General features: G+C 71.4%; 31 protein-coding genes (1 of these 31 cut by a window edge). 17 read left to right on the top strand and 14 right to left on the bottom strand.

Going from position 1 to position 42,919, the window contains the following annotated elements; genetic code table 11:
• Nucleotides 1-371: 371 nt before the first annotated feature.
• The 5 genes from G401_RS48290 to G401_RS48285 form a co-directional block, all read right to left on the bottom strand.
• Complete coding sequence (locus G401_RS48290; RefSeq protein WP_051367132.1) at nt 372-1,793, bottom strand: mannitol dehydrogenase family protein; 1,422 nt, start codon at nt 1,791-1,793, stop codon at nt 372-374.
• Nucleotides 1,790-2,611, bottom strand: coding sequence for a carbohydrate ABC transporter permease (locus G401_RS0125190; RefSeq protein WP_027344664.1), 822 nt, complete (start codon nt 2,609-2,611; stop codon nt 1,790-1,792). Before G401_RS0125190 ends, G401_RS48290 begins: the two co-directional genes overlap by 4 nt.
• A gap of 19 nt (nt 2,612-2,630) precedes the next feature.
• The gene (locus tag G401_RS0125185) at nt 2,631-3,587 is read right to left on the bottom strand and encodes a carbohydrate ABC transporter permease (RefSeq protein WP_245601834.1); all 957 of its coding nucleotides are present in this window, start codon (nt 3,585-3,587) and stop codon (nt 2,631-2,633) included.
• Between the two features lie 72 nt (nt 3,588-3,659).
• Nucleotides 3,660-4,955: an ABC transporter substrate-binding protein gene (locus G401_RS0125180; RefSeq protein WP_245601833.1), complete on the bottom strand. Its 1,296-nt coding sequence runs from the start codon at nt 4,953-4,955 to the stop codon at nt 3,660-3,662.
• A 115-nt stretch (nt 4,956-5,070) separates the two neighbouring features.
• Nucleotides 5,071-6,153 carry a DUF4185 domain-containing protein gene (locus tag G401_RS48285; RefSeq protein ID WP_084557585.1) on the bottom strand — a complete coding sequence of 361 codons (1,083 nt, stop codon included), beginning with the start codon at nt 6,151-6,153 and terminating at the stop codon, nt 5,071-5,073.
• Between the two features lie 450 nt (nt 6,154-6,603).
• Between G401_RS48285 and G401_RS0125170 the strand changes: the two genes are divergently transcribed.
• A complete protein-coding gene (locus tag G401_RS0125170; protein ID WP_034592999.1) occupies nt 6,604-8,883 on the top strand; it encodes a helix-turn-helix domain-containing protein in 2,280 nt (759 codons plus the stop codon).
• A 4-nt stretch (nt 8,884-8,887) separates the two neighbouring features.
• On the opposite strand, the gene G401_RS48280 is transcribed toward G401_RS0125170, so the two are convergent.
• Nucleotides 8,888-9,718, bottom strand: a complete 831-nt coding sequence (locus tag G401_RS48280; protein WP_051367130.1) for a helix-turn-helix transcriptional regulator — start codon at nt 9,716-9,718, stop codon at nt 8,888-8,890.
• A 453-nt stretch (nt 9,719-10,171) separates the two neighbouring features.
• On the opposite strand from G401_RS48280, the gene G401_RS0125160 reads away from it, so the two are divergent.
• Entirely contained in the window at nt 10,172-10,876 is a 705-nt protein-coding gene (locus G401_RS0125160; RefSeq protein ID WP_027344660.1) for an AAA family ATPase, read from the top strand.
• Between the two features lie 44 nt (nt 10,877-10,920).
• Nucleotides 10,921-11,535 (top strand): AAA family ATPase, encoded by a 615-nt coding sequence (locus tag G401_RS0125155; protein ID WP_027344659.1) that lies wholly within the window; start codon nt 10,921-10,923, stop codon nt 11,533-11,535.
• A gap of 88 nt (nt 11,536-11,623) precedes the next feature.
• On the opposite strand, the gene G401_RS0125150 is transcribed toward G401_RS0125155, so the two are convergent.
• Nucleotides 11,624-13,699: a HelD family protein gene (locus G401_RS0125150; protein WP_027344658.1), complete on the bottom strand. Its 2,076-nt coding sequence runs from the start codon at nt 13,697-13,699 to the stop codon at nt 11,624-11,626.
• 195 nt (nt 13,700-13,894) lie between these two features.
• Here G401_RS0125150 and G401_RS0125145 point away from each other — a divergent pair, with 195 nt between their 5' ends.
• From G401_RS0125145 to G401_RS0125125, 5 genes are all read left to right on the top strand, one after another.
• Nucleotides 13,895-14,407 (top strand): GNAT family N-acetyltransferase, encoded by a 513-nt coding sequence (locus tag G401_RS0125145; protein WP_245601832.1) that lies wholly within the window; start codon nt 13,895-13,897, stop codon nt 14,405-14,407.
• 70 nt (nt 14,408-14,477) lie between these two features.
• Nucleotides 14,478-14,954, top strand: a complete 477-nt coding sequence (locus G401_RS53305) for a PH domain-containing protein (RefSeq protein ID WP_051367129.1) — start codon at nt 14,478-14,480, stop codon at nt 14,952-14,954.
• Between the two features lie 86 nt (nt 14,955-15,040).
• Complete coding sequence (locus tag G401_RS0125135) at nt 15,041-15,613, top strand: TetR/AcrR family transcriptional regulator (protein WP_027344656.1); 573 nt, start codon at nt 15,041-15,043, stop codon at nt 15,611-15,613.
• 18 nt (nt 15,614-15,631) lie between these two features.
• On the top strand, nt 15,632-16,303 hold the full coding sequence (locus G401_RS0125130; RefSeq protein WP_027344655.1) for a class I SAM-dependent methyltransferase: 672 nt from the start codon (nt 15,632-15,634) through the stop codon (nt 16,301-16,303).
• 15 nt (nt 16,304-16,318) lie between these two features.
• Nucleotides 16,319-16,648, top strand: a complete 330-nt coding sequence (locus G401_RS0125125) for a hypothetical protein (RefSeq protein ID WP_027344654.1) — start codon at nt 16,319-16,321, stop codon at nt 16,646-16,648.
• Here the strand turns inward: G401_RS0125125 and G401_RS0125120 are convergent.
• Nucleotides 16,594-19,260, bottom strand: a complete 2,667-nt coding sequence (locus tag G401_RS0125120; RefSeq protein WP_084557579.1) for a beta propeller repeat protein — start codon at nt 19,258-19,260, stop codon at nt 16,594-16,596. The two genes, G401_RS0125125 and G401_RS0125120, sit on opposite strands and share 55 nt — an antisense overlap.
• A gap of 271 nt (nt 19,261-19,531) precedes the next feature.
• On the opposite strand from G401_RS0125120, the gene G401_RS53300 reads away from it, so the two are divergent.
• A complete protein-coding gene (locus G401_RS53300; RefSeq protein ID WP_169734248.1) occupies nt 19,532-22,426 on the top strand; it encodes an AfsR/SARP family transcriptional regulator in 2,895 nt (964 codons plus the stop codon).
• Nucleotides 22,427-22,621: 195 nt separating this feature from the next.
• Here G401_RS53300 and G401_RS0125110 read toward each other — a convergent pair whose 3' ends face one another.
• The gene (locus G401_RS0125110) at nt 22,622-23,533 is read right to left on the bottom strand and encodes an SDR family NAD(P)-dependent oxidoreductase (RefSeq protein ID WP_027344652.1); all 912 of its coding nucleotides are present in this window, start codon (nt 23,531-23,533) and stop codon (nt 22,622-22,624) included.
• 102 nt (nt 23,534-23,635) lie between these two features.
• Between G401_RS0125110 and G401_RS0125105 the strand changes: the two genes are divergently transcribed.
• Both G401_RS0125105 and G401_RS48265 read left to right on the top strand, forming a co-directional pair.
• Nucleotides 23,636-24,481, top strand: a complete 846-nt coding sequence (locus G401_RS0125105) for a helix-turn-helix transcriptional regulator (RefSeq protein WP_027344651.1) — start codon at nt 23,636-23,638, stop codon at nt 24,479-24,481.
• A 1,495-nt stretch (nt 24,482-25,976) separates the two neighbouring features.
• Nucleotides 25,977-27,263, top strand: a complete 1,287-nt coding sequence (locus G401_RS48265) for an LCP family protein (RefSeq protein WP_051367127.1) — start codon at nt 25,977-25,979, stop codon at nt 27,261-27,263.
• A 151-nt stretch (nt 27,264-27,414) separates the two neighbouring features.
• Here G401_RS48265 and G401_RS0125090 read toward each other — a convergent pair whose 3' ends face one another.
• Nucleotides 27,415-29,031, bottom strand: coding sequence for a M61 metallopeptidase family protein (locus G401_RS0125090; RefSeq protein ID WP_027344649.1), 1,617 nt, complete (start codon nt 29,029-29,031; stop codon nt 27,415-27,417).
• Nucleotides 29,032-29,113: 82 nt separating this feature from the next.
• On the bottom strand, nt 29,114-31,123 hold the full coding sequence (locus G401_RS0125085; RefSeq protein WP_034592994.1) for a hypothetical protein: 2,010 nt from the start codon (nt 31,121-31,123) through the stop codon (nt 29,114-29,116).
• 221 nt (nt 31,124-31,344) lie between these two features.
• Between G401_RS0125085 and G401_RS48260 the strand changes: the two genes are divergently transcribed.
• The 3 genes from G401_RS48260 to G401_RS0125070 are packed head-to-tail and all read left to right on the top strand — an operon-like array spanning nt 31,345 to nt 37,517.
• Nucleotides 31,345-34,113, top strand: a complete 2,769-nt coding sequence (locus tag G401_RS48260) for an MXAN_6230/SCO0854 family RING domain-containing protein (RefSeq protein WP_051367126.1) — start codon at nt 31,345-31,347, stop codon at nt 34,111-34,113.
• 25 nt (nt 34,114-34,138) lie between these two features.
• Nucleotides 34,139-34,810: a hypothetical protein gene (locus tag G401_RS0125075; RefSeq protein ID WP_027344647.1), complete on the top strand. Its 672-nt coding sequence runs from the start codon at nt 34,139-34,141 to the stop codon at nt 34,808-34,810.
• A gap of 58 nt (nt 34,811-34,868) precedes the next feature.
• Nucleotides 34,869-37,517: an MGH1-like glycoside hydrolase domain-containing protein gene (locus G401_RS0125070; protein ID WP_211240836.1), complete on the top strand. Its 2,649-nt coding sequence runs from the start codon at nt 34,869-34,871 to the stop codon at nt 37,515-37,517.
• Nucleotides 37,518-37,636: 119 nt separating this feature from the next.
• Here the strand turns inward: G401_RS0125070 and G401_RS0125065 are convergent, their stop codons facing one another.
• Complete coding sequence (locus G401_RS0125065; protein WP_027344645.1) at nt 37,637-38,467, bottom strand: DUF1684 domain-containing protein; 831 nt, start codon at nt 38,465-38,467, stop codon at nt 37,637-37,639.
• Nucleotides 38,468-38,668: 201 nt separating this feature from the next.
• On the opposite strand from G401_RS0125065, the gene G401_RS0125060 reads away from it, so the two are divergent.
• Nucleotides 38,669-39,844 carry a hypothetical protein gene (locus tag G401_RS0125060; RefSeq protein WP_027344644.1) on the top strand — a complete coding sequence of 392 codons (1,176 nt, stop codon included), beginning with the start codon at nt 38,669-38,671 and terminating at the stop codon, nt 39,842-39,844.
• 7 nt (nt 39,845-39,851) lie between these two features.
• On the opposite strand, the gene G401_RS0125055 is transcribed toward G401_RS0125060, so the two are convergent.
• Entirely contained in the window at nt 39,852-40,286 is a 435-nt protein-coding gene (locus G401_RS0125055; protein ID WP_027344643.1) for a MarR family winged helix-turn-helix transcriptional regulator, read from the bottom strand.
• A gap of 87 nt (nt 40,287-40,373) precedes the next feature.
• Here G401_RS0125055 and G401_RS0125050 point away from each other — a divergent pair, with 87 nt between their 5' ends.
• Both G401_RS0125050 and G401_RS0125045 read left to right on the top strand, forming a co-directional pair.
• Complete coding sequence (locus tag G401_RS0125050; RefSeq protein WP_027344642.1) at nt 40,374-41,156, top strand: alpha/beta fold hydrolase; 783 nt, start codon at nt 40,374-40,376, stop codon at nt 41,154-41,156.
• Between the two features lie 95 nt (nt 41,157-41,251).
• The gene (locus G401_RS0125045; protein ID WP_027344641.1) at nt 41,252-42,142 is read left to right on the top strand and encodes a TolB family protein; all 891 of its coding nucleotides are present in this window, start codon (nt 41,252-41,254) and stop codon (nt 42,140-42,142) included.
• Between the two features lie 44 nt (nt 42,143-42,186).
• On the opposite strand, the gene G401_RS48255 is transcribed toward G401_RS0125045, so the two are convergent.
• A protein-coding gene (locus G401_RS48255; RefSeq protein WP_051367124.1) for an MFS transporter crosses the window boundary here: on the bottom strand, nt 42,187-42,919 show its 3' portion. Its footprint extends 503 nt past the window's final position; only the last 733 of its 1,236 coding nucleotides appear in the window; its start codon lies beyond the right edge, outside the window — the gene reads right to left on this strand; its stop codon occupies nt 42,187-42,189.

Here is a 42,919-nt window from a genome sequence, read left to right as displayed (position 1 = left end):
GAGGCTGCCACGCCGACCCCGTCGATCGTCCATATCAGACAGTCGCGACAAAGTCCGGGCCGACCAGGGCCGGATGGTGGCCCCGATCTTCTGATCTTCCCGGCGACCAACGATCTTGCGCGAATGTCCGGGCACTTAGGGTATACAGGACGAAATTCGGGGCATTCGCGCAAGATCGTCGGCTACCCTCGCGCACGAGTCGGACGGTCGCGACAAAGTCCGGGGTGGAGGGTGAAACGGTGAGCGGGCGACGGCGGACGATGCGTCGCCCCAGAAACCTGGCAGTGGAGGCCCCCCAGGGCCGGAACGGTCTCCCGCGCGAGGAGCGGAGGCGAGATCGACGAACCCGGGACATGAATATGATCTTTTGTTCAGGAAAGAAGAGCTTCCAACGTGGCCCGCGCACCCGACGTGTGGAGGGAGTCGAGCGCCCACTGGTACGCGGCGACGAAACGTGGACTGTCGGCCAGGTCGCCGAAGAGGTCGCGTTGTTCCAGGAAATCGCCGCGGATCGCGGCAGCCATGACGCCGTCCCGCCGCCGGTCGACGACGTCGATCGGGGTGCCCTGCTCGTCCACGCCGTCGGCGTAGCGGGCCCAGCTCGCGACGATGGCCGCGGACCGGTGGATCGGGCCGCCGGCGGCCAGCTGCGCCCGGATGACCGGGACGAGCCAGGTGGGGATCCGGTCGGACGAGTCCGCGCAGAGGCGGGCGACCGTGTCGCGAACGTGCGGGTTGGCGAAGCGTTCGAGGAGGGTCGCCTTGTAGCGGGCCAGGTCCACGCCGGGTGCGGGATGCAGGGTGGGCGTGGCCTCTTCGTCCATGTACCGGGTCAGCAGGTTCACGATCAGCGGGTCCTGGGCGGCCTCGTGCGCGTACCGGTGGCCGAGGAGGTGGCCGAAGTAGCACATGCCCTGGTGGGAGGCGTTGAGCAGGCGCAGTTTCATCAGCTCGTACGGTTCGACGTCGGCGACCATCCGCACACCGTCGGCCTCTTCGAAGGGTGGCCGGCCGAGCGGGAAGTCGTCCTCGACGACCCATTGGCGGAACGGTTCGGCGACCACCGGCCAGGTGTCGGCGACGCCGAACTCCGCGGCGATCTCGGCTCGGTCGGCGTCGGTCGTCACGGGCGTGATCCGGTCGACCATGCAGTTCGGGAAGGCGACCTCTGCGGCGATCCAGGTTCCCAGCTCGGGGTCGAGGCGGGCGGCGAAGGCGGCCACCATGCGGCGGGCCCCCCCGCCGTTGCCCGCGATGTTGTCGCACGACAGCACCGTGAACGGCGGGATGCCCCGGGCACGGCGGCGGACCAGGCCGGCGACGAGGAAGCCGAAGGCCGTCACCGGCACCGCGCCCGGCCGCAGGTCGTGCTGGACGGCCGGGTCGCCGTCGTCGAACTCGCCGGTCGTCGGGTCGACGTGGTAGCCGCCCTCCGTCACGGTCAGCGACACGATGCGTACGCCGGGATCCGCGAGCTGTTCGACGACGGCGTCCGGGTCGTCGGGCGCGTACCGGAAATCGATGATGGAACCGATCTCGCGGGCCTCGCGGGTGCCGTCGGGGTGCTTGAGGACGAGCGTGTAGCGGTGGTCCCGGGCGGCCAGCGCGTCGCGCATGCGGGCGTCACCCGGCAGGACGCCCACCCCGCAGATCCCCCAGTCGTCCGCGAGCCCGGCGTTCATCAGGTCGTCCAGGATCACCGCCTGGTGGGCCCGGTGGAACCCGCCGACTCCGAAGTGGACGATGCCGGTACGCACCCCGCCACGGTCGTACGCCGGCCGCCGGACGGTCACTTGATCCCCGAGATGCGTACGCCGCTGACGATGTAGCGCTGGAAGACGAGCAGCAGCACGACGGTCGGCAGGGAGGCGAGCGTGGATCCGGCCATCAGCAGCCCCCAGTCGATGCCGCGCTCGGACCGGAAGGTGCCGAGGAACTGCATGATCTGGGTGAGGTCGGGGTCGGTGATGGTCAGGATCGGCCACACGTAGGCGTTCCAGTACGCAAGATACGACCCGATGCCGACGACCACGAACGGGGCGGCCGACTGCGGCAGGAACACCCGGGTGAAGATCTGCCAGCGGTTCGCGCCGTCGATCATCGCGGCCTCCTCGACCGCGACCGGGAAGTTGAGGTAGTACTGGCGGAGGAAGAACATCTGCGCCGCCGAGGCCACGCCCGGGACGATGAGGACGGCCATCGTGTTCAGCATGCCGAGCTTGGTCACGACGACGAACGACGTCAGCAGGATCGCCATCGCCGGGATGAACATCGGCATGATGCAGTAGACCCACCAGAACCGCTTGCCGGTGAACTCCAGCCGGGCGAAGGCGTACGCCGCCATCGAGTTCACGACGAGGCTCAGCACGGTGAAGACGACCGCGCCGACGAACGTCACGATCATCGCCCGGGAGAACTGCCCGTCCCGCAGGATGTCGGCGTAGTTCTGCCACCGCCACATGTCCGGGAAGAACTGGAAGGGCGAGCGCAGCACCTCCTCCCGGCCCTTGAAGCCGGCGATCGCCATCCAGGCCAGCGGGAACATGACGCTGATCGTGATGAGCGCGACCAGGACGGCCTTGGCGGACTTGCGTACGAGGGGTTCGGACATGGCTGGTTCCCCTTTCCGGTCAGCCGTCGACGGCTTTGTCGGACCGGATCAACCGGAAGATGACGACGGAGATGAGGCCGAGCACCGCGAACAGGAGCAGGGACGCGGTCAGCGAGAAGCTCGTCGCGTACGGGGTCATGTCACGGAAGCTGTTGAAGATGAAGAAGTTGGGCGTCGAGGTCGCGCCGGTCGGGCCGCCGTTCGTCATGATCAGGGGCAGGTCGAGCATCTGGATGGCCAGCGTGAAGCCGGTGACGAACAGGTAGAGCAGGACGTTGCGCAGCAGCGGGACGGTGACGTACCAGAGCCGCTGCAGGAACCCGGCGCCGTCCAGCATCGCGGACTCGTAGTAGCTCTCCGGGATGTCCAGCAGCGCGGCGAGCAGGATGAGCGTCGTAATGCCGAACCCGAGCCAGATGCCCGGTACGGCGATCGCCGGCAGGGCCCAGTCGGGGTCGTTGAGCCACGCGACGGGCGCCTTGTTGATCAGTCCGAGGATCCAGTTGACGACGCCCTCGTCCTGGTACATGAAGGTGAACAGGACCGAGGCGATCACCGTCGAGACCACCGCCGGCAGGTAGATGGTCACCTTCATGAAGGCCGCCATCCGCTTGCTCAGGGTCTTGATGAAGCTGGCCAGGAAGAGCGCGATCAGGATTCCGGCGGGCACGACGATCAGCGCGTAGTAGAGGCCGATCCAGATCGAGTGCCAGAAGTCGGTGCTCTCCAGGACGTACTGGTAGAACTGCAATCCGACGAACTGCGGATCCTTGTAAAAGCTGATCTTGAAGGTGCTCAGGTACAGCGAGTACGCGAGCGGCCACATGACGAAGATGCCGAGCAGGACGGCCATCGGCGCGATCATCAGGTACGCGGTGAGGTTGTCCCGCCGCCCTTTTCCGCGCCGGCGCGGCTTGCCGTGGGCCACGGTCTCCGCCGGCAGCCGTCCGGTTCGCGCCGATTCGAGCAACGCCACGACGATCCCTCGCAATCCGAGTCCAGGCCCGGGGACGCGGCGACCGCGTCCCCGGGCACCAGGGCGTACAGGTTAGTGCTGCGGCTGCGTTCCGGCCAGCGACTGCTTCTTGATCACGTCGTTGATCTGCGAATCGGCCTTCTTGAGGGCGTCGGGGACGCTCGCGGTGTTCTTCATGGCGCTCTCGATCGCGGTGCCGAACGCGAGCGCGATGTCCCACGGGTACGCCGGCTCCTGCTTGCCGTACGGCACGACCTGGTCGGAGATGACCTTCATGAACGGGTCGGACGTGGCGTCGGCGTTGCCCGCCAGTGCCTGGTCCACCGACGTGCGCACGGTGTACTTGGAGTACCCGCTCGCCTTGAAGAAGTCCGTCATGATCGACGGGTCGCCGGCCAGCAGCCAGTTGACGAAGTCCGCCGCGGACTGCTTGCTCTTCGACTTGGCGTCGACGGTCAGGGTCCAGCCGCCGAGGGTGGCGGTGGGCTTGGTCGCGTCGCCGTCCATCGACGGGAACGGTGCGACCGCCGTCTTCGCGATCATCGCCGGGAAGGTCTGCTTCAGCTGGCCGACCACCCAGGAGCCGCCCGCCATCATGGCCACCTCGCCGCTGCCGTAGGGCGAGCCGTCGGCGTACCCGACCTTGGGGGTCTTCGGCATGTAGCCGCCCTGGTACAAATCCTTGTAGAACTGCAGCAGCTGCTCGTAGCACGCGTCGGTGGCGTTCGCCTTCGACCAGTCGTCGGCGACGGGCAGGTGGCCGCAGGCGTTGTACTGCAGGCCCCAGCTCGACCAGCCGAGGTCCGCCGCGGCCGACGCGATCGTCATGCCCTTGACCTTGCTGGTCGTCAGCTTCTGCGCCCACGTGATCAGCTCGGCCCAGGTCTTGGGCGGGCTCTTGGGGTCGAGCCCGGCCGCCTGCGCCAGGTCCGTGCGGTAGTAGAGCACCGTCGAGGGCTCGACCAGCATCGGGTACGCGTAGTGCTTGCCGTTGGCGCTGACGAAGCTCTTGACGTTCGCCTTGATGTCGTCGAACGCCGAGGCCGGCAGGAGCCCGTCCAGCTCGGCGAGTTCGCCGTTGGCGGCGGCGGCGTTGATGTTGCCGTAGTTGGTGGTCTGCACGTCGGGCGCGCTGCCGGCGGCCTGCGCGGCCTTGAGCTTCTGCGCCCAGGTGTCGGCCGGCACGACCTGGAGGTTGACCTTCACCTTGGTCTGCGCCGCATTGAAGGCGTCGACCTGCTTCTTGAACCAGGCCTGCTGGTAGTCCTCGAACTTCTGCTGCCAGAAGGTGATCGTCGTCGTGCCGTTCTTCGAGCTGCCGTCACCGTCACCGCTGCTGCATCCGGTGAGCGCCAGTGAAGCCGTCATCACCGCCGATATGACCATTGCAATCGCATTGCGTCTGTTGGGCACTTTTCCTCCTCCTGCGGCTCGTCGCCGAACCGTGCCGACATCTTGCAGGACGAACTGCGGGCGTACAGCCCTAAGAAACCTCGCTGACCTGCGACGCCGTCCGCGACGGCGCCCCCTTGCCGCCGGAGGCGGTGACAAGATCAGCTTTATACCAGTAAACGTTGTACGGATCCCAGACCGAGAGCGTGAAGTAGATGGTGCTGGTGCTGGTCGCCGCGGCCACCGGGGACAGGAACGGCGCGTAGAGGCCCGGAACGTCCGCCTTCGAGACGAGCGTTCGCGCCTCGCTCCACGGGCCCCACGGCGTCACGCCCTCGCGCAGGCTCGTGCCGCCGTCGCCGCCGTTGGAGTAGGTCATCAGCCACCGCGAGAGGTAGCCGTTCCAGACCACCGACAGCTCGCCGACCGTGTCGTCGACGATCGTCCGGGCGGCGTCCTGGTCCGGCGACCACACGGGCTCACCGTTCGTACCGGTGCCGGTGAAGTAGCGGTACGCCGACGGCGTCTCCACCTCGGCCACCGCGACCTTCATGAGCCGAACGCCGCCGAACCGCCCGTGGGTGACGCCCCAGAAGTACAGGTCGCCGTCGTGCTCGGCCACGCTCACCTGGACGAAGTTGCTCTCGCCGCTCCAGGTGGGGGCGGCGAGCCTGGTCCAGGTCCGTCCTTTGTCGACGGACTTGGCGAGGCCGGAGTCGTTGCACTCCCACTCGCCCGGCTCGCCCCAGTGGCGTACCGACATGTACGCCAGATACATGGCGCCGTTGGCCGCGAACCCGTAGGTCGGGATCACGGTCATCTCGGTGTTGTCGAGTTTCTCCGAGGAGAGCAGCTCCTTGGCCCGGCCCCGCTCGTCGGCGATGTAGCCGTCGAGCCGGATGCCGTCCTCGAGCCGCGTGTCGGTGGACCAGGCCAGCGTGTTCGACCGCCATTCCTCGCCACCGCCACCGGTGAGTCCCGGTTCGCGGCGGCCGAAGGTGTCGCCGAACACGAACCACGTCTTGCCGTCCATCTCGAACATCGATCCCAGGTCCTGCCCGGCGACCTCGAACCGGTCGGTCGCGTTGGCCGAGTCGGGCCCGGTCAGCTGCGCCACCCGCGTCACGTCGCGTACGCCGGTGAGCACGAACTGCCCCGGTGCAGCATCCGTCATGTCCGCTCCCCGGTGTGTGCACGCCGTCGTCGCCAGAGCGAGGGCCGCCACCAGAGCCGCACTCCACCGCGTCCAGCCGTTGTGGACCGATGACGTACGCATGTCCGGCATGTGACCTTCGCTTCCGGTCGGGAATCGATTGGCTCGTAGTGAACACGATGCAATCGATTTCGTCAAGGAGTGCCCAACAAGCGCTGCCAGATCTTGTTCGCGCTGCGCTACGGCTACGAAACCGATTGCAAGCAAGGTTTCAGATCGCCCGTGCGCTGGTCTTCCTGGGTGACCACCGACCGGTCGGTGAAGGTCATCCCTCCCTCAGTTCACGTGTACGCGTACAGCGCCGGTCATCGTGGGCGCGCGGCCGGACCGGGAACCAGGTCGGCGACCGGCCATACCTGGCCGGTCCGGTAAACTCGTCCACATCAGACCGCGTACCTGGGGAGGCGCCGGGTGGACCCGCAGCCGAGGCCGCCGCTGCGGGAACTGCGGCGGGCCGCCGGGCTGACCCAGGAACAGCTCGCCGAGCGCTCGGGCGTCGGCGTCCGCACGATCCGCCGGCTGGAGCGCGGCGAGCCGGTCGATCCGCGGCTGGGCACGATGAACCTGATCGCCGAGGCGCTGGACCTCGCCCCGGAGCAGCGCCGACGGCTGCTGACCGGATCGGATCCGGCGGTCGAGGCGCAGCCGGCCGCCGAGCCGCGACCGCAACCGGCGCCCGCCGACCGCGACGGTCTGGCCGAGGCGGCCGGGCAGCTCGCCCAGGTGGTGTCCGCACGCTGGCAGCGCGAGGAGGAGCAGCAGCGCCTGCACGATCCGTTCCCGCTGCGCGTACGCTGGCGGGCCGCGCCGGATCGGCTCATCGACTTCTGGGACAGCATCCGGAAGGTACGCGAGGACGACGCCGACCCGCTCGACCTGGCCGGCACGCTCGACGAGGTGGCCGCCGTCCACCGCCGCGTACCGTCCGGGCGGCTGGTCGTGCTCGGCGAAGCCGGGGCGGGCAAGACCGTCCTGGCGATCCGGTTCGTGCTGGAGCACGCGCGTACGCGTACCGCCGCCGATCCGGTGGCCGTCGTCTTCGGCATCGGTTCCTGGAACCCGGCCGCCGAACCGCTGCGCGACTGGCTCATCGGCCGGCTGCTGCGCGACCACCCCGGCCTGGCCGCCCGCACGCCGACCGGCCGCACGTACGCGGCCGCGCTGGTCGAGGCGAACCGCGTCCTGCCGGTCCTGGACGGCTTCGACGAACTCGCACCCGGCCTGCGCGCGGCGGCCCTGCGCGCGTTGAGCGCCACCCCGATGCCGCTCGTCCTGACCAGCCGCCCGGACCAGTACGCCGACGCCGTCGCGACGGGCGGCGTCCTCACCGCGGCCGCCGGGATCGAGCTGTGCGACCTGGCGGCGGCCGAGGTCGTGACCTATCTGCCCCGCACCACCCGCCCGACATCCGGTACGCCGTGGTCCCCGGTGCTGGCCGCCCTCGACGATGCGGCCGGTGGCGGGCTCGCCGCCACGCTGCGTACGCCTCTCATGGTGGCCCTGGCCCGCACCGTCTACAGCGACGAGCCCGGCGCCGACCCGGCGTCCTTGATGGACGGTGACCGGTTCCCCTCCGCGTACGCCATCGAGGAGCACCTCCTGGCCGCCTTCACCCCGGCGGTCTACGGGCGGCCGGGGCCGGTCGAGGCGCACTGGAACGCCCGTGCTGCCACGGGCTGGCTCGGCCACCTCGCCCGGCACCTGCACCGGCGCGGCTCCGCCGACCTGGCCTGGTGGCAGCTGGCGGCCACCCTGCCCCTGCGCGTACGCGTGATCGTCACGACCCTGGTCGCCACGCTGGCCGCCGCCCTGGTCGACGGCCTGGTGGTGCTGCCGTTCGACGTGGTCGGCTACGGCGGCCCGGTGGCGGGCCTGCGCGCCGCGGCGCTGGACGGCCTCCTGGTCGGCCCGGTCATCGGGATTCCGCTGGGCGTGGTCTACCTGGTCCTGCTGGCCCGCCGCCCGGACGGCCCGGCGCCGGGCCGGTTCCGGTTGCGCCTGGCCGGCCTGCCGTATCGCGACGCGCGCGAAGTCCTGCGCCGGGGCGCGGCCGGCGTGCTCGGCGGCGCGGCGGTCGGGATCGCGTTCGGCCCGGCGCTCATCTTCACCCAGGCGGTGCTGCACGGCCGGGCGGCCGGTGTCACGGTGGCCGACCTCGTCCGCTACAGCCTCGTCGACGCGCTGTTCATGGGCATCCTGTTCGGCGTCGCGGCCGGCCTGGTGTTCGCCGCCGCGGCCGCGCTGGACTCCCCCGCGGACCTGATCGCCGCCCCCGACCCGGCCGGCCTGCTGGCGATGAACCGCACCACGGTCCTGCGCCAGGTCGCAGTGCTCTTCCCACCGTTCGTCGGCACGATCGTCGGCGGCGGATGGCTGGTACGCGCCGCGCTCCAGCCGCTCCTCGGCCCGATGGAATGGAGTCTCGGCGCCGGCCTCACCATCGGCGTCGTCGGCGGGCTGAGCGCCGGGCTCGCCTACGTGCTCGCCTTCACGGCCTGGGGTCAGTGGATCGTGTTCGGCCGCGTCTGGCTGCCGCTGACCGGCCGCCTACCGTGGCGCCCCATGTCCTTTCTGGACGATGCCTACCGGCGGGGGGTGCTGCGCCAGTCCGGCGCGGTCTACCAGTTCCGCCACACCCGGCTCCAGCAGAGCCTCGCGGCTGAGGGTCGGCGCGGAGACCCGCAGTCGTGAGCCGTCAGGCCGCGGCGCGCAACGTCCCCCGGCCCGCCGATTCGCGTACGCCGGGATGCAGCAGCACCAACTGCAACCCCGGGTACGCCGCGATCTGCAGCCACAGCTGCTGGAGCGACACGCGCCCGAGCTGGGGATGGTGCAGGGTCTGCACCGACGCGGCCTCGTTGCTGACGATGTGCCGGTCCCACACCTCGGTGAAGGCGGGGCTCTTGGCCCGCAGCCGGCGGATGAGCGCCTCGAAGACCGGGTCGTCGAGCAGTTCGGCCCGCTGTGCGCGCAGCCGGCCGGCGGCCTCGGCCGCCTCGTGCTCCCAGTGCGGGAAGCGCTCGCGGGAGGCCGGGTGCCCGAAGAGGAGGTCGAGGTAGTTGCACGGCCCGTCGACGTCGAGCAGCCGCCGGGCCGCCACGTTGGCGGCCACGATGTTCCAGTAGCGGTCGAGGAAGTACGCCGGGTTGGGCAGGAAGCTGTCGACGACGGGACCGGTCAGCTCGTGGTCGACCACGGCGGTGCGGCCGGGCACGACGGGTGCCGCGTAGCCGGCCATGCGCATCATGTACTGCCGTTGCGCCTCGTTGAGCCGCAGCACGTTCGCGATGGCCGACAGGACGCTCGGCGAGACGTTCTTGGCCCGGCCCTGCTCGATCCAGGCGTACCAGGACGCGCCGACCCCCGCGAGCATCGCGACCTCCTCCCGGCGCAGGCCGCGTAACCGGCGGGAGCCGGTGTGTGGCAGGCCTACCTCGGTAGGCGTCACCTCCGCCCGCCGGGCGGCCAGGAAGCTACCGAGTTCGTTGAGCCGGCGATCGGCGACGGTGGAACGCTTCTGGTCCATCTTGTACCCCGCTTTGTCGTCGTGCTTCGCCGCCGGAGTAAGTCGTCATGGCATCGGCGCACATGACGTCCACTCAGGACGACCAGCCTTGATAACCATTCGTGTGTATCACTTCCACGGTCGGTTACCGCAACTGACGTCGGTGACCGTACGTTCGTCAGCTCACCTTCCCCCGGTACCCCCTGAACTCCCGCAATACCGGCAAGTCGCGCGTGGACAAATGCCAGAAAACCCATGAACTCGCCATATATTACGGATGATCTATCTTACAAAGACTTAACCGGAGCCCCGCCGGCTGTTGGTGCCACACATGGTGCCGTGCGTGCTGTTGACGCTGGCGGCTGGGCCGCCCCGGCGGGCGCTGCGATGCTGGGTCTCACGGGTCGCGACCGTCAGTCCACTTTCGCCGATTCACCTTTCGCCGATCCACAGCGATTCCAGCAGGAGGACACGTTGAGACTGGCTATCTCCGGCACCTATTCGGTCGGCAAGACGCTCACCAGCATGGCGGTCGCGCACCTCACCGGCGTACCGCGCACCTCCGCGCTGACCATGCGGGAACTGCTGCCGATCTCGGTGCCCGGCAAGACCCTCGAAGAGTGCAACGGCGCCGAGATCATCATGCTGATCTGCCGGCGCAACCAGGGGCGGGCCGTGGCCGAGAGCCACCTGCCCGACGGTTTCATCTCCGACGGCTCCACCCTGCACGAGTGGTCCTACGCCACCGTGCGGGTCGCCGTCGGCATCAACCCGAACGACTCGGTGAACCTCGACACCATCGAACTGCCCGACGACATCCGGTTCTACGCCGAGGTCATGCGGCAGATCGGCGTACCGGCCAAGCAGCACGCCAAGGCGGCGTACGACGCGTTCGTGCACCTGCCCATCGAGTTCCCGATCGTCGAGGACGGCCACCGCCCGGTCAACGAGAAGTTCCGCCAGCTGGCCGAGGAGCTCCTGCTCAAGACGCTGGTCGAGCTCGACATCCCGGTCTACACCGCGGGCGGCACCGTCGCCGAGCGGCTGGAGAAGATCATCGATATCTTCAAGTTCAAGCCGGTCGTGAGCATCGAGGAAGCGATCGCGCTGGCCGAGGCGGAGTACGCCCTGATCGACATGCGCGGCGAACTCGAACGCGCCGCCGATCCGGTGCACTGACACCAGCCACCGGCCCACCAGCCACCACAGAGGGAGAGGGCACTATGCGAATCGCGTTCGTCGGCGCGTACGGCAATGGGAAGACGACGCTCACCACCGAACTGTCCAATCTGCTCGGCCTGCCCCGCACGCACGGCAGCGCGATGCGCGACCCGGCCGGCGGCGTGCCCAAGGCGCTCGAGGAGACGACCGAGGCGGAACTGATCCAGCTGGCCGTCCGCCGCTACGCCGAGCGGGCCGTCGAGGAGGCGGCCGCGCCCGCCGGGTTCCTGTCGGACGGCTCGATCCTGCACGAGTGGGTCTACAGCAAGGTACGCCTCTCGGTCGGCCGCTACCCGCAGCCGCCCACCGAACTCGGCGACATCGCCCGGCCGGCGCCCACCGCGGTGTTCGAGGAGGTCGTGGACCAGGTCGGATTACTGGCGCAGGCGCACGCCCGGGCCGGCTACGACCTGATCGTGCACTGCCCGAACGAGCGCCCGCTGCCGGACGGCCACGACCCGATCAGCGAGTACTTCCGGGTCCTGTCCGACAAGCTCATGCTGGAGATCGTCGACACCCTCGGGCTGCCCGTGCACATCGTCAAGGGCAGCGTCGAGGAGCGCCTCGACCAGGTGCTCAGCCTGCCGGGCGTACCGGCGCCGAAGGCGGCGCACTGACCAGCCGTACGACACCGACGAACGCCGGGCACGCTGTCGTGCTCGGCGTTCGCGCCCCGCTGACGAGAGCCCCCGGTCTACATTGGACCTAGCCGGGGTCGAGAAGGTTGTCGGGCAGCGGCTTGGTGTGCAGGACGACCAGTTCCGCCACCGCCCGCGTCAGCGCCACGTACAACCGGTTCATCCCGCGGGGTTCCGCCGCGACGATGTCCGCCGGTTCCACGAGGACGACCCGGTCGAACTCCAGTCCCTTGACCAGGCTGACCGGGAGGGCGCCGAGCGCGCCGGCGATCCGGTCCGGGGCGATGACCGTGCCGCGCTCGGCGGCGACCGCCGCCGCGAGGTCGTCCACGGCCCGGATCTCCAGGACCCCGCCGGGCCGGAACGAGCGGGTGGGTTCGATCTCCGGCGCCAGGGCCCGCGCGGCGAAGTCGGCGATGACCTGCGGTACGCGGTATCCCGTCGGCAGGTCGAGCATCCGCAGCTGGTGCTTGCCGAGCCGCTGGACGAGCTCCGGCCAGGTGGTGACCGCCAGCGGATGGGTGGCCTGGCCGAGGTCGCCGACGATCGTCATCGACGCGTGCGCGGCGCGGCGGGCGATCATCCGGCATTCCATCGGCGACAGGTCCTGCGCCTCGTCCAGGATGACGTGCAGGTACGCGTCCGGCGCGATCTCCTCGGGCACGGCGACCGGCAGCGGTTCGGCCAGGACCGGCACGTACGCCTCCTCGCCGTAGGGGTCGAAGCCGTCGTTCCAGGCGACGACCTTGTGGCCCTCGCGGGCGATGATCGCCGACGCCCAGCGCTGCGCGCCCCAGTAGTCGTTGTGGTCGAGCGCCTGCCCGGAGGCGGCCATCGGGGTCGCGAGGCCCGGCGCGAACAGCTGCCAGCCGTCGTTGAGGCTCCAGCTGAGCACGAACGTCTCGGCCATCCGCTCGCCGCTGCTCAGCTCGCGCGCCTTCCACTCCGGCACCGCGACGGTCTCCAGCTGCGGCGGCCCGAGGATCTCGGCCAGCTCGTCGAGCAGCGGCACGTCGTCGACCGTCCACTCGCCGTTCTGCGCGGGCAGCACGTCGCGCGGCGTCAGCGCCGGCCACCACGCCCGCAGGAACGCCTCCGGCACGTCCTCGCCGTCGAGCGCCTCCGCGAGCACGCCCGCCGCGATCGCCCGGCCGCCGTTGGGCTTCACCCCGAGCGCCTCGCACCGCTTGCGCGCCTCGGCCCGCAGCCTTTCCAGATCATCCTTTCTCAGCGTACGCAGGCGGTCCGGTGCGCCCGGCGGCGTGTCCCAGGCCAGTTCGGTGAGTACGCGCACCATGCCCAGGCTGCCCTTCCTCCTGGCCACGTCGGCGGGGTCGCGCCGGGTGGCGACGACACCGTCGAACAGCTCCCCGATCGCTCGCAAGTGGACGCTGTCCTCCCCCAGCCCGGGCAGGACCCGCCCGATGTATTCGGTGAACACGGTCGAGGGGCCGACGACGAGGACGCGGCCGTCGGCGTACCGGCCGCGCTCGGAGTAGAGCAGGTACGCCGCCCGGTGCAGCGCGACCTGCGTCTTGCCGGTCCCGGGGCCGCCGGTGATCAGCGTGACGCCGTGGGAGGGCGCGCGGATGGCCTCGTCCTGTTCGCGCTGGATCGTGGTGACGATGTCGCGCATGTGCTCGCCGCGTTCCCGGGTCAGCGACCGCAGCAGCGCGCCCTCGCCGACGACGCCCTCGACCTCGGTGCCCGACAGCACCTCGTCATCCAGCGCGACCACCTTCGGACCGTCGCACACGATGACGCGCCGCCGGTCCACTCCGAGCGGCTCACCGGTCGTGGCCCGGTAGAACGGCGCGGCCGCCGGTGCCCGCCAGTCCACGACGAGCGGCTCCCGGTCCTCGTCGCGTACGCCCAGCCGGCCGATCCGGTAGGTGTCGCCGCCGTCGAAGTCGAGCCGCCCGAAGACGATCCCCTCCTCCTGTCCGTTGAGCTCGGACATCTTGGCCGCCGCCTTGAGCACCATCGCGTCGCGCTCGACCAGTCCGGTGACCGGCCCGCCGGCCGCCCGTCCGTAGCCCTCCCGTTCCAGCTCCCGGGTCTGCGTACGCATGACCTCCAGGCGCTCGTAGACCTTGTCGACGACTTGCTGCTCGATGGCGATCTGGCGTTCTTCCTCGGACACAGGGCTCCCTTGGACGGTGCTCGGCTCGGTTCGTCGAGCATATGTGCGGGTCAGAGGCACAAAATCGGTATCCAGGGCGATTTGTGCGACTTGACCGGCCGGTAGACTGGAGACGGCGGAAGGGGAAACCGAGCCTTCCCACCCCTCACCCACCACTCACGCACCGCGCGATCGCGCCGCCTCGGGGAGATGTCCGTGAGTCACCTGGTGCCGTCGCCGACGCCCCGGCTCGCCTTCCGCCGGATGACCGTCGACGACCTGGACGACATGGCCGCGCTGCTCGGCGACCCCGAGGTGATGCGCCACTACCCCAGCCCGAAGACCAGGGACGAAGCGCTCGGCTGGATCGAGTGGAACGAGCGCCTCTACCAGGAGCACGGCTACGGGCTCTGGCTGGTCACGCTCCGCGCCACCGGCGAGTTCGTCGGCGACTGCGGCCTGACCCCGCAGGAGATCGACGGCGTGACCGAACTGGAGGTCGGCTACCACGTCCGCTCGGATCTGCAGGGCAACGGCTACGCCACCGAGGCCGCGGCCGCGTGCCGGGACCACGCGCGCGAGGTTCTGCGCGCCGCGCGGCTCGTCGCCATCATCCGCCCGGACAACAGGCCTTCGCAGCGGGTCGCCGAGAAGATCGGCCTGCCCTTCGAGCGGGCGGCCGTTTCCCGGTCCGGCCTGCCCGTACGGATCCACGCCACGCGGCTGTGACGACCGTCGCCCGGCCGGGCCGCCTACTATGGGGTGCCCCCGCGCGTCGACCAGAAGGCCCCGCTGAACCATGACCGCCACATCCGGCGCCCTCGCTTCGGCGGCGGCGACCGTCATCCGGCCGCGTATCGCCCGCCGGGTCACCTTCGCCGCCGTGCCGATCCTGCTGAACCTGACGGCGATCTGCGGTGTGAGCTGGTCCGGCGGTCCCGCGCTGCCGATCACCGTCGCGGTGGTCAGTGTGCTGGCCTGCGTGGCGCTCTATCTGTTCGCCGGCCGGCCACGCGTCGACCTCGGGCCCGACACCCTGCGCGTACGCAACCTGCGCGAGAGCCGCAGCCTCACCCGGGAGCAGATCAGCGCCTTGACCTACACCGGCGACCGGCCCTGGCCGCGGCTGGAACTCGCCGACGGCACCGCGCTTGCCGTCCAGGCGATCCAGCGCTGGGACGGCGAGTACGCGGTCGACTCCGCGCGTACGCTGCGTCGCTGGCTCCAGCCGGCGGTGCCGGCCACGACCGCGAAGCGCAAGCGCGTCCGGGGTTAGCCCCAACCTGAACACCACTGTTTGATTTATCGGCGATGACGGCGTACCTTCATCTCGTACAGAAGTGTTCGAGTTAGGGGATGCCGATGATCGCTGAAGGACGTCGGCGAGCGGACGCAGAACGCAGCATCGCCGCCATCCTCGACGCCGCGGTCGAGCGGTTCGGCCAGTCGCCGGACGCCTCGATGACCGACATCGCCCGCGCCGCCGGCGTCGGCCGCGTCACGCTCTACGGCCACTTCGCGTCCCGCGAGCAACTGCTGCACGCGGCAGCCGTGCACCTGGTCACCCGGGCGAAGACGGCGTTCGACGGGCTCGATCTGGACACGCTGCCCGCCGACGCCGCGCTGGAGGCCATGCTGCGCGCGTCGTGGCGGCTGATCGAGCAGCACCGGGCGTTCTTCGTGACCGTGATGCGGGGCGAGCACGCCGACGTGGCCGGCCATCACGATCTGATCTTCCGGCAGGTCGGCGACGTCATCGCCCGGGGCCGGACCGCCGGCGTGTTCCGGTCCGACCAGCCCGTGTCCTGGCTGGTGGCGGTCTGCGTCGGCCTCACACACGCGGCCGCGGCGCACAGCGCGGCCGGCGAACTGCCTGCCGACCAGGCGGTGGAAAACCTGGTCGCCACCGTACGGGCCGCCCTGCGACCCGACTGATCTGCTCAGGAGTACACGATGTCCCTGGCTCAGAAACTGATGGGTGGCCACGGCGGCCACACCGACCCGAGTGGCGCCACCGACGACGCGGGCGGCCTCATCGTCCGCCCGCGACTGTACGAAGGCTGTGCCGGATTGTGCTTCCTCGGCCGCCGCAAGTCCACCTACGACAGGATCGTCGCGGCCGCGAAGATCGGCCCCGGCGACCGGGTCCTCGACATCGGCTGCGGCACCGGCTACCTGACCCGCCGCGCCGCCCTGGCCACCGGCCCGACCGGCCGCGTGGTGGGCGTCGACCCGTCCGAGCCCGTCATCGCGTACGCGCGGCGGGAATCACCGCAGTGGTGCGAGTTCCACGTCACCGGGGGCGATCAGGTCGACGAGCCCGACGGGGCCTTCGACGCGGCCGTCTCCAGCCTGGCCCTGCACCACATCCCGCCGGCGGATCGGGCGATCGTCCTGCGGGAGATGTTCCGGCTGGTACGCCCCGGCGGACGCCTGGTGATCGCCGACTTCCGCCCGCCGCGCAACCGGCTGGCCGGCCACCTGGTCGGCGGCATGACCGGGCACGCCATGCAGCACAACCCGATCGAGGAACTGCCGGGGTGGATCGCCGAAGCCGGATTCACGGTGACCGGCCGGGCGGACCTGCGGCCCATGATGTCCTACGTGGCGGCCGACCGCCCCTGAGGACCCCGTTCGATCGTGTGCACCGGCTCGGTCATCATCGACTGCACCCCGCCCCTGGGGTCGTCGAACAGCTGGGCACCGACGATCGCGACCGCCGGCTATCGGCAGGGCGGCGGGTCGGAACGCGTCGCCGCGTACCCGGACCTCGACATCGTGGCCTGCCTGACCGGCGGGGTGAGCCGTCAGAACGGCCTGCTCACGGTCACGGTCCTCTCAGTCGTCGTGTCCGCGGCGGCGCGAGGTGGCGGCGTCCGTCCACGCCATGGATGGACGGACGCCGCCGCTGAACCTCAGAGCTGGTTCAGCGGGAACTTCCAGATGCCCCGGCCGTGGGTCGCCACGTAGACCGAGTTGTCGGCCGCGGAGTACTCGACGTCCATCCCTGCCGTGAGCGGCAGCCCCGTCCCGAGCCGCTGCCAGGCCGTCACCCCGGCCGGGCGGTAGAACGTGGCCAGGTCGGTCGCGAGGACCAGGCCGCCGCCGGGCAGGAGCTTCACCGAGCTGGCCGGAACGTCGGGCAGGTTCGCCGAGACGTCGGACCAGGTCGCCCCGGCATCGGCGGACTCGAAGACGTGCCCGACACCGGCTCCCGGGCCTTCGGTGAACCGGCGGGAGAAGCCGTTGACGGCCAGGAACACGTGGTTGCCGTCGGCCGGGTCGACCACCGCGCCCTGCACCATGCGGTTCGGCACGGTGCCGTCGACCGGCAGGCTGATCTGGTGCCAGCTCGCCGGGTCGTTCACCTTGCCGGTGGCCACCCCGCGGGTGAAGCCGGCGTTGTTGCACGGCCCGCACCAGCCCACGTACGCGGTCCCGTTCGAGACCGCGACGGAGGTGGCGGTGTGTCCGGCGCCGAGGTCGAACACGTTGCGCCACTGCTTGCCGTCGCGGATGGCGAAGCCGAGGTCGTTGACCCAGACGTGCCGGCCGCCGGCCACCCAGACATTGGTGTTGCGGTCGTCCGGCGAGAAGGGCGCGATGAACCGGGCCGGTTCGTCGCCGGGGCTGGCGTTGTAGGGCTGGATACGCCACGACGTCGCCTGCGCGACCGTGTCGGCGCCCGGGTTGACCGCGCAGTTCTCGGTGACCGACATGGCCAGGGCGGTGTACTCCTGGACCTGCTGGCAGAAGTTCTGCGGGTTGACCAGCGAGTCGCCGCCGTCGCCGCCGAAGTGCGAACCCATCACCGTGTCGCCCGGCCGCAGGATCGACGCGCCGTTGTCCTGCAGGCCGCCGGTCACCCCGACGCCGGATGCGCCGTTGTAGGTGTCCTTGCCGACCGAGACCGAGTAGTACTGCAGGGCGTCGATGGTGCCGTCGCTGAGGCTCTGCCAGTCGGTGGCGTGGCCGTCGGCGTTCGTGGCGCCGTTGACCGGGCGGCGGTAGACGCCGCCGTCGTCGCCGACGTAGACGTACGCCTTGCCCTGGTAGCTGCCGACCGCGATGGAGTGCTGGTCGGAGTGGGTGCTGTCGGGGCATTTGTTGTCGGCGTCGTGGATGGCCCAGCAGCCGAAGTAGAAGTTCCAGTACGGGCCGACGGTCTTCCAGGACGAGCCGCCGTCGTACGTCTCGTAGACCTCTTCGAGACCGAGCCAGACGTGCTGCGGATTGGCCGGATCGACCTGCAGGAAGTGGTTGTACCAGGCCTGGATGCCCGGGCCGTAGCCCTTGCCGCCGACCGACTGCTTGAGGGCGGAGCCGGAGTTGGCCAGCTTCTCCGATTCGGCGATCTTCGACCACGGCCCGGCCGGGTCGCCGCTGTGCGAGACGTAGACGCCGTCGAGGTAGCTGTTGACCGTACCGACCGCCTTGTTGAGCAGCTTCGGCGACTGGTTGACGGCGTACAGTGTGCCGCCGTCGGCGGAGAAGGCGAACGTGACCTTGCCGATGTCGTCGGCCGGGATCGCGCCGCCCGGGTTGACCTTGTGCCAGCTCGACGGACCCTGCGTGTAGTCCCGCGTCTCGTAGAAGCCGTTGTACGCGTCGCCCGACCGCCAGCCGACCGCCGCGATCACGTGCTTGGCGTTCTTCGGGTCGGGGGCGATGTCGTTGACGATGTTCTTGTAGGGCGCGTTCGGGTCGGCCTGGCTCACCCCGCCCGGCAGGTACGCGGGGTTCGGCGCGTACTGCTGCGTCCAGGCCCCGGTCGCGGTGGACGAGGAGTGGCTGTAGACGCCCCGGCTGGTGGCCGCCCAGACGACACCGGCCGCGAAGCGCAGGTGTGCGATGACGGTGCTCTCCAGTTCGGCGCCGCCGACCCGGTCGGCCGGCTGGAACCGGCCGTGCACCGGGTCCGCGAGGCGGTACACGCCCGACCCGGCGTACGCGGTGCCGCCGGTGTTCGCCTCGCCCGTCGCGTACCAGAGGGATCCGTCGCCGGCCAGGACGAGCGTGCCGCTCGACAGTGAGGGCAGGCCGTCGGCGATCGGGGTCCAGTTCCCGCCGCCGGTGACCGAGCGCCACACGCCGCCGTCGGCGCCCGCGGCGTACACGTGGCCGGAGTCGTCGGCGACGAGGCCGGTGATGCGGCCGGTCACGTTGCCCGCGCCGCCGCTGGAGTTGGAGTACCAGTCGCGGTAGCGCGGATCGTCGGAGTCGTAGACCTTCCGCGTCACCTCCGACCACGCACCGCCGGTGGACGGCATCGCGGTCAGCTGGGCGTAGGCCGCGCCGTAGGCGCCCGGCGCGACGACACCCGGTGCGGTACGCGCGTCGGCGAACTGTTGCGCGATCGTCAGCGCCTCGAACGCCTCGTCGCCGGGGTTCTCGCCCGCCTCGCCGGCCATCATCTCGGCGAACTCGTGCGGGTGGAAGGGCGTACCGGCGCCGGGCTCGCTCAGGATGCCGATCTCTCTCAGAAGTTCCTCGTTGGTGGCCACGAGACCACCCGCACCGACGAGCAGAACCGCCGCGACGCCCGCGACGACCTTGCGCCGGCGGGTTGCCAGCAAACGCATGAAAGCTCCTCTGTTGGAGCGGTCGCTCCTCACCGGTGACAGCGCCGGATGGATGCACGACCGTCACTGCGGCACGGCGGTTTCACCGAGGAGCGAAGCAGTCGATGATATCGACGACCTTGGCCGCCGCGATGCTCCGTTGTGGGAGGGACCTCGGCCGGGGGTTCCCATTGGCCGGGATGCGCTACATTGTTCGGCTCACGCGGCGGAACACCGCCGCGGCGGACGGTCAAGGACACGCGTGCTGCGCATCGACGCATTCGATGACCTGGTGATCCGAGTGGATGACCAGGTCGTCTCCGCGACTCCGATGCTGCGCCGGCTGGTCGCCGCGCTGCTGGCCCGTTCCGGCGACCCGGTCGATCCCGACCGGCTGGCCGACGAGCTGTGGCAGGGCGATCCACCCCGGACGGCCCGCAAGACCATCGCGGTCTACGTCCACCGGCTGCGCCGGGCGCTCGGCGACGACGACCGGGTCACGCTCGGGCCGTCCGGCTACTCGCTGGTCGTCGCGCCCGACGAGGTCGACGTCCTGCGGTTCGCCGCGGCCGGCCGGCGTACCGGTCCCGAGCAGCCGCCCGCATACGCGCTGGGGTTGTGGCTGGGCGAACCGTTCCGCGGCCACCGGGACATCGAAGCCGTCGACTGGGCCGCCCGGCGCCTCGGCGAGCTGCGCGCCGACCTGCTGGAAGCGCATCACCAGTCGCTGCTCGACGAGGGCGCCGGGGCCGCGGCGATCGCCGGGCTCGAAGCGGCCGTCGGCGAGTTCCCGTACCGGGAGGCGTTCCGGGGGCAGCTGATGCTCGCCCTCTACCGCGGCGGGCGGCAGGCCGACGCCCTCGACGTCTACCGCGACACGTACAAGCTGCTCATGGCCGAGCTCGGCATCCAGCCCACCCCCGCCCTGCAGGAGCTGCACACCGGCATCCTCAGCGGCGACCCGGGCCTGTCCGCCCCGTCGCCCGTCGGCGGGCGTACGCCACCGCGGCAGCTGCCCCGGGTCATGCCGGACTTCGTCGGGCGGCGGGCCGAGCTGGCCTGGCTCGACGGCGTGACCGGCGAACCGGGCGCGGTCGCGGTGGTCAGCGCGATCTCGGGCACCGGCGGCATCGGCAAGACCACGCTCGCCGTCCAGTGGGCGAGCGCCGCGCATCCCCGGTTCCCCGACGGGCAGCTCTACATCAACCTGCGCGGATACGGTCCCGTGCCGCCGACCCCGCCCGCGGTCGCGCTCGACGAGCTGCTGCGCGGGATCGGCGTACCGAGCGACGAGGTGCCCGAGACCCAGGACGAGGCCGCCGCGCTGTTCCGGTCCCGGCTGGCCGACACCCGCATGCTGGTCCTGCTCGACAACGCGGCCTCCGTCGAGCAGGTACGCCCGCTGCTGCCCGGCGGGTCCGGCAACGCGGTCGTCGTCACCAGCCGCAGCCGGTTGTCCGGACTCGTCGCCCGGGAGGGCGCACGGCGGCTGGAACTCGACGCGCTGCCCGCCGACGAGGCCCGTGACCTGCTGCGTACGGCGATCGGAGCCGGCCGGTTCGACGCCGACCCGGCCGCGACGGCGGACCTGCTCGCCGGCTGCGGCGGCCTGCCGCTGGCGTTGCGGCTGGTCGCCGCCCAGCTGATCGACCAGCCGTCGCTGAGCCTGCGGGACCTGCGCGACCGGCTGGCGGCCGACCGGCTGAACCTGCTGTCGGTCCAGGACGATCCCGACGCGGCCATCCGCGCGGTCGTGGCGGCCAGCGTGCAGCGGCTGCCCCCCGAGGCGACCGTCCTGCTGCGACGGCTCAGCCTCGTCCCGATCCCCGAGGCCGGGCTGTGGCTCGCCGGGCTGCTGGCCGCCGCCGGCGGCGGGGATTCCGTCCCGGCCGCGCTCGGCCAGCTCGTCGAGGCCTCGCTGGCGACCGTCCGCGACGGCCGGTATCACCTGCACGACCTGGTGCAGCTGTGCGCGGCCGAGACCGCGGACGCCGACGACGCCGCGGCGCTGCGGTACGCGTACGAGGAAATGCTCGCCCGGGTGATCAGGGCGGACGCGGCGCTGGGCAACCGGTCCTACCCGACGCCGGCGTGGCGCGGGACGGACTGGGTGCCGGACGACCCCGAGGGGTGGCTGCAGCGCGAGCGCGAGGTGGTGTTCGCGGCGGTCCGCGACGCGGCCGAGCGCGGCTGGACGGACCTGTCGTGGCGGCTGGTCGCCTCGATGACGAGCTTCTCGGGGTTCCGCCGCTACGTCGCCGACTGGGACGTGGCGGTGACCCATCAGCTGACCCTCGACCTGGAGCCGGAGGGGCGCGCGGCCCTGCTGCTGGCCCTCGGAGGCAGCCTGCGCGGGCGCGGTCAGCTCGCGCTGGCCGCCCGCGACCTCTCCGAAGCCCGCCGCCGGTACGCGCGCACGGCGATCCTGCCCGGCACCGTGATGGCCGCGACCCAGCTTGCGATGACCTACCGGGCGCTCGGCCGCTACCGGGCGGCCAAGGCGGCCGCGGACTGGGCGATCGCCCGGCGCCCCGCGGACACGCCGGCGATCGGCGAGTTCGGCTGGACCTACCTCGCCCTGGGCAACCTGCACATCGACCTGCGCGAACTGGCCGAGGCGCGGGCCGCGCTGGAGGAGGCGGTACGCGTCTTCGACGGCAGCGGCCAGCGGGCCGGTACCGCCAACGCCCTGGCCAGCCTTGCCCTCGCGCTGCAGGACTGGGGAGCGCCGGACGAGGTGCTGGCCGTCGCCCGGCGCGCGTACGACGCCTCGGCGGCGCTCGACGAGCAGGACGGGCAGTGCCGGATGGACAGCGTCATCGCCACCTGCCTGATGCAGCTCGGCCGGCTCGACGAGGCGGAGGTGCACGCGCAGCGCGCCCTGTCGACGGCGCGCAGCACCATGCACCCGTCCGTCGTCCGGGCCACCCTGACCGTGGCCGGCCGCGTCGCGACGGCCAGCGGCGATCTCGACCGCGCCCACGCCCATCTGACCGAAGCGCTCACCATCGCCCGATCGCTGCGTACGCCGGTCGCGACCGCGAACACCCTGCGCTATCTCGTGCGGTGCCTGGCCGCGCGGGGTGAACCGGTCGCGGCCCGGACGGCCGCGCTGGAGGCCGTCGGGCTGTACCGCGACATCGGCGTCGAGCCGACCGGCGACCTGCTCGCCTGGGCGCAGCAGTGACCGTGGGATAGCCGCGCCGCCCCAGTTCCTGTGTCGTGGCGGGACCGTCCCGGCACAGAACCCCCGTTGAAGCGAGCGCCGCGGCATCCACGGCTCGTCACCTGCAATGATGATGGGGTCCGGCGGTTGCAGCCCGGTTGCAGAGCGCCGCGGCGGCACAGTTCAAGCCCGGTTGAGGCCCGGTTCAGGCCTGGTTCAGGCCTGGTCGAGCAGTTCCCGGGTCGCCGCCCAGAGGCGGCTCTCGCGCTGCCGGTCGCGGGCGATCGGGCGTACCTCGGCGACCTGGTCGCGGACCACGAACGCCCCGTCGCGCAGGTGCGCCCACCGCTCGTCGAGGGCCATCGAGGCGAGGACCGGTCCCGACCGCTCGGGCGTGGCGACACCGGGCAGCCGCGCGATCCCGCGGCCGATCGCCTGCGCGGCCGGGGGCGTACCGCGGCCCAGGGACGTGCCGGGCATCCAGCCGGGTTCGAAGACGGCGACGTTGATCCCCGGACCGGTGTGCCGCTGCAGCTCGTGGGCGTAGTAGAGCACCGCGAGCTTCGCGTTCGAGTACGCGACGCCGGACGCCTTCATGCCCGGGTTCGCGTCCCCGACGGCCGGCCGGGCGATCTCCACCGGGTCACGCCACTGCGCCGCCGGTACGCCGAGCAGCCGCCGCCAGAAGTTCGCGTGGTACGTGTTCGAGCCGAGCAGCACGATCCGGGCCGGTGCCTGGAACACGTCGAGCAGGTCGCCGATCAGCTGGGCGTGGGCCAGGTGGTTCACCGCGAACGTCAGCTCGTGGCCGTCCGCCGACGCCTGCCGGGTGTCGGCGGACATCACCCCGGCGTTGGCCACGAGCGCGCCGAGCGGGCGTACCTTGCCGGACTCGACGAGGTCGCGAACGGTGGCGGCGGCCGCGCGGACGTCGGACAGGCGGGCCAGGTCCGCGCCGATCTCGTGGACGCTCGCGCCGAGCGCCCGGGCCTCGCCGGCGATCTCGGCCAGCGCCGCGCCGGGCCGCCCCACGAGCAGCAGATCCGGCCGGGACGGGTGGGCGGCCAGCGCCAGGGCGGTCGCGCGGCCGAGGCCACGGGTCGGGCCGGTGAGCAGAACGGATGTCATGCCACCAGTGGACCGCCGGCGGCCGGCAACAGGCAGCCGTCCGGTTTTCGTAGGACTGCCAGGGCCAGGACAGCCGGCCGGCCGCCGCCGATACTGGAAGGCGTGGAGGCATGGGAGTTCGGCCGCACCGTACGCCGCTGGCGCGACCGGGCGGCGCCGGAGGCAGTCGGCGTACCGGTGGGACGCCGACGGCGGGCGGCCGGGCTGCGCCGCGAGGAACTGGCCTCGCTCGCCGGGATCTCCGCCGACTATCTGACCCGCCTCGAACAGGGCCGGGCGACCGCCCCGTCCGCGCAGGTCGTGGAGGCGCTCGCGCGGGCGCTGCGGCTGTCGGACCCCGAACGGGATCTGCTCTACCAGCTGGCGGGCCACGCCGCTCCGGGTCCGGGCGTCGTACCGTCCCGGCTGACGCCGAGCGTGCAGCGGCTGCTCGACCGGCTCGCGTACACCCCGGTGGTGGTCTACGACCCGACCTGGACGCTGGTGATGGCGAACGCGCCCTACGACGCGCTCATGGGTGAGACGAGCACGTGGCGCGACCTGGAACGCAACGCCGTCTGGCGCAACCTGCTCGGGCCGAAGAGCCGCGTCGTGCACACCGAACGCGAGCAGGCCGACCACGAGGCCCGCCTGGTGGCCGACCTGCGCCTGACCGCCTCCCGCTACCCCGCCGACCGTTCGCTGCGCAAGCTCGTCGCCGACCTGACCGCGCGGAGTCCCCGGTTCGCCGAGCTGTGGGACTCCGACGCGCCGCCGCCCTTGCCGGACATGTCCAAGCGCAAGACGATCGACCATCCGTCGGTCGGCCGGATCACGCTCGACTGCGACACGCTCCTGGTCGCCGTCGACGACCTGCGGATCACCGTCTACACCGCGGAGCCCGGGACGCAGGACGCCGAACGGCTCGCCCTCGCCATCGTCCTCGGCACCCAGTCGTTGGTGGCGTAGACCAAACCTTTAAGGGCTTTAAGGGCTTTAAGGGCTTTTGTCCCGGGTTCGTCGATCTCGCCTCCGCTCCTCCCGCGGGAGACCGTTCCGGCCCTGGGGGGCCTCCACTGCCAGGTTTCTGGGGCGACGCATCGTCCGCCGTCGTCCGGTCACTGTTTCACCCTCCACCCCGGACTTTGTCGCGACCGTCCGACTCGTGCGCGAGGGTAGCCGACGATCTTGCGCGAATGCCCCGAATTTCGTCCTGTATACCCTAAGTGCCCGGACATTCGCGCAAGATCGCCGGCCGCCTGGAGGATCAGGGTCGCCGTCCGACCCTGGTCGGCCCCTGGTCGGCCCTGGTCGGCCCCTGGGTGGCCCCTGGGTGGCCCCTGGGTGGCCCCTGGGTGGCCCCTGGGTGGCCCCTGGGTGGCCCCTGGGTGGCCCCTGGGTGGCCCGGGCTTTGTCGCGACTGTCTGATATGGACGTTCGGCCGGGGTTGGCGTGGTGGTTTCTCGGGCTGGCGGATCTTGACCGATGTCCGGTTGTCGACGTCGGCAGAGATCAACCACGTGGACAACCGGGCATCCGTCAAGATCGCCCACGGTCGGGCGGTGCGACCGTCCGGTATGGCGACGCCGGATCAGGCCGCGATGATCGTTTGCGGGTGGGATGTAGTTTTCGGGGCTACTCCCTCGATCCAGTGCGGCCGAGATGTCGCCAGGGGCCGGTTTCCTGCATCCGAAGCGCTTTGGATCATGGGCGGGGGGTGCGTTTGGACATCCGGGCCGCTGTGGATCACGCCTGAGCCGTCCGACCCTCGGTCGGAGTCCGTGGTGCGGGAACGATCTTCCGCCTAGTGGATAGCCGTCGTCGGTTTGCTGATCGTTTGCGGCTGAGGTGTAATTCCGGCCCGATCTGCATGATCGATGACGCGTCAGGTGTAGCCGGAGACGGTCAACGCGCTCCGGAACCGTAAACGATCATGCGCGGGGCGGCCATATTCACACCTCAGCCGTAAACGATCACCCCGCTCGACGGCCCGCCGGCCCACAAGTCGGACAGTCGCGACAAAGCCCGGGCCCCCAGGGCCGACCAGGGGCCGACTAGGGGCCGACCAGGGCCGGACGGCGACCCTGATCCTCCTGGCGGCCGGCGATCTTGCGCGAATGTCCGGGCGCTTAGGGTATACCGGACGAAATCCGAGACATTCGCGCAAGATCGCCGGCTACCCCACGCACAAGTCGGACAGTCGCGACAAAGGCCCGGGGTGCAGGGTGAAACGGTGACCGGACGACGGCGAAGGATGCGTCGCCCCACCCACCTGGCAGTGGAGGCCCCCCAGGGCCGGAACGGTCTCCCGCGCGAGGAGCGGAGGCGAGATCGACGAACCCGGGACAAAAAGATCTTGAATTTGATCTGTCTTTGGGTGGGTGGGCAACGTTCCGACCTCAGGGGTACGTCATATGAGTAGCCGATCCCGGTGTCCGCCGATCGTGAAGGACCTCGTTTCCGCATGACCGTCTCAGCACATCGCAGCTCCCGTTCCGGCCGTACCGCCCCGGCTCCCGCCGGGCGGCGGCGTAAAGCTCCGCTGTGGGCGAAGCTCATCGTCGTCCTCGGCGCGCTGATGCTCATCGGCAGCGGCGCCGCCTTCGCGGCGGTCGGGTCCCTGCTGGGCAAGGTGGACTCTTCGGTGCACCAGCAGAGCCTGCTGGGCGACGCCGCCCCCAGCTTCGACGGCTCCACCATCCGCGGGCCGCTGAACATCCTGCTCGTCGGGCTCGACGGCGGCAGCCGGCACAACGGCCCCGGCGGCACCGACACGATCATGATCGCGCACGTGCCCGCGTCCCACGATCGCATCTACCTTGTCTCCCTGCCGCGCGACACCGGCGTCCGCATCCCCGCGTACGCCAAGAGCGGCTTCCCCGGCGGCTCGGCGAAGATCAACGCTGCCTTCGTGTACGGCTCGAATCACGGGGGCGGCGTACCGGGCGGGTTCGAGCTGCTGGCGCTGACCATCAAGAAGAACTACGGGATCTCCTTCAACGCCGGGGCCATCGTGGACTTCACCGGCTTCGAGAAGATCGTGCAGCAGCTCGGCGGCGTGACCATGTACGTCGACGAGACGACGTACTCGATCCACCACGGATACATCAACAACGATCCGAAACAGCACGCCGCGCCGTACCACATCAATCCGGACACCGGCGTACCCACGTGCCCGAGGGGCTTTACCTTCGACTCCACGCCGGACAAGTGCACCCTGCCCGGGGTGAAGGAGGTCGTCTACCGCAAGGGATGGCAGCACCTGAGCCCGTACGACGCCCTGGACTTCATGCGCTGCCGCGACGGCCTGGTCGGCACCGACTACGGGCGCCAGCGCCATCAGCAGCAGCTCATTCGGGCCGTGCTCCAGCAGTCCTACCAGCAGGGCCTGTCCGACCCGTTCAAGCTGTCGGGCTTCATCCAGGCCATCGGGTCGGCGTTCACCTTCGACGGCGGCGGCATACCGATGAACGACTGGATCTTCACGTTGAAGGGGATCGGCCCGGACGCGATGACCACGATCAAGACCAACGGCGGCCAGTACGTGCGCTACACCGGCAGCGACATCCCCGGCTCCGTGCAGGGGCTGAACTCCGACAGCCTGGCCCTGCTGCAGGCGGTGCGGGCGGACAAGGGAGCCGCCGACGACCACGTGGGCGCGTTCGTCGCCGCGCATCCGTCCTGGAACGCCAACACCGCCGCCGCGCCGTCCGCGAAATCCTCGGCCACGCCGAGCCCGACCGTCCACTAAGGAAGCCTGGTCCCCCTCATGACTGACCTCTCCCGGGTGGCCGGCGCCGCGACGCGTACGACCGCCCTGCCCGGCTGGCTGTCCGGGCTCAGCCTCACCCAGACCTACCTGCTGATCGGGGCGTTCGGCCTGATCGGTCTCGCGCTCGTCGTCATCGGCCTGGCCACGATCCTCCGGTCGGGGCGGCGCCCGGCACGGCCACGGCCGTCCGCCACCGCGGCACCGGCGCCGTCCCACCGGACATGGGAATCGTGATCCGGACCGGCGCGCCGTCCCGGATCACGCCGACCTCCAGACCCTCGCCGATATCGAGGCCGACGATGTCGGGATACCGGGGCAGGTCCAGGCGCTCGCCTTCGCGCAGGCCGGCCCGGTCCGCGGGGCCGCCGGGCACCAGCCCCCGGACCTCGCGGCTGATGAAGGTGGACGGGTCGAAACCGACATCGGGCACGGGAACGTCGATCACCTCGCCGGTGAAACCCGGGCCGAAGCAGTCCGGCGCGGGCCGCCCGGCACCGGTGAACGCGAGCGCGTCGAGGATCGGCTGCTCGGCCGCGGGCAGGAACTCCCCGACGCGGGCGCACCACTGCTCGACGCCGACCCGCTCGCCGGTCGCGCGGGCGCGTACCACGCCTCGCACCACGTCGTCGACGCTCTGCCGGCCACCGGTCGCGTGGCGCAGCCGGCCGTCGAGGTCGGCCAGGTAGAACAGGCCGCGCGCGTACGCCAGCCGGTGCGCCAGGAAATCCGAGAAGAACACCTGCTGCACCTGCCGGAGGTCGAGGTGACGGCGCGGATTCGCGTACGCCTCGCGGGCCTCGAAGTTGACCGCGCGCAGGAACTCCTCGTCGCCGATCAGCCCGGCGCGCCAGGGCAGGACGAGCGAGTAGTAGTCGGCCGCCCCTTCGACGAACCAGGTGACGTCCTCGGATGCGCCGTCCAGCCGCAGCCATTCGTGGACGAGCTCGTGGGCGATCGTCTCGTACAGCGACGCCGCGCCGAGGGGCTGGGCGGGATTCAGCGCCATCACGAACGACGCCGGATGCGCCGAGGCGTTGGCCCCCCGATGCGGATGCCCCCGCAGGAACACCCGGTACGCGTGCGCCGGCGCGCCGAACGCCTCGGCCATGATCCGGTATGTCGTCCCGAGCCGGTCGGCGAAGGCCTGGACGTCGATGCCCGGATCGGCCAGCCACCACACGGAGAACTCCCCGTCGCGGTGGTGACGATCCGCGAGGTCGCCGCACATGACATAGGTGTCGCCCAGCCGCTCCAGGCCCGCGCCCGCGACCTCGCCGCCCTCGCCCAGGCTGGTGACCGCCGTCCAGCGGCCCGCCGCCGGTAGGTCCCAGCGCAGGTCGAAGGTGAGCTCCTCCGGTCCCGGCGGCAGGATCACGAAGCACTTCACGGCGCCGGACAGGCCACCGGCTTCCCGGCGCAGTTCCAGCGGCGGGGTCGCCGGCCCCGGCTCGGCGGCGACCGGTTCGGCGGGGTGGGACAGCGTGATCCGCCCCTGGGCCGCCCGCCCGGCGGTCCAGCGGCGCACCGCTTCGCCGTCCTCCTCGGCCACGGTCGCGACGAGCGGCAGCGGCCCGAGGTCGTCCACCGCGGTGACCGCATCGTCGGCGAGCCGCAGGGTCGGCGCCCCGGCGACCGCGACCGGCAACCGGCCGACCGGCCCGCCCGCCGGGACCGCGACGCCGTCCAGCGACCACGTCACCAGCACGCCGGGCGCGCCCACGGTCAAGGTCACGCTGAGATGAGCCATCCCGGCACCCTAGATCACCTGCGTACGCCGATTGCCACCACCATGGCGGGGCGCCCCGGACGAGGGCGCCCCGCTCCGCGTGTCACGCGCAGGGTTCTCCGCCGCACACGTCGATCACCTGACCGGTCAGCAGGAAGGTCGCCTTCTGCTGCTGCGCTGCCGCCTGCGAACGCGGGAACGAGTGCGGATCCTGCCCGTACCGGGGATCGGACGGTGCCAGGTTCGTCGGCGGCGGCGCGTACGCCAGACCGCTGTTCCAGACCACGATGGCCGACCCGGCGTACGGATAGTGGTTGACGGGTCTGATGCCCCAGAACGGCACGGTCTCGTCCGACCAGCCGGGGGCCAGGGCGGGCAGGTGCAGGCGCGCGCCGATGGTGCGGGCCTCGACCTGCGCGGCGGCCGGGGAGACCTGGTGGTCGCCGAAGGCCACGTGCATGAGGACCTGGTGGACCGGCGTGCCCGGCAGCGGTCGGCGGGTCAGGTGGTGGGCGTAGCCGTCGGCCTCGGAGCGGTCCCACAGCATCTGCAGCAGGCCGAGAATGATCTGCTGGTCGGCCTTGTCCGGGTAGCCCTGGTCCATGATCTGCTGGAACGGCGCGAAGTCGACGCTGCGCTGCAGCAGGGTGCTGTAGTTCATCGCCGGTACGCCGAGCACCGACCGCGTCCAGTCCTGGGCGACCGCGGTGAGCGCGCCGCCGTTGATGCCGCCCTGGCTGTTGCCGTCGTAGTGCAGCCCGCCCGCGAGGTCCAGCAGGGCCTTGCCGTCGGCGTCCTGGAAGGCCGGGTTCGCGGCGAAGCCGGCCGCGTGGTCCATCGCCCGGCCGAGGAACAGGAAGTCCAGGTAGCTCTGCTGGAGCCGGTCGGCGACCGCCGGGAAGCGGCTGAGGTCGGCGAACGTGCCCGCGACGAACGGCACGTCGGCGGCCGCCATGCCGATCCAGCTGGTCGCGCAGAACATGAAGTCGTGCCCGTACGCCATGTCCTTCACGTTGCCGGCGTTGATCTCGGTCGGCGCGCCGAGCAGGCCGTGGCCGTAGAGCGACAGGTGCGCGGGTTGCGCCGCGCTCGCGCCGCGCGGGATGTTGCACACGAAGTCCGCCGCGACCGTGCCGCCCGACGGTGTCGGTACGGCGTCCGCGTCGGCCGAGTCGTAGTGCAGCCGCGAACCCGGGCCGCCGGTGCCGGTGAGATAGCTCGGCACGTCGACGACTCCGCGTACCTGGCGGGCGATGCGGGCGTCCTGGGCCTCGGTGTAGTCCGTGACCCCGGTGACCGTGTACGCGGGCGCCGCGTCCCCGAGGGCGGCGAACGCGCCGTCGCGCATCGCCAGCAGGCGGCCGGTCAGGTTCCGCTCGCTGGCCGTCGTGAACTCCCAGGCGAGGTAGAGATCCTTGCGGTGCACCCCGGTGACCGTCAGGTCGGCCAGGATGCGCTTCATCTCCTGCGCCCGCTCGTCGTGCGGGCCGCGGCCGGAGGTCACGTACGCCGAGAACGCCGCCGGCGCCGGGATCTCGTCCCCGCTGGCGGTACGCGCGTTGCGGACCGCGACGACGTACCGGGTGGCCTCGTCCAGCTCGACCGCCGGGCGGACGATGAGCACCTGCCGGTCCGGTTGCGCGGCGGCGTGCGCGTCGAGCTCGGCCCAGTAGGGCGTACGTTGCCACGTGCGGGTGTTCAGCAGCACGATCGGCGCGTCCGGCCGCAGCGACCGCCCGATGTCGGTCACCGGCGCGATGCCGCTGGCCACCGGGTCCAGGCCGGGTACGCGTACCAGGATCGGCGTGCCCGGGCTGAACCCGTCCTGCCGGTTCCACTCGGTGGGGTCGATGTGTACGCCGGCCACCGAGGCCGGCATCGAGGACTGTTCGAAGTGGACCCGAAGACCGGTCGCGCTGGACCTGTCCCGGACCGTGAAGAGGTCGTTGGGGAACGGGAGCAGGCAGGCGGTCGGATCGAGCGGATCGCAGGCGGCGTACGGGGCGTGCTGGGGCGGGGCCGCGGGCGGCCCGGCGGCGGCGGGACCGGCCAGGACGAGACCGGTCACGGCGACCAGCGCCAGCACGACGCGCGCACCTCGGGCGGAAGTCACACGCATCTCCTTTGATGGGTGGGAGTGGTGCTGCCGTTCTTACGCCGAGCACGCCCGCCCCGCAAGAGCCGCGGTTAACTCGATGACGCCCTCGCCCGCGCTCGCTACGATCATCGGGCCGGGGCGGCTCCCTGGAGCGCTTCCTTCTCCCTCTCTGACAGATTCAGCGTTCCTTCTCTCCGCCCCGGCCTCATTTTCCGCGACGACATCGGGAGGCACGCGTGGACGCGGTCGCGACGGTTCTGGTCCGCCGCCTGAACGCGGTCATGCTGCCGGACGCCGCCGTACCCGCGCCCGCCGACGGCGGCGAGTGGGTCGTCCTGCTGGAGACCGATCTCGCCGACCGCGGCCTGCTGCTCGACGCGCCGCTGCGGGCCCGGTTCGCGGGCCTGGCCGCGGACGTGCGCAACCGCTGGGGTGACTGGCTGCTGGCCACGGCCGACGCGGCCACCGGCGCCGACCGCGAGCACCTGCCGCTCTACCGCGCCTTCCCGAACACTCCGGCGGAGCCGCAGGCGCTGTTCGTCAGCCGCCTGCTGGCCCACGTCTTCCAGTCGCCGGGCGCGCCGTGCGTCCTGTGCGGCTCGGCCGAGGGGGTCCACCCGCTCGACCCCTGCGGGCATCTCGTCTGCGTCGCGTGCTTCGACCCCGCCGCGTACAGCGCCTGCCCGATCTGCGGCCGCCGGCTCACAGGCGGCAACGCGTACCTGCGGGTCACGGCGCCCCGGCTGGCGGGCCGCCGGAAGTCGCCGCCCGTGCGCTGGCGGCGGCTCAGTCTCACTCCACACACGACGGTCGTACGCGTCCGCGACGAGCTGGTCGCCCGGCCGGCGGCGCTGAACGAGGCCGATGCGGCCGATCTGCGTACGCTGGTGGAAGCGACCGCCCCCGGACGGCTGGACTGGTTGCCGGGCACCGTCCCGGCCCGGGAGACCCAGGCGCTGCTCATCGCCTGGGCGCTGGACGCGACCGTGCTGACGTCCGCGTACGACCGGGTTCTCGGCGAGGCGGTCGCGCGCTGGTCGACGGCCACCGACGCGGCCCGCGCGCTCTGGGCGTACTCGGGCGGTGACGCGGGCCTGGTGCTGCCGGGTGCGGAAGGGGCGGACGGACCGCTGGAAGGGTGGCGTCCGGTCGACGAGCCGAAGGTGACCGCCGTCGTCCCGCGGGTACGCGCGCTCCCCCGGCCGTTGCGCCGCGCGGTGCTCGGCTTCCTGGACGGGCTCGACCTGCCGACGGCCGCCGAGGATCTGGCCCGGCACCCCACGGTCTGGAAGCGGCTCGCGGAGCGGCTGCACCCGTTCGAGCGGGTCGCGGCGTTCCCGCGCGCGGCGGTGGCGTTCGCGGCTCTCCGCGGTACGCGTGCCCCGATCGCCGGGGTGCTCGCGACCGCGATGGCCGACGCCGCCGCGGCGCATCCCGACCACGTCGAACTGTCCTTTCACGACGATGACACCGTGGCGGTACGCGTACGCACCTTCGCCTCTCTCGTCGAGGAGGCGTTCGCGTGCGGTGACGTGCCGGCCGTGACCGGGCTGCTCCGCCGGCGGCCGGGCGACCTGTGGCGCCGGCTGGACCACCTGCTGCGCCTGGCCGGCGACGACAACGACGCGCGCGACCGGATCCTCGACGCCGTACGCTCGACGGCCGCCCGGGTGTCGCCGGCGGTCCTGGGCGGCGCGGCCGCCGCGCTGGCGGGGCGGGACGGCACGGTCCTCGCCGAGCAGGCCGCCGCCGTGGCGACCGCCGCCGCGCGGCCGCAGGGGTCCGGCCGCCTGCTCATCCAGCCCGTGCGAACCCGTCCCGCGCCGGAACCCGACTACGGCCCGAAGCCCGGCACGCCCCGCCGTACTTTCTTCCCGAAGGGCGACGTGGTCCGCACCTGGACGGCGTACGAGCGACGGGCCAGGCTCGCCTCGGACACCATCGCCGCCGTCCGGGCGGCGGCCGACGCCGAACTCGTCCGCCGGGCCGCCGGCCTGGAGCGGTTCGACGTCGCCGTGCTCGACCTCGGGCTCGCCGCCGTCCCGGCCCCGATGCGGGAACGGGCGTCCTCGCAGCAGCTGGCCGGCTGGCCGCGCGGCAGCGTACGCACGCTGGCCGACCTCGACGTGCTGCGCCTGTTCCTGCACTGGACCGACACCGCCACGGCCCGGGTCGACCTGGACCTGTCCTGCGGGTTCTACGACGAGGCCTGGAACCCGGTCGGCCACTGCGACTTCACGAACCTGCGGTTCGCGACGGACGCCGCGATCCACTCGGGCGACCTGACGTCCGCGCCGCCCCCGCTGGGCGCCACCGAGTTCCTCGACCTGCACCGGGCCCGCCTGCGCGCCGCCGGCGCCACCTGGGCCGTCCCGGTCGTCTACAGCTACAACGACGTCCCGTTCGAGCAGCTCACCGACGCGTTCGCCGGCTTCTCCCGGCCCGGGCGCGACGGCTCCCAGTTCGAGGGCGCCCGGGTCCTGCAGCGCTTCGGCCTGCGCGGCAACGCCAAGGCCCTCGCCCCGATGATCCTGCACGTGCCGAGCGCCCAGGTCATGTGGGTCGACGCGAGCCTGTCCAGTCCCGGCTACGGCCACCAGATCGGCGGGCACGGCCCGCGCCTCGGCCGGATCGCCGCCGACCTCTGGGAGCACTTCACCGGCGTACGCCGCACGACGCTGCTCGACCTCGCGGCGTGGCACGCGTGCGCCCGCGCGGACCGGATCGTCGTCGTGTCCGAGGCGGGCGACGCCGTCCTCGTGCCCCCGTCCCCGGCCGCCGTACGCGCCGCCGACGGGATCGAGACGGACCTCGGATCGCTTGCGGGACAACGGGTCTTCGCGGCGACCACGGACGCCGCCCGGCTGGCGGAACTCGCCGGCCCGGACATCGCCGAGGGCTCGGCCGCGATCCTCGTCGACGGCTTGGCGGCCGCGCCCTGGACGGTCACGGGCGCGGGCGATCTCGCCGCCGGCCTCGTCCCCCTTGCGCCTGCTCAACGATGACTTAGGCTGCGGACGGAGGTCCGTCATGCCGATACGGGTGGTCCTGGAACACGGCCCGAAAGCCAAGATGTCCGTCGCGTACGCCGTCGACTGGCCGGGCTGGAGCCGCGGCGCGAAGACCCCCGAGGGCGCCCTGGAGCGGTTCGCGGCCTACCGCGGCCGCTACCGCCCGATCGCCGTACGCAGCGGTCTCGCGGAGGAGTTCGACGTTGCGACGGCCATCGACATCGTCGAGGACCGGGTCGGCGCGGGATCGACCGACTTCTGGGGCATCTCGTTCACGGCGAGCGCCCTGGAGCAGGACCCGATGGACGCCGCCGAACTCGAGCGCAAACTCGGCCTGATGCGAAGCTGCTGGGCGTACTTCGACGAGGTGGCGGCCCGGGTCTCGGCGGAGATGCGCAAAGGTCCCCGCGGCGGCGGCCGCGAGCGGGACGAGATCATCAGCCACACGATCCGCGTCGAGAGCGAGGACTTCGCCAAGAAGGTCGGCGTCTGCATGCCGGAGGGCGGGGCCCTCGCACCCGGGGCGCTCGCCGGCTACCGGTCGGCGTACGTCGAGGCGATCCGCGCCTACCAGCGGGGGGAGCTGAAGCCGATGCGGTCGTGGACGCTCGGCTTCCTGGTACGCCACACGGGGTTCCACACGATGGACCACGCCTGGGAGATGGAGGACAAGGACCTCACCGCATCCTGATCCGAGCAGGATTCACAAAGCCGCCCGGCCGCCGCCGTCCTCCCCCGATGATGGACGGGTGACTGCTGCGACCAGCTCAAACTCTGAAACCGACCGGATCGCCGAGGCCGATTCCGGCGCCGTCGCGTGGCGGGCCTGGGGCCCGTACCTGTCCGAGCGCGCGTGGGGCACCGTCCGCGAGGACTACAGCGCGACCGGCGAGGCCTGGGACTCCTTCCCGCATGATCATGCCCGGTCGCGGGCGTACCGGTGGAACGAGGACGGCATGGCCGGCGTCTGCGACGAGCAGCAGCGGTTCTGCTTCTCGCTGGCGCTGTGGAACGGCCGCGACCCGATCCTCAAGGAGCGCATGTTCGGCCTCACCGGTACGCAGGGCAACCACGGTGAGGACGTCAAGGAGTACTGGTGGTACGAGGATTCCACGCCGACGCATTCCCATATGAGCTGGCGGTACCACTATCCGCAGGGCGAGTTCCCGTACCAGGATCTGGTCGACGTCAACGGCCGCCGGAGCCGGCACGAAGCCGAGTACGAACTGCTCGACACCGGGGTGTTCGCCGACGACCGGTACTGGTCGGTCACCGCGGACTACGCGAAGGCCTCCCCGACCGACCTGTGCGTCGTGGTGACGGTCGCCAACCGGGGCCCGGAGACGGCCACGATCCACGTGCTGCCGACGCTGTGGTTCCGCAACACGTGGGCGTGGGGGCAGCCCGGCGAGGACGCGGTCCCGTCGATCACCGGCGACGGCGGCCGGCTGACCGCCCGGCACGGCGCGCTGGGCACGATCGAGCTGCTCGGCGACGGTACGCCGACCGCGCTGTTCTGCGACAACGAGACCAACACCGAACGGCTGTGGGGTACGCCGGGACGGTCGGCGTACCCGAAGGACGGCATCAATGATCATGTCGTGCACGGGGCGGCGACGGTCAATCCCGCGCGGACGGGCACGAAGGCGGCCCTGCACTACGTGCTGGAGGTGCCGGCGGGCGGGTCACGGCAGATCCGGCTGCGGCTGGCCGAGCCCACCGGCGGCTCGGCCGATCTGGGGGACGGCTTCGCGAAGGTCATGGCGGACCGGCGTACGGAGGCCGACGCGTTCTTCGCCGCTCTGATGCCGGCCGGCACCACCGACGAGGAGGCGCTGGTCGTCCGCGGGGCGGTCGCCGGTCTCATGTGGGGCAAGCAGTTCTACCACTACGACGTCGAGCCCTGGCTGGACGGCGACCCGGCCACGCCGCCGCCGCCGTGGGAGCGCCGCCACGGCCGCAACGCCGGCTGGCGCCACCTCGCCGCCGCCGACGTCATCTCCATGCCCGATCCCTGGGAGTATCCCTGGTTCGCCGCCTGGGACCTCGCCTTCCACTGCGTCGCCATCGCCCGGGTCGACCCCGGCTTCGCCAAACAGCAACTGCTTCTTCTCGTACGCGACTGGTACATGCATCCCGGCGGGCAGATCCCGGCCTACGAATGGTCGTTCGGGGACGTCAACCCGCCCGTGCACGCCTGGGCGGCGCTGCGCGTCTTCGACCTCGACGGCGGTCGTGACTTCGACTTCCTCGAACGGATCCTGCACAAGCTGATGTTCAACTTCACGTGGTGGGTCAACCGCAAGGACGTCGACGGCAACAACGTCTTCGAGGGCGGCTTCCTCGGGCTGGACAACATCGGCCCGTTCGACCGGTCCGCGCCGCTGCCCGTCGAGGGGCACCTGGAGCAGTCCGACGGCACCGGCTGGATGGCCATGTACGCGGCCAACATGCTGGAGATGTCGGTACGCCTCGCCACGTACAACCCGGTCTACCAGGACGTGGCGACGAAGTTCTTCGAGCATTTCGCGTACATCGCGGCGTCGGCGCGGGAGCTGTGGAACGAGAAGGACGAGTTCTACTGCGACACCATCCGGATCGGCGACGGGGAACCGATCCCGCTGCGCGTGTTCTCGATCGTCGGCCTGATCCCGCTCGCGGCCACGGTGACCTGGCGGGAGGGCACGTTCGAGCAGATGTCGGACCTGGTCGCCCGCGTCCGCTGGTTCGTCGAGAACAAGCCCGCGTACGCGCAGGTCATCGGCGAGAACCGGACGACCCGGTCGGGCCACCGCAACCGGCTCATCTCGATGGTCACGATGGACCAGCTCGGCCCGATCGTCTCCCGGATGCTCGACGAGTCGGAGTTCCTCAGCCCGTACGGGCTGCGCAGCATCTCGCGCGTGCACGCGGCCGAGCCGTTCGTGATCAACCTGGGCGGCCAGGACTTCGGTGTCGACTACGAACCGGCCGAATCCACGACCGGCGCGTTCGGCGGCAACTCCAACTGGCGCGGCCCGATCTGGATGCCGGTGAACTACCTGCTGCTGGGGGCGCTGGACACGTTCGGCGACTACCTCGGCGACTCGGCGACCTTCGAGTACCCGACCGGGTCCGGCCGGCGGCGTACGCTCACCGAGGTCGCCGACGACCTGTCCGAGCGGATCATCGACATCTTCCTGCGCGGGCCGGACGGCCGCCGGCCGCTCTACGGCGGCACGGAGCTGTTCCAGACGCATCCGGACTGGCGCGACCGCCTGGTCTACCCGGAGTACTTCCACGGCGACAACGGTGCCGCGCTCGGCGCGATGCACCAGACCGGCTGGACGGCCCTGGTGGCGAACCTGATCCTGGGCCGCCGCGCGGACCGGCTGCCGCACGTGCGCCCGGGCGCCTGACGCCGGGGTTCCGCTCGGTGCCGGTCCCAAGATCCCGTTTGGATCAGGGAAATCACCCGAATCATGGGCCATGATTACGTGCGAAAACCTGATCCAAACGGGATCTTGGCAGCGTGCGTTCAGGCGGCGGTGGCGTGCGGGTAACGCTCGCCGGCATCCACCGCGATCGTCAGCCGGTTCTCGGCCGGCGGCAGCGGGCAGGTCGCGTGCTCGGTGTACGCGCACGGCAGGTTGGTCGCCCGGTTGAAGTCCACCACCACCGTGCCGTCCTCGGCCGGCGGCCCGACCAGCAGCGACCGGTTGGCAGCGTAGGTGGTGACCCCGGAGGTGGCGTCGGTGAACAGCACGTTCAGCGTGCCCGGGACGTGCCCCTCGAACGCGGTCAGGATGTGCGTCTGCCCGTCGAGCGTGAAGTAGATCCGCCCGGGCGCGTCGTACACGTGCCGCAGCTCGTCGACGACCGAGCCGACCGTCGTCGGCCGGGGCTCGGTGAACGGCACGAACCGCCCGGCGACCACCCACCGCGGATCCGGCTCGTACGCCGGCGTCCCCCGGTACGCCGACAGCACCGGGCTGTCCGGGTGGCGCGGCCGGACGATCGCGTACCCGCCGCGGCGGGCGACCTCGATGACGGCGTTCTTCCAGCGGGCGTAGACGCTCCCCCGTTCGGCGATCACCCCGAAGCTGTGTACGCCGTGGACGGTCGCCCCGTCGACGATGATCTCTTCGCCCTCGCCGAGCTCGACGACGATGTCGTCGCCGCGGAGCGACCAGGCGCCGGGCGCGTCGGTGAACCGTTGCGGCTCGGTGGTCAGCCAGTGGATGTCGGTAATGGCGAGGAAGCCGTGCGGGTCGGCGCGGTGGGCCTCGTGGTCGCGATGCCAGGCTTCCCACTGCTCGGCGAAGTCGGCGGCGCCGACCTGATCGGATGCGAGTACGTCCGTGGTCATGGCCATATCCTACAAGTCCCATAGGATTTGTTGCTAGTGCCTGCCCCGCGCCGACCCTCATGTCCACGATGACGGTCGTCCGGACGGTCGGCATTCCGATTCTCGGGCGCGAACGTTTGACAAAGTGCGCGACCATGACCTCCCCGGGGGCTCACCGCTCCCCGGTCGGTCCCCGATCCCGTCCCGCCCGAGGAGCCACCGATGCCGCACCGTCCCCGGCTCTACGCCGCGGCCTTGCTCGGGGTCGCCGCGGTCGGTGTCGCCGCCCTGGTCTGGGTCACGCCGCGGGTGTTCGCCGGCAGCGCGGGAGACGCGCGGGGCGTCAACGGGGTGTCGCTGATCAACAACGCGACGCGTACGCCGATCCTGGGGCTGAGCCCGGTGACGGACGGAACCGTCGTCGACCTCACCCGCCTCACCGGTACGCGGCTCAGCCTCCGGGCGGACCTGGCGGCCGGTGTCGACGCGGGCAGCGTCGTGTTCACGCTGACCGGCGCGAAGGGCGACAGCCTGCGGCGTACCGAGTCGCGGGCGCCGTTCTTCCTCTGCGACGATTACGTGGACTGTCCACTGCTGGCGACGCCGGACGCGTACACGCTGACGGCACAGGCGTACACCGGCACGCGGGCGGGCGGGGCGGCGGTCGGCGTACCGTTCTCGGTCCGGTTCTCGGTCACCGACCGGGCGAGCGCGACGCGGCCGGTCGACGTGCTGTTCGTGGGCAACAGCCTGCTCGGCACCGTGAACCACGTGACCCGTGAGGACACACCCACGCTGCTGCACCGCCTCGCCGCCGCCGAAGGCCGCACGGTACGCCTCACGAAGGTCATCCACTTCGGGTACACGCTGCGGCACACGTGGGAGGACGGGTTCGCCGCGAAGGCGCTGAGCGGCTCGGGGCGCTACGACGTCATCGTGTTGCAGGAGTACAGCACGCTGGTCGCCACGAGCCTGCCGACGGCCACGAGCACCCTGCTCAACCTGTACGCGCCGACGTTCGCCCGGATCCTCAAGCCGGGCGGCCGGGTGGTGCTGTTCAAGAACTGGGCCCTGGTGAACCCCGACCCGTTCGATTCGCGGGCGGAGGCGAAGGCGGCCATCGACGCGAACTACGCCGCCCTGTCGGCGGCGCTGACGACGCCCAACCTGGTCGCCCCGATCGGCGACGAGTTCGAGACGGTCATCGCCGCGCACGGGCCGTCGTTCCTCATCGTGCCCGACGGCAAGCACCCCAACGACACCGCCGTCTACCTGGACGCCGTGACGCTCTACGGGATCCTGTTCCACGAGTCGCCGCGCGGGCTCGCGGACGCGTACCTGAACGCTCCGGTCGCGGCCTATCTGCGGTCGGTCGCGGCCACGGCGATCGGCTACTGAGCCCGGCTCACTCCGGCAACGGCCTGGTGGGATGCGGGCCGAGCGCGGCGTCGAGCAGGTCGCCGAGCAGGTCGAGCTGGCGGGCGGTCAGGCCGTCGAAGGACCGTTCCAGAACTCCGTCCACCAGGTGCTGCCCCGCCGCGCGTACGCGTTCCCCTTCGTCGGTGAGCCGGTGCTTCACCGCGCGGCCGGGCCCCGGTACGCGCTCGATCAGCCCGCGGTCGGCCATCCGCACGGCGAGCGACCCGAAGGACTGGTCCGTCTGGAAGGTCAGCTCGGCGAGATCGTGCAGCGAGGCGCCGGGCTCCCGGTGCAGATGCCGCAGCGTGTCCCACTGCACGAGGGAGAGGCCGAGCGGCGCCAGCGCGGCGCTCAGCGCGCGGTGATGGCGGTGCTGCAGGCGTTTCACGGCGAGGGCGACGTCGGCGCGGCGGTGCGGCATGCCTCAGTCTAACTCAGCTTGCGTATATAAGCTTCCTTAGTTAAGGTTCCTGATACAGGTACACCCCTCCCGGAATCGAGGACAGCCGTGCAGACCACCATCGACCTGCCCGCCGTCGGCACCGTCGAGTTCACCGCCGTCGAATTCACCGCCGACGAGTTCACTTCGGCCGAGCCCGACGCCGGCCGGCCGTACCTTCTGCTGCACGGTGGCGGGGGCGTCGCCACCATGGCCGGGTTCGCCGGTCTGCTGGCCGGGCGCGCGCGGTCACGCGTACTGCTGCCGACGCATCCGGGCTTCGCGGGCACGCCCCGGCCGGCCGGCCTCGCGTCGGTCACCGGCCTCGCCGAGGCGTACGCGGGCCTGCTCGACCGGCTCGACCTGACCGGGGTGACGGTGGTCGGCAATTCGTTCGGCGGCTGGCTCGCGGCCGAGATCGGCCTGCTCGGCAGCCCCCGGGTGACCGGCCTCATGCTGATCGACGCGGTCGGTGCCGTGGTCGACGGCCACCCGGTCCCCGACGTCGCCACGCTGACCCCGGCCGAACTCGCCGCGCACGCCTGGCACGACCCGGCCCGGGCACCCCGGCCACCGGCCGCGGGCGGCAACGGCCCGAGTCCGGACGTGCTGGCCCTGCTCGCGTACACCGGGCCGGCGATGGCCGATCCGACGCTGCTCGACCGGCTGCGCGGGCTCGACCTGCCCGTCCACATCGTCTGGGGTGCGAGCGACCGCATCGTCGACACCGCCCACGCCCGGGCGTACGCGGACGCGGTGGCGGGCAGCCGCCTGACGATCCTGCCCGGCAGCGGCCACCTGCCGCAGCTGGAAACGCCCGAGGAACTGCTCCGGGCTCTCCTGGAGGAGTAACAGCCGGACGAAGGACTGTCGGACCGGCGACAGTTCGCAACCCATCGGCCCCCGCCGAGGTGTTCGGACCGACATCTCTATGTGCGGGAGGAAAAATGCGCAGAACGATCGCGATCCTCGCCGGTGTGGCCCTGGCGCTGAGCCTGGCGCCCGCCGCCTCGGCCGCCCCGGCACCGGCCTCGCCGGGCGGGCGCCTGCTGGTGCTCGACCCGACCGGGTACGACCCGAACAGCTGGGCCACCCTGTCCAGCGTCCGTCCGGACGGGACGGACAAGCAGGACCTGCACCTGACCCTCTTCTGGTACGCCGGCCCCGACTACTCCCCCGACGGCACGAAGTTCGTGTTCGTGTCGCCGGGCTGCTGCGACGGGGTCGACATCGCCAACGCCGACGGCACCGGGGCGACCGAGATCGTCGAGGGCCCGTCGGCGCCGTCCTTCCCGCGCTGGTCGCCGCGGGGTGATCTGATCTCGCTCGAGTCCGACGCCGACATCTGGACGCTCAGCCCGCTGGGACCGTCGGTGCGCTGGGGCACGATCACGGCGCCGGGCGACTTCAACAACCTGGTCAGCGAGTGGGCTCCCACCGGCCGCACGGTCGCGGTGGCCAAGTGGACCGAGAACCCGAACATCTGGCTCTACCCGGCGTCGGGCGACGGCTCCCGGGCCCGCCAGCTCACGCACCAGACCGGCTGGAACCCCTACCGGATGACGTGGAGCCCGGACGGCAAGACGATCATCGTGGAGTCGGGCGGCGATCTGTACAAGGTGAACGCGAACAACGGCAAGGTCACCGACATCACCAACACCCCGGCGGTCAACGAGTCCAGCCCGGTCTACTCGCCGGACGGCAGTCTGGTCGCGTACGCGGCGCAGTCCACCGACGAGGGCTCGATCCCGGTCGTGCGGTTGATGAACGCCACCACGTTCACGAGCCGGGCCACCGGCATCACCGGTACGCCGACCAGCTGGCGGCCCCAGCCCTGACACCGAGGCCCCGTCCGGGCGAAAGCCGGGCGGGGCCGCACCGGTCAGCTGCTCCGATCGGCGGCCGTGCGGTCCGGCGCCGAAGGAGACTGCGACGAGGAAGAGGACTGCGGCAGCGGGCGTACGGAGCCGCTGATCAGAGCGGCGATGCCGAACAGGACGGCGATCACCAGCAGCGCCCGGACCACGGTCACGTGGGCGCCGAGGAAGCCGATGACGGGCGGCCCGGACAGGAAGGCGCAGTAGCCCAGGGCGGCCACCACACTGACCCGGGCGGCGGCCCGCGCCGGATCGTCCGCGGCGGCGCTCATGCCCACCGGGAACCCGAGCGAGGCGCCGAGACCCCAGAGCAGCGTCCCCGCGTACACCCAAAAGGGAGCGGGACCGAAGACGAACAGGGCGGTGCCGGCGATGCCGATCAGCGCGAGCCCGCGCACGACCGGGACACGGCCGTAACGGTCGAGCAGCGGCGGTCCGAACCAGCGGCCGAGGGTCATCGCGGTGAGGAACGCGGCGAAGGCCAGCGTGCCGGCGACGGGTGAGAGCGCGTGGCCGTCGATGGCGGCGACGCTGATCCAGTCGTTGCCCGCGCCCTCGGCGAAGGTGAAGGCCAGCACGAAGATGCCGATGAGCAGCGTGCGCGGCTCCAGCCAGGCGGTCCAGGTGCTCTGCTTCGGCCCGTCGGCGGCGACCGGCTCGGGGTCGTGCTGGTCGGGCAGGAAGTCGCGGCTGATGAGCGCGACGCTGACCGCGACGACCACGGCGACGCCGGCCAGG

Source organism: Hamadaea tsunoensis DSM 44101 (assembly GCF_000428945.1).
Classification (GTDB): domain Bacteria; phylum Actinomycetota; class Actinomycetes; order Mycobacteriales; family Micromonosporaceae; genus Hamadaea; species Hamadaea tsunoensis.
Note: the sequence above shows the minus strand (reverse complement) of the source record. Positions and strands in the feature narration are given on the sequence as shown.

What these genes read in the sequence shown, in the direction of transcription:
- G401_RS0125190 (WP_027344664.1), bottom strand. Translation starts at nt 2,611, where the DNA reads ATGTCCGAACCCCTCGTACGCAAGTCCGCCAAGGCCGTCCTGGTCGCG.
- G401_RS0125180 (WP_245601833.1), bottom strand. Translation starts at nt 4,955, where the DNA reads ATGACGGCTTCACTGGCGCTCACCGGATGCAGCAGCGGTGACGGTGAC.
- G401_RS48285 (WP_084557585.1), bottom strand. Translation starts at nt 6,153, where the DNA reads ATGACGGATGCTGCACCGGGGCAGTTCGTGCTCACCGGCGTACGCGAC.
- G401_RS48280 (WP_051367130.1), bottom strand. Translation starts at nt 9,718, where the DNA reads ATGGACCAGAAGCGTTCCACCGTCGCCGATCGCCGGCTCAACGAACTC.
- G401_RS0125155 (WP_027344659.1), top strand. Translation starts at nt 10,921, where the DNA reads ATGCGAATCGCGTTCGTCGGCGCGTACGGCAATGGGAAGACGACGCTC.
- G401_RS53305 (WP_051367129.1), top strand. Translation starts at nt 14,478, where the DNA reads ATGACCGCCACATCCGGCGCCCTCGCTTCGGCGGCGGCGACCGTCATC.
- G401_RS0125135 (WP_027344656.1), top strand. Translation starts at nt 15,041, where the DNA reads ATGATCGCTGAAGGACGTCGGCGAGCGGACGCAGAACGCAGCATCGCC.
- G401_RS0125130 (WP_027344655.1), top strand. Translation starts at nt 15,632, where the DNA reads ATGTCCCTGGCTCAGAAACTGATGGGTGGCCACGGCGGCCACACCGAC.
- G401_RS0125120 (WP_084557579.1), bottom strand. Translation starts at nt 19,260, where the DNA reads ATGCGTTTGCTGGCAACCCGCCGGCGCAAGGTCGTCGCGGGCGTCGCG.
- G401_RS0125110 (WP_027344652.1), bottom strand. Translation starts at nt 23,533, where the DNA reads ATGACATCCGTTCTGCTCACCGGCCCGACCCGTGGCCTCGGCCGCGCG.
- G401_RS48265 (WP_051367127.1), top strand. Translation starts at nt 25,977, where the DNA reads ATGACCGTCTCAGCACATCGCAGCTCCCGTTCCGGCCGTACCGCCCCG.
- G401_RS0125090 (WP_027344649.1), bottom strand. Translation starts at nt 29,031, where the DNA reads ATGGCTCATCTCAGCGTGACCTTGACCGTGGGCGCGCCCGGCGTGCTG.
- G401_RS0125075 (WP_027344647.1), top strand. Translation starts at nt 34,139, where the DNA reads ATGCCGATACGGGTGGTCCTGGAACACGGCCCGAAAGCCAAGATGTCC.
- G401_RS0125065 (WP_027344645.1), bottom strand. Translation starts at nt 38,467, where the DNA reads ATGACCACGGACGTACTCGCATCCGATCAGGTCGGCGCCGCCGACTTC.
- G401_RS0125060 (WP_027344644.1), top strand. Translation starts at nt 38,669, where the DNA reads ATGCCGCACCGTCCCCGGCTCTACGCCGCGGCCTTGCTCGGGGTCGCC.
- G401_RS0125055 (WP_027344643.1), bottom strand. Translation starts at nt 40,286, where the DNA reads ATGCCGCACCGCCGCGCCGACGTCGCCCTCGCCGTGAAACGCCTGCAG.
- G401_RS0125045 (WP_027344641.1), top strand. Translation starts at nt 41,252, where the DNA reads ATGCGCAGAACGATCGCGATCCTCGCCGGTGTGGCCCTGGCGCTGAGC.